This is a genomic window from Allosphingosinicella sp. (assembly GCF_035626655.1).
Classification (GTDB): Bacteria; Pseudomonadota; Alphaproteobacteria; order Sphingomonadales; family Sphingomonadaceae; genus Allosphingosinicella.
The window spans coordinates 163,324-213,666 of record NZ_DASPNF010000013.1; the positions used below are offsets into that span (position 1 = coordinate 163,324).

Annotated in this window: 65 protein-coding genes (1 of these 65 only partly in view); 26 read left to right on the forward strand and 39 right to left on the reverse strand. The window is 68.1% G+C overall.

Features of this window, described 5'->3' with window-relative positions; genetic code table 11:
* Positions 1 to 185: the 5' portion of a fumarylacetoacetate hydrolase family protein gene (locus VEC11_RS12810; protein WP_464131891.1), read on the reverse strand. 823 nt of this gene lie to the left of the window's left edge; 185 of the gene's 1,008 nt are visible here — the first part of the coding sequence; it begins with the start codon at positions 183 to 185; its stop codon lies beyond the left edge, outside the window.
* A gap of 75 nt (positions 186 to 260) precedes the next feature.
* Between VEC11_RS12810 and VEC11_RS12815 the strand changes: the two genes are divergently transcribed.
* The 11 genes from VEC11_RS12815 to mmsB all read left to right on the forward strand — a co-directional run bounded on the left by VEC11_RS12815 (position 261) and on the right by mmsB (position 12,613).
* Complete coding sequence (locus tag VEC11_RS12815; RefSeq protein WP_464131893.1) at positions 261 to 1,757, forward strand: CoA-acylating methylmalonate-semialdehyde dehydrogenase; 1,497 nt, start codon at positions 261 to 263, stop codon at positions 1,755 to 1,757.
* A 4-nt stretch (positions 1,758 to 1,761) separates the two neighbouring features.
* The gene (locus VEC11_RS12820) at positions 1,762 to 2,748 is read left to right on the forward strand and encodes a hypothetical protein (protein WP_464131895.1); all 987 of its coding nucleotides are present in this window, start codon (positions 1,762 to 1,764) and stop codon (positions 2,746 to 2,748) included.
* The gene (locus VEC11_RS12825) at positions 2,745 to 3,704 is read left to right on the forward strand and encodes a polysaccharide deacetylase family protein (RefSeq protein ID WP_464131897.1); all 960 of its coding nucleotides are present in this window, start codon (positions 2,745 to 2,747) and stop codon (positions 3,702 to 3,704) included. The genes VEC11_RS12820 and VEC11_RS12825 overlap by 4 nt, the downstream gene beginning before the upstream one ends.
* A 46-nt stretch (positions 3,705 to 3,750) precedes the next feature.
* Entirely contained in the window at positions 3,751 to 4,782 is a 1,032-nt protein-coding gene (tdh, locus tag VEC11_RS12830) for an L-threonine 3-dehydrogenase (RefSeq protein ID WP_464131899.1), read from the forward strand.
* Between the two features lie 85 nt (positions 4,783 to 4,867).
* Entirely contained in the window at positions 4,868 to 6,064 is a 1,197-nt protein-coding gene (locus tag VEC11_RS12835) for a glycine C-acetyltransferase (RefSeq protein WP_464131901.1), read from the forward strand.
* The gene (locus tag VEC11_RS12840) at positions 6,061 to 6,531 is read left to right on the forward strand and encodes a hypothetical protein (protein ID WP_464131903.1); all 471 of its coding nucleotides are present in this window, start codon (positions 6,061 to 6,063) and stop codon (positions 6,529 to 6,531) included. The genes VEC11_RS12835 and VEC11_RS12840 overlap by 4 nt, the downstream gene beginning before the upstream one ends.
* Positions 6,528 to 7,670, forward strand: a complete 1,143-nt coding sequence (locus VEC11_RS12845) for an acyl-CoA dehydrogenase family protein (protein ID WP_464131907.1) — start codon at positions 6,528 to 6,530, stop codon at positions 7,668 to 7,670. The genes VEC11_RS12840 and VEC11_RS12845 overlap by 4 nt, the downstream gene beginning before the upstream one ends.
* A 134-nt stretch (positions 7,671 to 7,804) precedes the next feature.
* Positions 7,805 to 8,860 carry an enoyl-CoA hydratase/isomerase family protein gene (locus VEC11_RS12850; protein ID WP_464131909.1) on the forward strand — a complete coding sequence of 352 codons (1,056 nt, stop codon included), beginning with the start codon at positions 7,805 to 7,807 and terminating at the stop codon, positions 8,858 to 8,860.
* 103 nt (positions 8,861 to 8,963) lie between these two features.
* Positions 8,964 to 10,691: a PHA/PHB synthase family protein gene (locus VEC11_RS12855; protein ID WP_464131913.1), complete on the forward strand. Its 1,728-nt coding sequence runs from the start codon at positions 8,964 to 8,966 to the stop codon at positions 10,689 to 10,691.
* A 101-nt stretch (positions 10,692 to 10,792) separates the two neighbouring features.
* Entirely contained in the window at positions 10,793 to 11,569 is a 777-nt protein-coding gene (locus VEC11_RS12860; protein ID WP_464131915.1) for an enoyl-CoA hydratase, read from the forward strand.
* 105 nt (positions 11,570 to 11,674) lie between these two features.
* Positions 11,675 to 12,613, forward strand: coding sequence for a 3-hydroxyisobutyrate dehydrogenase (gene mmsB / locus VEC11_RS12865; RefSeq protein ID WP_464131917.1), 939 nt, complete (start codon positions 11,675 to 11,677; stop codon positions 12,611 to 12,613).
* 4 nt (positions 12,614 to 12,617) lie between these two features.
* Here mmsB and VEC11_RS12870 read toward each other — a convergent pair whose 3' ends face one another.
* The 5 genes from VEC11_RS12870 to VEC11_RS12890 form a co-directional block, all read right to left on the reverse strand.
* Positions 12,618 to 12,998, reverse strand: coding sequence for a hypothetical protein (locus tag VEC11_RS12870; RefSeq protein ID WP_464131919.1), 381 nt, complete (start codon positions 12,996 to 12,998; stop codon positions 12,618 to 12,620).
* Positions 12,999 to 13,102: 104 nt separating this feature from the next.
* The gene (gene glpK / locus VEC11_RS12875; protein ID WP_464131921.1) at positions 13,103 to 14,572 is read right to left on the reverse strand and encodes a glycerol kinase GlpK; all 1,470 of its coding nucleotides are present in this window, start codon (positions 14,570 to 14,572) and stop codon (positions 13,103 to 13,105) included.
* Between the two features lie 76 nt (positions 14,573 to 14,648).
* Positions 14,649 to 15,230 (reverse strand): class I SAM-dependent methyltransferase, encoded by a 582-nt coding sequence (locus VEC11_RS12880; protein ID WP_464131923.1) that lies wholly within the window; start codon positions 15,228 to 15,230, stop codon positions 14,649 to 14,651.
* Positions 15,227 to 15,676 (reverse strand): hypothetical protein, encoded by a 450-nt coding sequence (locus VEC11_RS12885; RefSeq protein ID WP_464131925.1) that lies wholly within the window; start codon positions 15,674 to 15,676, stop codon positions 15,227 to 15,229. Before VEC11_RS12885 ends, VEC11_RS12880 begins: the two co-directional genes overlap by 4 nt.
* Before the next feature lies 1 nt (position 15,677).
* A complete protein-coding gene (locus VEC11_RS12890) occupies positions 15,678 to 16,043 on the reverse strand; it encodes a surface-adhesin E family protein (RefSeq protein ID WP_464131927.1) in 366 nt (121 codons plus the stop codon).
* Between the two features lie 119 nt (positions 16,044 to 16,162).
* Here VEC11_RS12890 and glpD point away from each other — a divergent pair, with 119 nt between their 5' ends.
* Both glpD and VEC11_RS12900 read left to right on the forward strand, forming a co-directional pair.
* Positions 16,163 to 17,614 carry a glycerol-3-phosphate dehydrogenase gene (gene glpD / locus VEC11_RS12895; protein WP_464131929.1) on the forward strand — a complete coding sequence of 484 codons (1,452 nt, stop codon included), beginning with the start codon at positions 16,163 to 16,165 and terminating at the stop codon, positions 17,612 to 17,614.
* 167 nt (positions 17,615 to 17,781) lie between these two features.
* On the forward strand, positions 17,782 to 19,017 hold the full coding sequence (locus VEC11_RS12900; RefSeq protein WP_464131931.1) for a TIR domain-containing protein: 1,236 nt from the start codon (positions 17,782 to 17,784) through the stop codon (positions 19,015 to 19,017).
* A gap of 6 nt (positions 19,018 to 19,023) precedes the next feature.
* On the opposite strand, the gene VEC11_RS12905 is transcribed toward VEC11_RS12900, so the two are convergent.
* Both VEC11_RS12905 and VEC11_RS12910 read right to left on the reverse strand, forming a co-directional pair.
* Positions 19,024 to 19,767 (reverse strand): hypothetical protein, encoded by a 744-nt coding sequence (locus tag VEC11_RS12905; protein WP_464131933.1) that lies wholly within the window; start codon positions 19,765 to 19,767, stop codon positions 19,024 to 19,026.
* A gap of 67 nt (positions 19,768 to 19,834) precedes the next feature.
* A complete protein-coding gene (locus VEC11_RS12910) occupies positions 19,835 to 20,215 on the reverse strand; it encodes a hypothetical protein (protein ID WP_464131935.1) in 381 nt (126 codons plus the stop codon).
* 101 nt (positions 20,216 to 20,316) lie between these two features.
* On the opposite strand from VEC11_RS12910, the gene VEC11_RS12915 reads away from it, so the two are divergent.
* Entirely contained in the window at positions 20,317 to 20,517 is a 201-nt protein-coding gene (locus VEC11_RS12915) for a hypothetical protein (protein WP_464131937.1), read from the forward strand.
* Positions 20,518 to 20,524: 7 nt separating this feature from the next.
* Here VEC11_RS12915 and VEC11_RS12920 read toward each other — a convergent pair whose 3' ends face one another.
* The 3 genes from VEC11_RS12920 to VEC11_RS12930 all read right to left on the reverse strand — a co-directional run bounded on the left by VEC11_RS12920 (position 20,525) and on the right by VEC11_RS12930 (position 22,473).
* Positions 20,525 to 21,148 (reverse strand): LysE family translocator, encoded by a 624-nt coding sequence (locus VEC11_RS12920; protein ID WP_464131939.1) that lies wholly within the window; start codon positions 21,146 to 21,148, stop codon positions 20,525 to 20,527.
* A gap of 72 nt (positions 21,149 to 21,220) precedes the next feature.
* Complete coding sequence (locus VEC11_RS12925; protein ID WP_464131941.1) at positions 21,221 to 21,883, reverse strand: hypothetical protein; 663 nt, start codon at positions 21,881 to 21,883, stop codon at positions 21,221 to 21,223.
* Between the two features lie 356 nt (positions 21,884 to 22,239).
* Positions 22,240 to 22,473 (reverse strand): hypothetical protein, encoded by a 234-nt coding sequence (locus VEC11_RS12930; RefSeq protein ID WP_464131942.1) that lies wholly within the window; start codon positions 22,471 to 22,473, stop codon positions 22,240 to 22,242.
* 157 nt (positions 22,474 to 22,630) lie between these two features.
* Between VEC11_RS12930 and VEC11_RS12935 the strand changes: the two genes are divergently transcribed.
* Positions 22,631 to 23,032, forward strand: coding sequence for a hypothetical protein (locus VEC11_RS12935; protein ID WP_464131945.1), 402 nt, complete (start codon positions 22,631 to 22,633; stop codon positions 23,030 to 23,032).
* Positions 23,033 to 23,063: 31 nt separating this feature from the next.
* Here the strand turns inward: VEC11_RS12935 and VEC11_RS12940 are convergent, their stop codons facing one another.
* A complete protein-coding gene (locus tag VEC11_RS12940) occupies positions 23,064 to 24,467 on the reverse strand; it encodes an aspartyl protease family protein (RefSeq protein ID WP_464131947.1) in 1,404 nt (467 codons plus the stop codon).
* Positions 24,468 to 24,563: 96 nt separating this feature from the next.
* Here VEC11_RS12940 and VEC11_RS12945 point away from each other — a divergent pair, with 96 nt between their 5' ends.
* Genes VEC11_RS12945 through VEC11_RS12955 form a run of 3 tightly spaced genes read left to right on the forward strand, consistent with a single transcriptional unit; the run spans position 24,564 to position 25,515 of the window.
* Complete coding sequence (locus VEC11_RS12945) at positions 24,564 to 25,061, forward strand: hypothetical protein (RefSeq protein WP_464131949.1); 498 nt, start codon at positions 24,564 to 24,566, stop codon at positions 25,059 to 25,061.
* Positions 25,062 to 25,072: 11 nt separating this feature from the next.
* Positions 25,073 to 25,309, forward strand: a complete 237-nt coding sequence (locus tag VEC11_RS12950; protein ID WP_464131951.1) for a helix-turn-helix domain-containing protein — start codon at positions 25,073 to 25,075, stop codon at positions 25,307 to 25,309.
* Positions 25,306 to 25,515, forward strand: a complete 210-nt coding sequence (locus tag VEC11_RS12955) for a hypothetical protein (protein WP_464131953.1) — start codon at positions 25,306 to 25,308, stop codon at positions 25,513 to 25,515. Before VEC11_RS12950 ends, VEC11_RS12955 begins: the two co-directional genes overlap by 4 nt.
* Before the next feature lie 43 nt (positions 25,516 to 25,558).
* On the opposite strand, the gene VEC11_RS12960 is transcribed toward VEC11_RS12955, so the two are convergent.
* Together VEC11_RS12960 and rplQ are read right to left on the reverse strand one after the other, a co-directional pair.
* Entirely contained in the window at positions 25,559 to 25,990 is a 432-nt protein-coding gene (locus VEC11_RS12960) for a hypothetical protein (RefSeq protein WP_464131955.1), read from the reverse strand.
* Positions 25,991 to 26,125: 135 nt separating this feature from the next.
* Positions 26,126 to 26,545, reverse strand: coding sequence for a 50S ribosomal protein L17 (gene rplQ / locus VEC11_RS12965; RefSeq protein WP_464131957.1), 420 nt, complete (start codon positions 26,543 to 26,545; stop codon positions 26,126 to 26,128).
* 410 nt (positions 26,546 to 26,955) lie between these two features.
* Between rplQ and VEC11_RS12970 the strand changes: the two genes are divergently transcribed.
* A complete protein-coding gene (locus tag VEC11_RS12970) occupies positions 26,956 to 27,090 on the forward strand; it encodes a hypothetical protein (protein ID WP_464131959.1) in 135 nt (44 codons plus the stop codon).
* Between the two features lie 15 nt (positions 27,091 to 27,105).
* Here VEC11_RS12970 and VEC11_RS12975 read toward each other — a convergent pair whose 3' ends face one another.
* The 4 genes from VEC11_RS12975 to VEC11_RS12990 form a co-directional block, all read right to left on the reverse strand.
* Positions 27,106 to 27,672 carry a hypothetical protein gene (locus VEC11_RS12975; protein ID WP_464131961.1) on the reverse strand — a complete coding sequence of 189 codons (567 nt, stop codon included), beginning with the start codon at positions 27,670 to 27,672 and terminating at the stop codon, positions 27,106 to 27,108.
* 160 nt (positions 27,673 to 27,832) lie between these two features.
* Positions 27,833 to 28,096, reverse strand: coding sequence for a DksA/TraR family C4-type zinc finger protein (locus VEC11_RS12980; protein WP_464131962.1), 264 nt, complete (start codon positions 28,094 to 28,096; stop codon positions 27,833 to 27,835).
* Positions 28,097 to 28,151: 55 nt separating this feature from the next.
* Positions 28,152 to 28,295: a hypothetical protein gene (locus VEC11_RS12985; protein WP_464131964.1), complete on the reverse strand. Its 144-nt coding sequence runs from the start codon at positions 28,293 to 28,295 to the stop codon at positions 28,152 to 28,154.
* 22 nt (positions 28,296 to 28,317) lie between these two features.
* Positions 28,318 to 29,160: a hypothetical protein gene (locus VEC11_RS12990; RefSeq protein ID WP_464131966.1), complete on the reverse strand. Its 843-nt coding sequence runs from the start codon at positions 29,158 to 29,160 to the stop codon at positions 28,318 to 28,320.
* 268 nt (positions 29,161 to 29,428) lie between these two features.
* Here VEC11_RS12990 and VEC11_RS12995 point away from each other — a divergent pair, with 268 nt between their 5' ends.
* Positions 29,429 to 30,199 carry a hypothetical protein gene (locus VEC11_RS12995; protein ID WP_464131968.1) on the forward strand — a complete coding sequence of 257 codons (771 nt, stop codon included), beginning with the start codon at positions 29,429 to 29,431 and terminating at the stop codon, positions 30,197 to 30,199.
* Between the two features lie 181 nt (positions 30,200 to 30,380).
* Here the strand turns inward: VEC11_RS12995 and VEC11_RS13000 are convergent, their stop codons facing one another.
* Both VEC11_RS13000 and VEC11_RS13005 read right to left on the reverse strand, forming a co-directional pair.
* Positions 30,381 to 30,533 carry a hypothetical protein gene (locus VEC11_RS13000; protein WP_464131970.1) on the reverse strand — a complete coding sequence of 51 codons (153 nt, stop codon included), beginning with the start codon at positions 30,531 to 30,533 and terminating at the stop codon, positions 30,381 to 30,383.
* On the reverse strand, positions 30,530 to 30,769 hold the full coding sequence (locus VEC11_RS13005; protein WP_464131972.1) for a hypothetical protein: 240 nt from the start codon (positions 30,767 to 30,769) through the stop codon (positions 30,530 to 30,532). The genes VEC11_RS13000 and VEC11_RS13005 overlap by 4 nt, the downstream gene beginning before the upstream one ends.
* A 265-nt stretch (positions 30,770 to 31,034) precedes the next feature.
* On the opposite strand from VEC11_RS13005, the gene VEC11_RS13010 reads away from it, so the two are divergent.
* The 3 genes from VEC11_RS13010 to VEC11_RS13020 all read left to right on the forward strand — a co-directional run bounded on the left by VEC11_RS13010 (position 31,035) and on the right by VEC11_RS13020 (position 33,395).
* Positions 31,035 to 31,721 carry a hypothetical protein gene (locus VEC11_RS13010; protein ID WP_464131974.1) on the forward strand — a complete coding sequence of 229 codons (687 nt, stop codon included), beginning with the start codon at positions 31,035 to 31,037 and terminating at the stop codon, positions 31,719 to 31,721.
* A gap of 224 nt (positions 31,722 to 31,945) precedes the next feature.
* On the forward strand, positions 31,946 to 32,836 hold the full coding sequence (locus VEC11_RS13015) for an aminoglycoside phosphotransferase family protein (RefSeq protein ID WP_464131976.1): 891 nt from the start codon (positions 31,946 to 31,948) through the stop codon (positions 32,834 to 32,836).
* 127 nt (positions 32,837 to 32,963) lie between these two features.
* Positions 32,964 to 33,395: a hypothetical protein gene (locus VEC11_RS13020; RefSeq protein WP_464131979.1), complete on the forward strand. Its 432-nt coding sequence runs from the start codon at positions 32,964 to 32,966 to the stop codon at positions 33,393 to 33,395.
* A gap of 70 nt (positions 33,396 to 33,465) precedes the next feature.
* On the opposite strand, the gene VEC11_RS13025 is transcribed toward VEC11_RS13020, so the two are convergent.
* The 5 genes from VEC11_RS13025 to rpsM all read right to left on the reverse strand — a co-directional run bounded on the left by VEC11_RS13025 (position 33,466) and on the right by rpsM (position 37,748).
* Positions 33,466 to 33,804, reverse strand: coding sequence for a hypothetical protein (locus VEC11_RS13025; protein ID WP_464131982.1), 339 nt, complete (start codon positions 33,802 to 33,804; stop codon positions 33,466 to 33,468).
* 98 nt (positions 33,805 to 33,902) lie between these two features.
* Positions 33,903 to 34,295 (reverse strand): hypothetical protein, encoded by a 393-nt coding sequence (locus VEC11_RS13030; protein WP_464131985.1) that lies wholly within the window; start codon positions 34,293 to 34,295, stop codon positions 33,903 to 33,905.
* Between the two features lie 1,446 nt (positions 34,296 to 35,741).
* Entirely contained in the window at positions 35,742 to 36,803 is a 1,062-nt protein-coding gene (locus VEC11_RS13035) for a DNA-directed RNA polymerase subunit alpha (RefSeq protein WP_464131988.1), read from the reverse strand.
* A 106-nt stretch (positions 36,804 to 36,909) separates the two neighbouring features.
* Positions 36,910 to 37,299, reverse strand: coding sequence for a 30S ribosomal protein S11 (gene rpsK / locus VEC11_RS13040; protein ID WP_019831586.1), 390 nt, complete (start codon positions 37,297 to 37,299; stop codon positions 36,910 to 36,912).
* 80 nt (positions 37,300 to 37,379) lie between these two features.
* On the reverse strand, positions 37,380 to 37,748 hold the full coding sequence (rpsM, locus tag VEC11_RS13045; protein WP_464131994.1) for a 30S ribosomal protein S13: 369 nt from the start codon (positions 37,746 to 37,748) through the stop codon (positions 37,380 to 37,382).
* Between the two features lie 531 nt (positions 37,749 to 38,279).
* On the opposite strand from rpsM, the gene VEC11_RS13050 reads away from it, so the two are divergent.
* The 3 genes from VEC11_RS13050 (at position 38,280) to VEC11_RS13060 (ending at position 41,516) form a co-directional block, all read left to right on the forward strand.
* Positions 38,280 to 39,461 (forward strand): BaiN/RdsA family NAD(P)/FAD-dependent oxidoreductase, encoded by a 1,182-nt coding sequence (locus VEC11_RS13050; protein ID WP_464131998.1) that lies wholly within the window; start codon positions 38,280 to 38,282, stop codon positions 39,459 to 39,461.
* A gap of 48 nt (positions 39,462 to 39,509) precedes the next feature.
* A complete protein-coding gene (locus tag VEC11_RS13055) occupies positions 39,510 to 41,222 on the forward strand; it encodes a DEAD/DEAH box helicase (protein ID WP_464132001.1) in 1,713 nt (570 codons plus the stop codon).
* A gap of 90 nt (positions 41,223 to 41,312) precedes the next feature.
* Positions 41,313 to 41,516: a hypothetical protein gene (locus VEC11_RS13060; protein ID WP_464132004.1), complete on the forward strand. Its 204-nt coding sequence runs from the start codon at positions 41,313 to 41,315 to the stop codon at positions 41,514 to 41,516.
* Positions 41,517 to 41,666: 150 nt separating this feature from the next.
* Here the strand turns inward: VEC11_RS13060 and gdhA are convergent, their stop codons facing one another.
* The 14 genes from gdhA to rplN all read right to left on the reverse strand — a co-directional run bounded on the left by gdhA (position 41,667) and on the right by rplN (position 50,342).
* A complete protein-coding gene (gene gdhA / locus VEC11_RS13065) occupies positions 41,667 to 43,031 on the reverse strand; it encodes an NADP-specific glutamate dehydrogenase (RefSeq protein WP_464132007.1) in 1,365 nt (454 codons plus the stop codon).
* Positions 43,032 to 43,165: 134 nt separating this feature from the next.
* On the reverse strand, positions 43,166 to 43,741 hold the full coding sequence (locus VEC11_RS13070; RefSeq protein WP_464132009.1) for a DUF1579 domain-containing protein: 576 nt from the start codon (positions 43,739 to 43,741) through the stop codon (positions 43,166 to 43,168).
* A gap of 54 nt (positions 43,742 to 43,795) precedes the next feature.
* Entirely contained in the window at positions 43,796 to 44,443 is a 648-nt protein-coding gene (locus VEC11_RS13075; protein ID WP_464132011.1) for an adenylate kinase, read from the reverse strand.
* A gap of 10 nt (positions 44,444 to 44,453) precedes the next feature.
* Positions 44,454 to 45,824: a preprotein translocase subunit SecY gene (gene secY / locus VEC11_RS13080; RefSeq protein WP_464132013.1), complete on the reverse strand. Its 1,371-nt coding sequence runs from the start codon at positions 45,822 to 45,824 to the stop codon at positions 44,454 to 44,456.
* Positions 45,825 to 45,938: 114 nt separating this feature from the next.
* Positions 45,939 to 46,460: a 50S ribosomal protein L15 gene (gene rplO / locus VEC11_RS13085; RefSeq protein WP_464132017.1), complete on the reverse strand. Its 522-nt coding sequence runs from the start codon at positions 46,458 to 46,460 to the stop codon at positions 45,939 to 45,941.
* Between the two features lie 45 nt (positions 46,461 to 46,505).
* Positions 46,506 to 46,682: a 50S ribosomal protein L30 gene (rpmD, locus tag VEC11_RS13090; protein ID WP_395612350.1), complete on the reverse strand. Its 177-nt coding sequence runs from the start codon at positions 46,680 to 46,682 to the stop codon at positions 46,506 to 46,508.
* 5 nt (positions 46,683 to 46,687) lie between these two features.
* Complete coding sequence (rpsE, locus tag VEC11_RS13095) at positions 46,688 to 47,419, reverse strand: 30S ribosomal protein S5 (protein ID WP_464132049.1); 732 nt, start codon at positions 47,417 to 47,419, stop codon at positions 46,688 to 46,690.
* Positions 47,420 to 47,421: 2 nt separating this feature from the next.
* Positions 47,422 to 47,775 carry a 50S ribosomal protein L18 gene (gene rplR, locus VEC11_RS13100; RefSeq protein WP_464132021.1) on the reverse strand — a complete coding sequence of 118 codons (354 nt, stop codon included), beginning with the start codon at positions 47,773 to 47,775 and terminating at the stop codon, positions 47,422 to 47,424.
* 3 nt (positions 47,776 to 47,778) lie between these two features.
* The gene (gene rplF, locus VEC11_RS13105; protein WP_464132025.1) at positions 47,779 to 48,312 is read right to left on the reverse strand and encodes a 50S ribosomal protein L6; all 534 of its coding nucleotides are present in this window, start codon (positions 48,310 to 48,312) and stop codon (positions 47,779 to 47,781) included.
* 1 nt (position 48,313) lies between these two features.
* Positions 48,314 to 48,709, reverse strand: coding sequence for a 30S ribosomal protein S8 (rpsH, locus tag VEC11_RS13110; protein WP_464132028.1), 396 nt, complete (start codon positions 48,707 to 48,709; stop codon positions 48,314 to 48,316).
* Between the two features lie 9 nt (positions 48,710 to 48,718).
* Entirely contained in the window at positions 48,719 to 49,024 is a 306-nt protein-coding gene (rpsN, locus tag VEC11_RS13115; protein WP_464132030.1) for a 30S ribosomal protein S14, read from the reverse strand.
* 34 nt (positions 49,025 to 49,058) lie between these two features.
* Positions 49,059 to 49,625, reverse strand: coding sequence for a 50S ribosomal protein L5 (gene rplE / locus VEC11_RS13120; protein ID WP_464132032.1), 567 nt, complete (start codon positions 49,623 to 49,625; stop codon positions 49,059 to 49,061).
* An 11-nt stretch (positions 49,626 to 49,636) separates the two neighbouring features.
* Positions 49,637 to 49,954, reverse strand: a complete 318-nt coding sequence (rplX, locus tag VEC11_RS13125) for a 50S ribosomal protein L24 (RefSeq protein WP_464132034.1) — start codon at positions 49,952 to 49,954, stop codon at positions 49,637 to 49,639.
* A gap of 19 nt (positions 49,955 to 49,973) precedes the next feature.
* Positions 49,974 to 50,342, reverse strand: a complete 369-nt coding sequence (gene rplN, locus VEC11_RS13130) for a 50S ribosomal protein L14 (protein ID WP_028096610.1) — start codon at positions 50,340 to 50,342, stop codon at positions 49,974 to 49,976.
* Position 50,343 lies beyond the last annotated feature (1 nt).

Sequence of the window (50,343 nt, forward strand, 5' to 3'; positions counted from 1 at the left end):
CGCGGGATCACCCCATGCTCCAGGTCGGTCGCAAGCAATTCGAGCTGCGGCCCCAGCCGATCCCAGTCGTCCAATGCCGCCTGCAGGGTCGGGGCGAGATGCGATGCGTCCGCGCACCAGGCGAGATCGCGGCTGACGACGACGAGCCTGCCGTCGCGTCCGCCTTTCAGTGAGCCGAGTTTCATGGGGCTCCACTGGCATTTCCATCCCGCCTTGGCTAGGGCGCTTGCCACGAACCTTCCCGAGTCCAGGAACCCATCATGCGTTACATCGATCATTTCATCGCGGGCGCGACCTACGCGTCCGGCGAGCGTCACGGCGACGTCTTCGATCCGAACAATGGCGGCGTGCAGGCCAATGTCCGCCTCGGCACCGCCGCGGATCTCGCCAGGGCGATGGACGCCGCCCGCGCCGCGCAGCCCGGCTGGGCCGCGACCAACCCGCAGCGCCGCGCCCGCGTGATGTTCAATTTCAAGGCCCTGGTCGAGAAGAACATGGAGGATCTCGCCCTCCTCCTCGCCAGCGAGCATGGCAAGGTCGTCGCCGACGCGCGCGGCGACGTGCAGCGCGGCCTCGAGGTGATCGAATATGCGTGCGGCATCCCGCACGCGCTGAAGGGCGAATATACGATCGGCGCCGGGCCGGGCATCGACGTCTATTCGATGCGCCAGCCGCTCGGCATCGTCGCCGGCATCACCCCGTTCAACTTCCCCGCGATGATCCCGATGTGGATGTTCGGCGTCGCCATCGCCTGCGGCAACGCCTTCATCCTGAAGCCCTCGGAGCGCGATCCCTCCGTCCCCGTCCGCCTCGCCGAGCTGATGAAGGAAGCGGGTCTGCCCGACGGCATTCTCAACGTCGTCCATGGCGACAAGGAGATGGTCGACGCGATCCTCGACGAGCCCGACATCCACGCGATCAGCTTCGTCGGCTCTTCCGACATCGCCCAATATATCTACAGCCGCGGCACCGCGAACGGGAAGCGCGTCCAGGCCTTCGGCGGCGCCAAGAATCACGGCATCGTCATGCCGGACGCCGACCTCGACATGGTCGTCAACGACCTCGCCGGCGCCGCCTTCGGCTCCGCGGGCGAACGCTGCATGGCACTGCCTGTGGTCGTCCCGGTCGGCGAGAAGACCGCCGTCGCCCTCCGCGAGAAGCTGATCCCCGCCATCCGGGCGCTGCGCGTCGGCGTCTCCACGGATGCCGAGGCCCATTACGGCCCGGTCGTCACCGCCGCGCACAAGGCGAAGATCGAGAATTACATCCAGATGTGCGTCGACGAGGGCGGCGAGCTGGTGATCGACGGCCGCGGCTTCACCCTGCAGGGCCATGAGAACGGCTTCTTCGTCGGCCCGACCTTCTTCGACCATGTCCAGCCGCACTTCCGCTCCTACAAGGAGGAGATTTTCGGCCCCGTCCTGCAGATGGTCCGCGCCGAAAACTTCGAGGACGCGCTCCGCCTCCCGAGCGACCACGAATATGGCAACGGCGTCGCCATCTTCACCCGCAACGGCCATGCCGCCCGCGAGTTCGCGGCGCGCGTCAATGTCGGCATGGTCGGGATCAACGTCCCGATCCCGGTCCCGGTCGCCTATCACACCTTCGGCGGCTGGAAGCGCTCCGGCTTCGGCGACATCGATCAGCACGGCCCCGAGGGCGTCCGCTTCTGGACCAAGAACAAGAAGATCACCCAGCGCTGGCCCGACGGCTCGGCGACGGGCGAGAATGCGTTCGTCATCCCGACCATGGGGTAGGGCGGTGCGGCTTCCCGCCCTCCTCCTGCCCCTCGTCGTCGCCGCAAGTCTCGCTGCGCCGGCGGGCGCGATCCCGCCGGCACCGACGCCGGTGCACTATTATTACGGACCGATCCGAATCTGCACGCCGCACTTCGCCTTCGACGTGCGGGCGGGCGAAGCCTGGTGGGACGCGACCCCCCAGCATTACGTCTATTCCGGCCGGCACCGGTTCAAGTTCGGCGAGCCCTGGTCGCTTGACGGTCCGCAACATCGCGATTTCGTCAATCCGATGGGCACGCTCGACGTGCCGGGTATCGGCCGGCTCGAACGGGTCCAGCTCACCGCCCGCAACTGGGGCGGACCCTATATTGTCTATCTCTACGACCTGGGTTCCGGGCGGAAGGTGCAGATCCAGTTCGACGAGTTCGACGGGACGGACGCCGACGTCGCCCGGTTCGCGCGGCTCGCGGCCGGCGAGCGCCGGGCCGCCATGTGCCGCGACGTCCCGGAGGCGCTGCGTCCCCGGCCCGAGCGCGAGGACCGCAACGCCTTCTATCTCAGCCAGAGACGCCACCCCGGGCCGCTCACCCTGTGCTGGTCCAGCCTCGCGCTCGACGTTCGCCGCGGCGAGGCGGTGCTTCCCTTCTGGGACTGGGGCGCCTTCGCCGTCGCGACCGGCAACGCCAGGGTAACGATCGGCGGCAACCTCCATGCGCCGTTCGATCCCGGCTGGCGGCGGGTCCGCGGCTCGCTCGCCGCTCAGCCCGATTTCCAGGTCCGGGAGGATCGTTCGTCGCCGGCTGCTATCCCCCCGGCGCTGCCGGCGCCGGACGGGAGCGAGCCCCGGCGCGTCCGGCTGGTCCGGCCGGCGGAAAATCCGGACCGGCATCCCTATGGCGGCGTCGGCTTCGCGTTCAGCGGCCCGGTCACCGACCGGCAGGTCGCCGCGTTCGTCGGCCGGGTGCGCCTGCAGACCCCGCGCGACACCTGCTTCGCGGTGACGCAATGATCAGCCGCCTGCTCCTCGCTCTCCTCGCTCTCCTCGCTTGCATCGCCCTCGCCGCCCCGGCGCAGGCGCAGAAGCGCATCGCCTTCAGCTTCGACGACGTCCCGCGCGCGCCCGGCGGCTTCATGACCGTCGAGGAGCGCACCACCCGCCTGATCGCGGCGCTGCGCCGCGCCGGCATCCGCCAGGCCGCCTTCTTCGTCACCCCGGGCCATCTCCAGCAGCCCTGGGGGCCGGGCGGCGAGGCGCGGATCGACCGCTACGTCCGCGCCGGCCACGTCATCGCCAATCACAGCTTCACCCATCCCTCGCTGAGCCGGGTCGGCGCCGAGGCCTATCTCGCGGACATCGACCGGGCCGCCGCCTGGCTGCAGGGCCGGCGCGGCTACCGACCCTGGTTCCGCTACCCCTTCCTGGACGAAGGCACGCGCGGCACGCCGGACATGAGCGTCCGCGACGCGGTCCGCGCCGGCCTCGCGCAGCGCGGCCTCGCCAACGGCTATGTCACGATCGACAGCTACGACTGGTATCTGGACAGCCTCGCCACCCGGGCCCGGCAGGCCGGCCAGACCCTGGACATGGCCGCGCTCCGCGACCTCTATGTCCGCATCGTCGTCGAGACCGCCGAATGGCAGGACCGGCTTTCCCGCGAGGCGCTGCACCGCCAGCCCGTCCACGTCGTCCTGATGCACGAGACCGACCTCGAGGCGCTGTTCCTCGCCGACGCGGTCCGCGCGCTCCGCGCCCGCGGCTGGCGGATCGCGACCATCGACGAGGCCTATCGCGATCCGATCGCCCGGGTCGCGCCCGACACGCGCTATCTCGGCGGCGGCCGGGTCACCGCCATCGCCGCCGCCGCCGACCGCAATCCCAGGGACCTGATCCCGCCGCTCAACGAGGAGGCGGAGATCCAGCGGCTGTTCAACGAGCGCGTCCTGCGGCAGGGGACGACGCAATGACTCGCAACAGGATCGGTGCGGCGCCGTTTCGCACCCGGAGGCAAAGATGAAAGCTTTGGTGAAGAAGGAACGGGCCCGCGGCCTCTGGCTCGAGGACGTGCCGGAGCCCGAGGCGGGCGCCAATGACGTGAAGATCCGGGTGAAGCGCACCGCGATCTGCGGCACCGACCTGCACATCTACAAATGGGACGAATGGGCGCAGAAGACGATTCCCGTCCCCATGGTCGTCGGCCACGAATTCGTCGGCGAGATCGTCGAGGTCGGCGACAACGTCAACGACTATGCCCCGGGCATGATCGTCTCGGGCGAGGGCCATATCGTCTGCGGCCGCTGCCGCAACTGCATGGCCGGCCGCCGCCACCTCTGCCCCTATACGAGCGGCGTCGGCGTCAACCGGCCGGGCTGCTTCGCCGAATATGTCGTCATCCCCAACGCCAATGTCTGGCAGCATGCCGACAATATCGATCTCGACATCGCCTCGATCTTCGACCCTTATGGCAACGCCACCCACACCGCTTTGCAATGGGACCTGGTCGGCGAGGACGTGCTGATCACCGGCGCCGGCCCGATCGGGGCGATGGCCGCCGCCATCTGCCGCCATGCCGGCGCCCGCCACGTCGTGATCACCGACGTCAACGACTACCGGCTCGAGCTGGCCAAGACGCTCGGCGCCACCCAGACGGTCAACGTGTCGCGCGAGAAGCTTCGCGACGTTCAGAGCGAGCTCGGCATGACCGAGGGCTTCGACGTCGGCCTCGAAATGTCCGGCAACCCGCAGGCCTTCCGCGACATGCTCGACAATATGGCGCATGGCGGCAAGATCTCGATGCTCGGCATCCCGGCCGAGGAGATTGCGATCGACTGGAACAAGGTCGTCTTCAACATGCTGACGATCAAGGGCATTTACGGCCGCGAGATTTTCGAGACCTGGTACAAGATGACGGTGATGATCCAGTCCGGCCTGGACCTCTCCCCGATCATCACCCACCGCCTGCCCTATACGGACTTCGAGGCCGGCTTCGAGGCGATGCTGCAGGGCGGCACCGGCAAGGTCGTGCTCAACTGGGAGTCCGCATAGCCACGTCATTGCGAGGAGCGCAGCGACGCGGCAACCCAGACTGGATTGCCGCGCTTCGCTCGCAATGACGATGTAGGAGACAAGAATGTACGGCACCTATCAGCAACACCTCCAGGCCGAGCTCGACTCCATCCGCGAGGCGGGCTTCTACAAGACCGAGCGGGTGATCACGACCCCGCAGGGCAGCCATGTCCACGTCGCCACCGGCGAGGACGTGATCAATCTCTGCGCCAACAATTATCTCGGCCTCGCCCAGGATCCGCGCGTCAACCAGGCCGCGCAGGAAGGGCTGGAGCGTTGGGGCTACGGCATGGCCTCGGTCCGCTTCATCTGCGGCACGCAGGCGGTGCACAAGCAGCTGGAGGACCAGCTCTCCCGCTGGCTCGGCACCGAGGACACGATCCTCTACCCGTCCTGCTTCGACGCCAATGGCGGCCTGTTCGAGACGCTGCTCGGGCCCGAGGACGCGGTGATCTCAGACGAGCTCAACCACGCCTCGATCATCGACGGCGTCCGCCTCTGCAAGGCGCAGCGCTACCGCTACAAAAATGCCGACATGGCCGATCTGGAGGCGCAGCTGCAGGCGGCCGACGCCGCCGGCGCCCGCTTCAAGCTGATCGCCACCGACGGCGTCTTCTCGATGGACGGCTATATCGCCCCGCTCGCGGCGATCTGCGACCTCGCCGAGAAATATGGCGCGCTCGTCCATGTCGACGACAGTCATGCCACCGGCGTCGTGGGCGAAGGCGGCCGCGGCACGCCGGAGCATTGCGGCGTGATGGACCGGATCGACATCATCACCGGCACGCTCGGCAAGGCACTCGGCGGCGCCTCGGGCGGTTTCACCAGCGCGAAGAAGGAGATCGTCGACCTCCTCCGCCAGCGCTCGCGCCCCTATCTCTTCTCCAACACCGTCGCCCCGGCGATGGTCGCCGGCGCGGCCAAGGCGGTCGAGCTCGCCGCCGCCGGCCGGGAGCTCCGCGCCCGCCTCCGCGACAATATGCGCTTCTTCCGCGAAGGCCTGACCGAGGCCGGCTTCGAATTGCTCCCGGGCGACCATCCGATCATCCCGGTCATGCTCCACGACGCCCGCCGCGCCTCGGCCTTGGCCGAAGCGCTGCTGGCGAAAGGCGTCTACGTGATCGCCTTCTCCTTCCCCGTCGTCCCCCGCGGCAAGGCCCGCATCCGCACCCAGATCAGCGCGACCCACACGCGCGACGAGCTGGAGCGGGCGGTGAAAGCGTTTGCGGAGGCCAAGGCGGAGATCGAGGAAACGGCATGAGCGACTGGAGCGCAGGCCGGACGACGCGCCGCGTCGTCGCGGGTGGGCTCTTTATAGGTTGGCTCGTGGCGCTCGTGCTCCCGGCATTGACGATTAATATCGGCCGGGTGCCAGACCCGCCCGTCCTCGCCGGATGGGAAATACTCAGAGCCGGCGCGCTCAGCATCGCAGCCTTTCAGTTCGGATGGTTGGCCAATCCGCTCTTGCTCCTCGTCTTAGCCATGCTGGCATGGGGTCCGCCTTGGCGGAGCGCGCTCCGGGTGTCGGCGGGTCTGCTGGTCCTGTGCACGCTCGACACGCTCGATCTCTTCCTGCGGCCTGACTACTACACCTTCGAAGGCGCCCATGCCGGATATTATGTGTGGGTGGTCGTGAACCTAGTCGCAGCGGTGGCCACCTTCGTCCTCACAAGTTCGCGGCCCAAGGTTGCGGAAGATACCAACACCAGTAAAGCGACGATCCCATGAGCCAGTTCGACCTCACCGACGAGCAGCGCCAGATCCAGGAGATGGCGCAGCAGTTCACCGCCGATGCGATCACTCCGCATGCCGCGGAGTGGGACGAGAAGCATATCTTCCCGCGCGACACGATCCGCGCCGCGGCCGAGCTCGGCTTCGGCTCGATCTACGTCTCCGAGGACTCCGGCGGCATCGGCCTCGGCCGGCTCGAGGCCGCGCTCATCATGGAGGCCATGGCCTATGGCTGCCCCTCCACCAGCGCCTTCATCTCGATCCACAATATGACCGCCTGGATGATCGACCGCTTCGGCTCGCAGGCGGTGAAGGAAAAATATCTTCCGCAGATGGTGACGATGGAGCGGATCGGCTCCTACTGCCTGACCGAGCCCGGCTCCGGCTCCGACGCCGCGGCGCTGAAGACCAGGGCGGTCCGCGACGGCGACCATTATGTCGTCACCGGCTCCAAGGCGTTCATCTCGGGCGGCGGCAAGAACGAGAATTACATCTGCATGGTCCGCACCGGGCAGGACGGGCCAAAGGGGATCAGCTGCCTGGTCATCGAGAAGGAGATGGACGGCGTCTCCTTCGGCGCGCAGGAGAAGAAGCTCGGCTGGCACTCGCAGCCCACCGCCCAGGTCAATTTCGACTCCGTCCGCGTGCCCGCCGAGAATCTGGTCGGCGGCGAGGGCGAGGGTTTCCGCATCGCGATGATGGGCCTGGACGGCGGCCGCCTCAACATCGGCGCCTGCAGCCTCGGCGGCGCCCAGCGCTGCCTCGACGAGGCGATCAAATACACGAAGGAGCGCAAGCAGTTCGGCTCCGCCATCGCCGATTTCCAGAACACCCAGTTCATGCTCGCCGACATGGAGACCGAGCTCCAGGCCGCCCGCATGCTGCTCTACGCCGCCGCAGTGAAGGTCACCGAGAACGCGCCGGACAAGACCAAGTTCGCGGCCATGGCCAAGCGCCTCGCCACCGACAGCGGCTCCTCGATCGTCGACCGCGCGCTGCAGCTCCACGGCGGCTACGGCTATCTGCAGGACTATCCGATCGAGCGCTTCTGGCGCGACCTCCGCGTCCACTCGATCCTCGAGGGCACCAACCAGGTCATGCGCATGATCGTCGGCCGGGAGCTGACGCGGCAGTGACGGACGATGACCAGATCCTCCCCGCTCGCGGGGAGGGGGACCGTGCGGAGCACGGTGGAGGGGGAGTGGGGCCAGGCACAGAGCCCCCTCCACCAGGCGTCGCCTGGTCCCCCTCCCCGTCCCGGGGAGGATTGATGACCGACAAAATACTCAGCCGCATCGAAGGTCGCACCGGCCGCCTGAGCCTGAACCGGCCGCAGGCGATCAATGCGCTCGACCTCGACATGGTCCGCGCGATCACCGAAGCGCTGCAGAACTGGCAGCATGACCAGGCGGTGAAATTGATCCTGATCGATCATGCGGAGGGCCGCGGCTTCTGCGCCGGCGGCGACGTCGTCACGATCGCGAAGAGCGCCGAGGGGCATGGCGCGGCGGGCCAGGCCTTCTTCTTCCAGGAATATCGGATGAACCACCTCATGTACACGTACCCCAAGCGCGGGGTCGTGTTCATGGACGGCATCACCATGGGCGGCGGCGTCGGCATTTCCTGCCCGTGCAAGTACCGGATCGCGACCGAGCGCACCGTCTTCGCCATGCCGGAAACCTCGATCGGCCTGTTCCCCGACGTCGGCGGCGGCCGCTACCTTTCCCGCCTGCGCGGCCGGATGGCCCAGTTCCTGGCGCTGACCGGCGCCCGGCTCGACGGCGCCGAATGCATGGCCCTCGGCCTCGCCACCCACTACATCCCCTCCGACCGGCTGGAGGAGGTGAAGCGCCAGCTCGTCGAGGTCCCCGAGCATGTCGAGGCGATCCTGCGCAAGGCGAGCATCGAGCCGCCCCCGGCCCGCATCGTCCAGAATTACGCGATCATCGACCGCTGCTTCGCCTCGGACCGGCTGGAGGACATAATCGACTGCCTCGAGGAGGACGGCTCGGACTGGGCGCGGAAGGAGCTGGCGACTTTGCGCAAGAAGTCGCCCACCGCCTGCAAGGTCTCGCTGCGCCTGCTCGTCGAGAGCCCGCTGCAATTCCATTTCCTCGACGAGATGCGCCTCGAATATGGCATCGTCGTGCGCATGTTCCGCCATCCCGACTTCATCGAGGGCGTCCGCGCCCTGCTGATCGACAAGGACAATGCGCCGAGGTGGAACCCGCCCACCCCCGAAGGCGTCACCGACGAGATGATCGACCGCATCTTCGAGCCTTTGCCGCCAGAACAGGCCTGGACCCCGCTGGGAGCGGATTCGTGACCTTTCACCGTCATTGCGAGGAGCGGAGCGACGCGGCAACCCAGCAGGTCTTCGAAGCGGCACTGGGTTGCTTCGCTTCGCTCGCAATGACGAAAGTTGTGAAATGACCGACTCCCGCGTCTGGCACCTCCCCGACTCCGCCCCCCAACCGGCCGAGCTGGCCGCCGCCTGGACCCGTGTCATCGAGAACGGCATCGCCGCGATCCGCGCCGGCGCCGTGCACACGCCCTCTACCCTCGCCTTCGATCCGACCGCGCCGGCCCGCGCCATGGCCGAATTCTCGGTCCAGCTCTGGTCCAACCCGATGGCCGTTCTCCAGGCGAGCCAGCATGCCGCCTCGGAATGGATGGAGCTCTGGGGCGCCAGCGCCCGCCGCCTCGCCGGCGCCGAGGTCGAGCCGGTCATCGCTCCCGAGCGCGGCGACCGCCGCTTCGGCGACGCCGCCTGGAGCGAGGAGCCGGTCTTCGATTATCTCAAGCAGGCCTATCTGCTCGCCTCGAAACAGGCTGCCGACCTCGTCGCCAACGCCGATGTCGACGAGGCCACCCGCACCCGCGCCGAATTCTACACGCGCGCCTATATGGACGCGCTCAGCCCGGCCAATTTCGCCTTCACCAATCCGGAGGCGATCCGCCGGGCGATCGACACCGGCTCGATCAGCCTGCTCTCCGGCCTCGCCAACCTGCTCGCCGACGCGGCCACCGACGCGAAGCTCCCGGTCCGCCGCACCTCGGCGGAGTTCGAGCTCGGCCGGGATATCGCCGCGACGCCCGGCAGCGTGATCTTCCAGAACGAGCTGATGCAGCTCATCCAGTACGCCCCCGCGACGGACGAGGTCTACAGGCGCCCCCTGCTCTACGTGCCGCCGCTGGTGAACAAATATTACCTGCTGGACCTCCAGCCCAGGTCGAGCCTGATCCGCTGGCTGGTCGAGCAGGGCCACACGCTCTTCGTCATCTCCTGGGTCAATCCTGGCCCCGAGCTCGCCGGCAAGGGCCTCGACGCCTATCTCGACGAGGGTCCCCTTGCCGCGCTGGACGTCATCGAGAAGGCGACCGGCGAGAAGGCGGTCGACCTGTTCGGCTTCTGCATGGGCGGCACCCTCGCCGCCATGGCCGCCGCCCGCGCCGCGCCCGGCCGCATCGCCTCGCTGACCACGATCGGCTCGATGTTCGACTTCACCGACATGGGCCAGTGGGCGACCTTCCGCGAACCCGCCCAGCTCGAGGCGATGGAGAAGCATCTCGAGGCGAAGGGCGTTATGGCCGCGCACGAGCTGCAGGCGCTCTTCTCCGTCGTCCGCGCCAATGATCTGATCTGGTCCTCGGTCGTCGCCCATTATCTGCTCGACAAGGAGCTGCCGCCTTCGGACATCCTCCACTGGTTCGCCGACGGCGCCCATATCCCCGCCGCCTTCCTGATGGACTGGACGAAGCGCATCCTCGTCGCCAACGAACTGACCGAGCCCGGCGCCCTCGCCTTCGACACGCCGGCCATGATCATCTCGCTCAAGGACGACCATGTCTCCGCCTGGCAGGCCACCTATGACGGCGCGAAACTGCTCGGCGGCGAGACGCGCTTCCTGCTCGGCGGCTCCGGCCACAATGCCGGCGTGATCAACCCGCCCTCGGCGAACAAGCATGGCTACTGGACCAACGCCGACATGCCGGACAGCGCAGAACAATGGCTGGAAACCGCCACCCGCAACGAAGGCAGCTGGTGGCCCGAATGGCAGGCCTGGCTGGTGCGGGACGGCGGCGCGAAGGTCAAGGCGAGAAAGCCGAAGAACGAGCTGGAGCCGGCGCCGGGCAGCTACGTACGGATGAGATAGATGTGCTCCGGCGAAGGCCGGAGCGCTGGACGAAGCGCGAAAGCGCCGGAGACAAAAGGCCAACGCTCCGGCCTTCGCCGGAGCACGAAAGCGAGTGAGACATGGCAGATTACGAAACCATCCTGGTCGAGCAGCAGGGCGCAGTCACGCTCGTCACCCTGAACCGCCCCCAGGCGCTCAATGCCCTCAATTCCACCGTCCTCGCCGAATTGATCGCCGCCTTCGCCGCCTACGACGTCGACGACAGCCAGCGCTGCCTCGTCCTCACCGGCAGCGAGAAGGCCTTCGCCGCCGGCGCCGACATCAAGGAGATGGAGGCGCAGGGCTTTGCCGAGATGTACGGCAGCAACTTCTTCGCTGGCTGGGAGAAGGTCACGGCGACCCGCAAACCCTGGCTCGCGGCGGTCGCGGGCTTCGCGCTCGGCGGCGGCTGCGAGGTGGCGATGATGGCGGACTTCATCATCGCCGCGGACACAGCGAAGTTCGGCCAGCCCGAGATCAAGCTCGGCGTCGCCCCCGGCATGGGCGGCTCGCAGCGCCTCACCCGCGCGATCGGCAAGGCCAAGGCGATGGAGATGTGCCTGACCGGCCGGATGATGGGCGCCGAGGAAGCGGAGCGCGCCGGCCTCGTCGCCCGCGTCGTACCCGCCGCCGATTTGCTCGCCGAGGCGCTGAAGACCGCCGGGCAGATCGCCGCCATGGCCCCGCTCGCCGCCATCGCCAACAAGGAGATGGTCAACGCCGCCTTCGAGACCGGTCTCGCCCAGGGGATATTGTTCGAGCGCCGCCTGTTCCACGGCCTGTTCGGCACCGAGGACCAGAAGGAAGGCATGACCGCCTTCGTCGCCAAGCGTGCGGCGGAGTGGAAGGGGAAGTGATAGCCGTGCTCCGGCGAAGGCCGGAGCGGCGGATGCAGCGCGGAAGCGCGGGAGATACACCCCACAACGCTCCGGCCTACGCCGGAGCATCACGGAGAGAGTGAAATGGCACGCGTCGCATTTATCGGGCTCGGCAATATGGGCGGCGGCATGGCCGCGAACCTCGTCAAGGCGGGGCATGAGGTCGTCGCCTTCGACCTCAGCGCGGACGCCCTCGCCCGCGCCGAGGGCCGCGGCGCAACGCGCGCCGCCACCGCTGCCGAAGCGATGAAGGATGCCGAGGCCGTCGTCACCATGCTCCCCGCCGGCAGGCATGTCCGCGCCGTCTATGCCGAGAGCGTGCTCGGCCAGGCGCCGAAGGGCGCGATCCTGATGGACTGCTCGACCATCGACGTGGCCTCCGCCCGCGCCGTGATCGCCGACGCCGCCGCCGCGGGCTACGACATGGTCGACGCCCCCGTCTCCGGCGGCATCGCCGCGGCCGAGGCGGGGACGCTCACCTTCATGGCCGGTGGCACCGACGCGGCCTTCGCGCGCGCCCGGCCGTTCCTCGAGCAGATGGGCAAGGCGGTGATCCATGCCGGCGAGGCGGGCGCCGGCCAGGCGGCCAAGATCTGCAACAACATGCTGCTGGGCGCCACCATGGTCGCGACCTGCGAGGCCTTCGCCATGGCGAAAAGGCTCGGTCTCGACCTGCAGACCTTCTACGACATCTCGTCAAAGGCCTCGGGCCAGTCCTGGTCGATGACCAGCTACTGCCCGGTCCCCGGCGTCGGCCCCGAGACGCCCGCCGACCGCGACTATGAAGGCGGCTTTGCGGCGGCCCTGATGCTGAAGGACCTGCGCCTCGCCATGGCGGCGGCCGAGAGCGTCGACGCCTACACGCCGATGGGTGCCGAGGCCGAGGAGCTCTACACGCGTTTCGCCGAGGCGCTCGGCGGCGGCGGCAAGGATTTCTCCGCGATCATCAAGATGATCGACGATTCATGGGTGCCGCCGGAGGGGACGGTGGCGCCGCCGCCGCCCCTCGGCGCGAAGGTTTAGCCCCTCAATTCCCCGCAGGGGCGGCCGCCGCCGGCTCCGGCGCGGGCCGGGCCGAGCCGATCTGGCCCTCGATGCCGATCATCGTCGCATCGGCGACATTGCGCGTCAGGATGATGCACGGCTCGCGGAAGCGCGGCCGCGCGCAGATCTGCCAGCGGTCGCCGGGATGCAGCGAAAGCGAGCGGATGTTCCACTCCGTGCGGACGGCCGAGTTCGCCTCGTCGACGATCATCTGCTCGCCGTTGAAATTGGCTTCCTTGTACAGGATCAGCTCGCCATGCACGGAGTGCATCTTGGGAGCGGCGGCCTGATTGCCCGACTGGGCGAGCAGCGGCATGCCGGCAACGCAGCCCGCGGCCGCCAGCGCGACGTAAATCTTCTTCATGATGAGCCCTTATGCAGTCTTGAGTGAGCGCGCGGAATTTACGCCCCGCGCCCTGCTTTGCAAGGGCTTAGCAAGAATCTGCTGAACGGACGCTGTCCGCCGGCTCAGGCGGAGAGGACGGAGTCGATCGCCTTGCGCCAGCCCGCCAGCCGCGCCGTCCGCACCGCCTCCTCCATGGCGGGAGCGAAGCGCCTGACTGCGCCGCGCATCGCCGCCGCTTCCTCCAGCGAACCGAACAGACCGGCTCCGACCCCGGCCAGCATCGCCGCGCCGAGCGCCGTCGTCTCGATGAAGGCCGGCCGCTCCACCTCCAGCGCCAGCACGTCCGCCAGGTCCTGCGCCAGCCAGTCGTTCGCGACCATGCCGCCGTCCACCTTCAGGCATTCCCAGGCGGCGCCGTCGCCGGCGAAGGCGGCCATCAGGTCGTGCGTCTGGTGCGCCATCGCCTCCAGCGCCGCGCGCACGACATGGGCCCGCCCGGCGGCGAAGCTGAGCCCGGTCAGCGCCCCGCGCGCGTCCGGCCGCCAGTGCGGCGCGCCGAGCCCAGCCAGAGCCGGCACCAGATAGACGCCCGCATTGTCCGCCACCGAGCGCGCCAGGGCCTCGCTCTCCGGCGCCGTCACCAGCATGCCGAGCGCGTCCCTCAGCCACTGGATCAGGCTGCCGGCGACGAACACCGAGCCTTCGAGCGCGTAGCGCCGCTCGCCGCCCAGCTGCCAGGCCAATGTGGTCAGCAGCCGGTGCCGCGAAACCGGCGCCGCTTCGCCTGTGTGGGTGAGCACGAACGCGCCCGTCCCGTAGGTCGCCTTGGTCTCGCCCGGCGCCAGGCAGCATTGCCCGATTGCCGCCGCCTGCTGGTCTCCCGCCATGCCGCAGATCGGGATCGAAGCGCCGAACAGGTCCGGATCGGTGTCGCCATATTGGCCGGCGCAATCGACGATCTCCGGCAGCGCCGCCGCCGGCGCGCCGAACAGGTCGCAAAGCCCCGCCTCCCAGCTGCCTCTGTGGATGTCCATCAGCGCCGTCCGCGACGCATTGGTCGCGTCGGTGACGTGCAGCCCGCCGGTCAGCCTGTAGACGAGCCAGGACTCCACCGTGCCAATGCACAGGTCGTCCCCGGCCGCCGCGACCTCGGGCCAGTGCGCCATCGCCCAGCCGATCTTGGAGGCCGAAAAATAGGGGTCGAGCAGCAGCCCGGTCTTCGCCTGCACCGCGCCCTCGTGCCCGGCCTCCTTCAGCGCCGCGCAGAGTTCGGCCGTCCGCCGGTCCTGCCAGACGATCGCCCGGGCCAGCGCCCGCCCCGAGGATCGTGACCAGAAGCATATCGTCTCACGCTGGTTGGTAATCCCGATCCCCGCGATATTCGCCGCTCCGCCCGCCTTCGCCACCACCGCCCGCGCGCAGGCCAGCGTCCGTTCCCAGATCTCCTCCGCATCATGCTCGACCCAGCCCGGCCGCGGATAATGCTGCGTCAGCTCCGCCTGCTCGGTGCCCAGGCACGCCCCGTCCGTCGCGAACAGCATCGCCCGCGTGCTGGTGGTGCCGGCGTCGATGACGAGGATGGTATCGCTCATAACCATGGTCTCCACTCGCCATCGTCATTCCCGCGACCACGGGAATCCAGCTTTTTCTTCCGATTCCCTGTGGGCGTCAGCGCTTCCGCGTGATCCGGTACACCGTCGCCGGTGGCAGATTGCGCAGGGTCCGGCCGATCCGCTTATGCTCCAGGCCGAGCCGCTCGCGGATCGGCTTGGGGACCGGGCAGCGCGGGCCGTAGGTGAACTGGTAGAAGGCGCCGTCCTCGCGCAGATAGTGGAAGGCGTCGATCAGCACGCTCATGATCTTGCGGGGCGACATGGACAGGAGCGGCAGGCCGCTGACCACCGCACCGACGCTGCCCGGCGCGTAAAGTTCGAGGCCGGCGATCCGCGCGGCGTCCGCCTTCACGACATGGGCGCGCGGAAAACGCTCGCGCAGCATCTTGAGGAAGTTCGGCCCGCTTTCGATGAGCGTCAGGTCGCCCTCGTCGACGCCGCGCGCAATCAGTGCCCGGCTGAACACGCCCGTGCCCGCGCCGAGTTCGATGACGGGGGCATGCCGGGCCCCGATCTCCCTGGTGATGAGCCTGGCCAGCGCATCGCCCGACGGCATCACGGCCCCGACCTTCTCGGGGTTCGCCCCACGCGAGCGGAGGAAGTGGAGAAGGTCGGACTTCGTCTGTTTCGCCGTCACAACGCCTGTCCCGCCCCGCTCAGCCGCGGCCAGGCCGCCCGGGTGCCGATCGCATAGGCCAGCCCATAGACCAGCACGATCGCCGAACTCCACCACCAGAAGGGGCTCATCATGCCGGGCCGCAGCAGCAGGATCGCGGCCGGGGCGAGCGCCCGCAGCAGATAGACCGCGCTGATCGCCACCAGCCCCGTCCGCAGCAGGGGCAGGCGCGGGATCAGCCCGGCGGCCGAAAAGGCGTAGGCGGCCCAGACGAACAGGATCGCCGCGATGCCGGCGGTGATAAGGGCCGGCCGCAGCTCGCCCCGCTCCGCCGCACGCGCCATCCCTTCGCCGGCGCCGAAGAAGCGGTACCAGTCCGGCCCGCCGGCGATCACCGCGAGATGGGCGAGCGCCGCGAGGGCGCTGAGCACGCCCGCGACGATGAGCCAGGTCCGGTCCTGCGTCACCTCAGCAAACCGCGTCCCGGATCGTGGCGACAAAGCTGCCCGGCGGAATGCTCTCGAATGGCGGCGGCACCGTGTCCCTGCGGACCACCGACCCGTCCGGGGCGTAGGTGATCGTCTCGATCACGCGCATCATCGCCGCGGCGCAGCGTATCTCCGCCCGCGAGATCGCCCGCGGCGAGCTTTCGGGCGACTGGATCGCCCGGGTTCTGAAGGTCACCGTGACCACCTCGGGCCCGCGCTGCACACTGGCCGCGTCCCAGGCCAGCTCAAACCGATCCCTGGCGGTCCCGAGCGGCCGCCAGTCCGGCGTCGCGGGAGCATTTGCAGGCTGCGCCGTCGCCAGCAGCAGGGCGATCATCGTGGACATGGCCTCCCCTTTCGTCATCCCGGACCTGATCCGGGAACTGTGAACTCCGTCTTCGCGAACCCGCACAATCCGCGTTCATGGATGCTGAATCAAGTTCGGCATGACGCTAAGGGTCCACCATGGACTCCTTCGATCTCCTCGTCATCGGCGGCGGCATCAACGGCACCGCGATCGCGCGCGACGCGGCGGGGCGCGGGCTCAGGGTGCTGCTCGTCGAGAAGGACGATCTTGCCAGCCATACCAGTTCGGCCTCCTCCAAATTGATCCACGGCGGCCTGCGCTATCTCGAGCAATATGAGTTCCGCCTGGTCCGCGAGAGCCTGAGGGAACGCCAAGCGATGCTCGCCACCGCGCCGCATATCGTCCGGCCGCTGCAATTCGTGCTGCCCGATCCGCCCGGCGGCCGCCCCTGGTGGATGATCCGGCTCGGCCTCCTGCTCTACGATTTCCTCTCCCGCGGCGACGAATTGCCGCGCTCCAGGGGCCTCGGCCGCAAGCCCAATGCTTTCCGCGCCCCGCTCAAGCCCGGCCGCTTCAAGCTCGGCACCTATTGGGACGCCTGGGTGGACGATGCCCGGCTCGTCGTCCTGAACGCGGTGGACGCTGCCGAGCGCGGCGCGGAGATCGCGACGCGCACCGAATTCCTCTCGGCCCGCCGCGACGGCGATGCCTGGGTCGCGCAGCTCGCCGGCGGCCGCGAGGTCCGCGCCACCATCATCGTCAACGCCGCCGGCCCCTGGGTGGCCGAGACGCTCAACCAGCGCCTCGAGACCGAGGCGGAGAGCCGCGCCCGGCTGGTCAAGGGCAGCCACATCCTCGTCCCGCGCCTTTACGAGGGAGACCACGCCTACATATTGCAGCAGCCGGACGGCCGCGTGGTCTTCGCGCTGCCTTATGGCGACCGCAACCTGGTCGGCACCACCGACGTGCCCGTCGCCGCGCCCGGGGACGCCATCGTCACTCCCGACGAGGTGACCTATCTCTGCGCCGCCACCAATGCCTATTTCACGACGCAGGTCGCGCCTGCCGAGGTGAGCTGGTCCTATGCGGGCGTCCGCGCGCTCTACGACGATGGCGAGAAGGAGGCTAAGGACGTCACCCGCGACTATCGCCTCGAGCTGGACGACACGCCCGGCCCGAAATTGCTCTCCGTCTTCGGCGGCAAGATCACCACTGCGCGCCACCTCGCCTCGGAGGCGCTGGACAAGGTTGGCATCGGTGGTTTCCGCTTCACCCGCACCGCGCCGCTCCCCGGCGGCGACATCGACACCGCCTTCAACGCGTCCCTGATCCCGCTCGCGCTCTGGATGCCGGAAGAGCTCGTCGTCCGCCTCGCCCGCGCCTATGGCACGCGCATCGCCCGGGTCGTCGGCCCTGCCGTCCACCTGCGCGATATGGGCCGCCATTTCGGCGCCGGCCTCTACGAGCGCGAGGTCCGCTATCTGATCGACCAGGAATTCGCGAGGACCGCCGAGGACATCCTCTGGCGCCGCACCAAGCTCGGCCTCCAGCTGACCGCGAAGGAAGCGAAGGAGCTGGCGGCGTGGGTCGCACGGAACGGTCCCTCCTGAGTCATCCCGGCGCAAGCCGGAACCCATGACCTCTGAATTTGAAGGGGACGCACGGGCGCAGGGCCCGCCTTCTGCTGCCGCCGTTCATGGGTCCCGGCCTTCGCCGGGATGACTCTTTGGGGTCGCCGCACCTACCCAAGCCCCCCGCCCGCGGCTAAACCTGCAGCATGAGCGGGCACGTCTTCATCAGCTATGCCTCGGAAAATGGCGACGAGGCGAACGAGATCGTCGCCTTGATCGAGTCGAAGGGCATGACCGCCTGGATCGCCCCGCGCGACGTCCGGCCGGGCTTCGATTATTCTGAGGAGCTGCAGCGCGCGCTCGAGACCTGCGCGGCCTTCGTCGTCCTCGTCACGCCCGACGCGAACACCTCGCCTTATGTCCGCGCCGAGACCGAGATGGCCTTCTCCAGCCAGAAGCCGATGCTCCCCGTCCGCCTCGGCGAGATCGCGCCGGCGCCGGGCCTCGCCTTCTTCCTGAAGATCCGCCACTGGACCGACGCCTACGGTGCGCGGCGCGAGGCGGCTTTGGCCCGGCTGGTGCTGGAGCTGCAGACCCTGACCGGCAAGGCGCCGAGCTGGGCGCCGAAGGCCGGCGGCGCCGCGCCGCCGCCCCTCGCCGAGGCCCCGGCCCCGCCCGCGCCGCCGCCGCCATCGCCGCCACCGCCCGCCCCGGCCGCCCCGCCGCCGCTCGCCGCGGGCAATCCGGCCCCGGTGCCCGCACCGGCGGCGAAGCCGCGCGGCCCGCTGCTGTTCGGGCTGATCGCGGGCGGCGCCGCGGTGATCGTGATCGCGCTCGTCCTGATCTTCGGCGCGCGCCAGCAACAGCCGCCGGGCCCGCTTCCCGGCCCTGACGTGAACAATCCCCAGCCCGCGCCGGAGCCGAACCCGCCCCCGGCCCAGCCCCGCGGCTATGCCGACGAGCTCACCGATTTCGGCGTCGCCCCCAAGGCCGAGCTCGAGACCAATGTCGGCACGCCGACGCCGCTGGCGATCAACGTCGGCGGGCGCGTCACCACCGAGGATCTGCAGCGCCTCGCCCAGGACAATCGCACGATCCTCGTCGACGTCCTCGCGCAGCCGCATCCGCAGACCATCGCCGGCGCGCTCTACATGCCCGACGGCGGCATGCCCGGCACCTTCGAGGACATCCACCAGGTCCGCTTCTCGCTGCAGCTGCTGCAGGCGACCGCCGGCGACACGTCGCGTCCGCTCGTCTTCTTCTGTCAGGGCGCCAGCTGCTGGGAATCCTACAATGCCATGCTGCGCGCCAATGCCGCGGGCTACGGCCAGATCTACTGGTACCGCGGCGGCCTCGCCGCCTGGCAGGAAGCGGGCCTGGCGATGGCGCCGCTGCCCGAACCCTTCAACATGTCGGCGCCGACCACGACCCCGGCCGACTGAGCCCGTTCAGTTCGGCAGATAATCGCAGTCCATCGCCCGGCTGATCGCCTCGCCCACCGCCGACCGCGCGGCGAGGGGCGCGCCCGCCTCCACGCTCACGATCGTGCGGGGCTGGGGCGCCATCGTCCTGACGATGTCCAGATATTGCCGCAGCCGCACTGCATCGACCGCGGCGCCGTTCCACCGGATCTCGCCGCTCTGCGCGATTTCGATCCGGTTGGTCTGCCGGCTATTGTCTTCGGGCAAGGCGCGCGCGTCCCGCTCGGAATAGACCTCGTTGCAGGTGAGCCCGTCCGGCGGCGGCGCCAGTTCCTCGGTGGCGAGCGCGGGCGGCGTCTCCTCGCTGGCCGGCGGCGCGGCGGTCGGCGCGGTCGTCTGCTCCGCCTGCCCGCCCGCCAGCCGGTCGAACACCCCGCCGAAATAAAGGATCGCGACCACCCCGGCGAGCAGGGCGACGACCAGGATGACGACCAGCAGCGGCGAGAGGAAGGGCCTGGCCGGCGCCGCGGCGGGCTGGGGCGGCATTGCAGGCGGCGGCGGCGGCATGGCGGGCGCCGGCGGCGGTGCCGCGGCAACCGGCGGCGGCGCCGCTTCGGCGGGCGCAGGGGGTGGCGCCTCCGCAGGCGCCGGTGGCGGCGCCTCGGCCAGCGGCGGGGGCGGTGCCTCGGCGAGCGGCGGGGGTGGCGTGTCGGCAAGCGGGGGCGGCTGCTGGCTGCCCGGATCGTTCTTGCCGTTCGGTTCGTCAGCCATGCAGCGTCCCCCCTGTCCAGGTCCCGACCCGCGGATTGCGCCCCGATCCGGCGCGAAAGTCAACCGCCTAGGGCCAGCGGGCCGGGACGAGCGTCACCGGCACCGCCTCGTCGAACTCCGCCCATCCTCGCGCCGCGATCACGTCATTGCTCTCCTTCGCCTCGCGCCCGGGGCCGAGCGACCAGGTGATGTGCCAGGTCGAGCCGTCGGGCCGGTCGGTCGTGCCGTCGAGCCGCACCACCATCGCCTCGACCCCCGCGCCGTCGTCCGCGCGCCCGACGATCAGCGCCTCGCCCGGCGCCGGCGGCAGTTCCTCGCCCGCCAAATCGGGCTTCAGCGTGACATGATCGGCGACCGCGCAGGCATAGCAAGGCGGGAAGCGCTCGAGCAGGACGGCGCGCGCCTGCGGCTCGAGCTTCCAGCCGGCCCTGCTCGCTTGCCCGGTCATGTCCGGACAACCGCCGCGCGGCCGCCCCGTTCCGCCGCCCAACCATGGGAACGGCGCCGCCCCGCGACCGTTGAACCTCCCCGGCACGAGGAAGAACTAACATGGGTGAGAAAATCCACGATACGCCGAGCGAGGTGGATGCGGCCGAAGGGCAGGTCCTCGTCAACGGCCCGAACGGCGTTTCCGTCTCCATGACCCCGGAGGCGGCGCTGGAAACTTCCGAGCGGCTGGAGAAAGGCGCGATCCTGGCCAAGGGCCAGATTGCCTCCCGCGAGGCCCGCAGGCGCCCGGTCTCGGAATAGGCGCCCGTCAGTCGACCAGCGCCACGGTCAGCACCCCCGCCGCGACCAGCACGGCGCCGCCGACGCGCTGCGACCAGAGCTTCACATCCGGCCCCTTGAGGAAGCCCGCGACCCAGCTCGCGGCGACCGCGTAGAAGCCGTCGCTCAGCGTCACCACCGCGCTGAACGTCACCAGCAGCACCGCCGCCTGCAGCCAATAGGCCCCGTCCGACGAGATGAATTGCGGGGTGAAGGCGACGAAGAAGATGATCGTCTTGGGGTTGATCGAGGTGATCGCGAACGTCCCCCAGAAGGCGGTGCGCGGCCTGATCGCCGGCCCGCCCTCCGCCGCCGCCAGGCTCCCGCGCTTCGCCGTCACGATCGACCAGCCGCCGAGCGCGACCAGATAGGCCGCCCCCGCCCATTTCAGCGCGGCGAAGGCGACCGGCGACTGTTCGAGCAGCACGCCGACCCCGAGCAGCGACAAGGTCATCGCCGTCGCATTGCCCAGGGTCGCCCCGAACACCGAGGCCAGGGCCGTGCTCCGCCCCGCGGTCAGCGCGTAGCCGACGATGCTGGTCACGCCGGGCCCCGGCAGCAGGCCCACGATCAAAGAGGCGAGGACGAAGCCCGCCCACAAGGTCCAGTCCATGGCTCCCCCCCCCCCACGAAACGGCCGCGCGCCAGCATAACGCGAGGGCGAACGGGCCGCTAGGAGGCGCGCCTACTGCCGGGTGATGTGCGGCCTCAGGAAATCGGCAACGGTCGAATCGGGCAAAGAGGCATAAGCGTCGATCGTCTCCGACTCCCCGTTGAACGTCTGGAACATCGGACAGTCGCTGTTGCTCGCCTCGACCGTCGTCTTCGCCAGCTCCCTTCCCGTCCGGGCCTCCCTGACCGAGAGCTCGTAGGTCGCGGTATGCCAGCGGACCTGGTTCCGGGTCGGGCGGCCATTGTTCCGATAGCCGTCGCAGACCTTCACCTGGCGCGCGGCCGTGCGCCTCGCGCAGACGACCAGATCGATCGCCCTCAGCGCGTCGCTCTCGGCGGAGAACAGGACGGTCCAGTCGCGCGGCAGCGAGCTCGACTGGTCCATCAGGTCGTCCCGGTAGGTCGCGAAATAGAGCGCCTTGTGGGCCGTGGCCTGCGGGTCATAGGCGGTCGCGGCCGAGACCGACGCGCCCGAGCAGACGCCCTTGAAATTGTCCGGGAACAAACGGCTTGTGGCGGCCGTGTCGGCCTCCGCGCTCGCAGTGCCGGCGTTCGCGGCGGCGGCGTTCCCGCTCTTGCCGTCGCCTCCGCCCCCACTTCCCCCGCAGGCCGCAAGCGCGGCTGACGCAAGCAGTGCCGCCGAAAACCGGATGATCGTGCTGGTTGTCTTCGCCACGTGAGACCCCTTTTCCGTAGCTGGATGCCGTATCAAATGCGCGCGCCAGGCCATTGTCAATGCAGGCGGATCGAGTCCAGGGCGACGACCGGGCGGATCGTCGTCCCACTTCCGTCATGCCGGCCTTGATCCGGCATCACCTGATCTGGCTGGGACGGATGACCGCAATGGGTCGGGCGCAGCCTGGCAGCTATGGGTGGAAAGCGGACGTCCCAGCTACCCCAAATTCCTTGACGTATGCGTAGTTTACAAATCCGAAGGAGGCGGATCGCCCATGAACAGTCCGTTGCTGATGGCGATGTAGGCAAGCAGCGCGAACGCTGTGCCGATAATGTCGATGGCGATGAGGCGGCTTCTCATTCGTCACGCCCCCGTCTGAACGCGGGGATGTCGCGTCGCAGGCGGGCGAGCCGCTCGCCGATTGCCCAAGTGAACAATACGCAAATCGGGTAGGCGAGGATGGCGCGAAGCGAGAACTGCCAGATGGAGTCGATGTTGCTTGCGGGATCGGTGAGCGCCAACAAGCCGAACACGATTATAGCCACGATCCAGATGGGCGCCGCCCACTTCGCCGCTGTGGCGAGCCTCACTCCGGCTTCTCCAACGGCTGTCGCTTCACGATCCTGCACATGGCACCTTGATACAACTATAGCGCGAATGACCGCAACGGATCGATTGCCGCCCGTCCGCTGAGGGGGAAAGGGGACACGGCTCGCAACCGTCGCGCCAGGCCGTTAGATCAGGCCCATGAATAAGCCCGACCGCGTTTATGTCAGGTTCGTCTGTTTTCGCCTGGTCGAGAGCCAAAGGCATCGCCTTGGCCTTTTCCAGGCGCTGGACGAAGCGAGGCGGTGCGATTTCGCGCCAGCGTGGGCGTTGCGACAGATCGGTCAGATTTATGGCTGGTTCAAAGACAATCTGGCGGTTCCGCACCATTTTTCACAAGGGGGTTGGAAAGGACGGGGCCAGCCAGGGCTGTCATGGTTCAAGCCTGTAGCGACCGAACACATCAAGCAGATGCATCAGCTTAAACTGGCGTTGGAGGAGTGCGGCGTCCACGTGGAAGTCCTCACGACCAGAGACCCCGGGGACATTGTCTGGCAGGACGAACATCAGCTGGTCGCTGAGCCGGGCACCAGAAAGTTCTAATGTCTCCTTTGGGTCGAAAGCGGACTCCCCGCTACTGCCCGCTGCCCGCCTCCACCGGCGCCCCCAACCTCAGCCGCATCGCCCTGAAGTCCAGCGTATAGCTCTCGAAGCGCCGCAGCACGTCGGAGCCCAAAGTGCCGTTGTCGTCCGGCTCCGGCCCGCTCCCGGGCAGCTCGATATTGAGCTGCGGCAGCGTCAGGCTGCGGCCGTCCAGGGCTACGGGCGCGTCCGGCCAGATCGCGAAGCGCTGCACGCGCGTGCCGCCCGCGCTCGCAGCATTGGCCTGGCCGGTGCGGAGCGCGGCGATCCGCGCGGGCTCGCTCTCCGCATAGAGCGCGGTGAGGCTGGTGCGGTCCGCGCCGGTGTCGAGCAGCAGCGGCACGGTCCGCCCGCCGATGCTTACGTCCGCGAAGAGCTGGTTGCCCGCGGCATGGAGATTGGCCGCACCCTCCTCGCCTTCCCCGGGCGCGGCCGGCGGCAGCACCGTGAACCGCCCCGCCTGCTCCATCCTGATCCGGCCGAGCGCGCGCATCTCCGGCATGCCGATGATCGCGGGAATATCGTAGCCGCCCGGCACCTGCGGGAAATTCAGGCTGGCATCGTCGAGGATCAGGAAGGCGACGTTGGTGAGCACATTGCCGGCGATCTCGACCCGCGGCGCCACGCCGATCCGCGTCTGGACATTGCCCTGCACGCCGTTGCCGATCGCGGTCGCGCCTTCCTCGATCCTGACGCCCAGCCGCGCGGCGGTCGAGGCGGAGAGGACGGAGAGCGCCGCGCCGGTATCGAACACCGCCACTTGCGGCTGCCCGTTCACGCTGAACGTGACCCGCGTGAGCCCGACCCGGTCGCGCCGCGCGACGATGCTGCCGGGGCGGACCGGGCCGGCGACGCGGGACCGGCCGTGCGGCGCGAGCAGGGCGGCGAGCCGCCAGGTCCGGGCCGTGGCTTCCGCCCCGTGCGCGTCGCCGGCCGCGCTCAGCGCCTCGGCGAGCAGCCGGCCGGCGCGCGCGGCCTCGGCATAGTCACCAGTGGCGAAGGCGCTGCTCGTCATTATCCGGAGCGCCGCGCGGCGAAGCGCAGGGTCGCGTCCCGCTGCCAGCCGGCGCAGCGCCGGCTCCCGCGCCGCCGCCGGGTCGAGCCGACTTGCGGCAAGCGCGGCGCGCAGCAGGGCGCGCCGGTCGCGGCCGGTCGCCGGGTCGGCGAGCGCGCGCTCCAGCCCCGCCGTCTCGCCCCGGCCGGCGGCCTCGAACAAGGCGTCCAGCGGATCGGCCGGCCGCGCCGGGGCGGGCGCCGCCTGCGCCGTCGGCTGCGCCTCGGCGGGCAATGGCGTCAGCCATGAAAGCCCGAACATGGCCAAGATGCCGGGCACCGGCGTCCAGGCCAGGGCCGCGGCAAGGGCCGACCGGGCGGCGAGGGTCGAGCGGATCCGCATCTCGCAACATTCCTTTTCGCTTGCCCGAGCGATGATTCGGGACTATGCTGTCTGATAATTTATTTATGTAATACGATAAGAAATGGCTGTCAACCGATGACTGAAACGCCGCCGAAACTGCGTCGCGCCGCGCGCCGCCTCCGCCTCGTCGCCACCTTCGCCACCGCCTTGGTCGAGCTGCTGATCCTGTTCGCCGCCTGGGTGACGCTGAACGGCAATGCTGCCAGCTTCCCGGCGATGACGATCGAGACGGGCGGCCTCGCCCCGCTGCCGGGCGCGGTCTCCCTGCTGGTCTTCGGCCTGCTCGTCGGCTTGGCCCTGTTCCGCGCGATCGCCCTGCTGCGCGCCGTCGAGGCCGGCGAAGCCTTCCCCGCCCGGCCGCTGCGCGGCTTCGCCCTTTGGCTGTTCCTCACCGTCCTGTTCGGCGTGGTCGGCCACCCGCTGCTGCAGCTGGCGAGCGGCGCGCCGCGCCTCGTCCTGTCGCTCAGCGGCAACCAGGCCCTGATGCTGCTGCTGACCGGCCTGCTCTTCTTCGTTGCGCGCCTGCTCGACGAGGCCCGCCGCCTCGCCGACGAGCACAGCCAGATCGTCTGAGGGAGGAAGCGATGGCCATCGTCGTCCGCCTCGACGTCATGCTGGCGCTGCGCAAGGCCCGCTCCAAGGACCTGGCCCGGCATGTCGGCATCACCGAGACCAACCTGTCGCTGCTCAAGTCGGGCCGCGTGAAGGGCATCCGCTTCGAGACGCTCGACGCCATCTGCACCTATCTCGACTGCCAGCCGGGGGATATCCTCGTCCACGAGCGCGACGCTCCCGTGGGGTCCGGTACGGCCGCCGCATGACCGGTTCGCAGATCGCCCTTGGCCTGGTCCTGGTCGCGGCTGCAGGTTTGGGCGGCTATTTCTCCGCCCGTCGGCCCCGAAAGCCACCCTTCGACCAGTTTCGAGAGAGCCCCATGTTCCAGCCGAGGGGCCGCGCCGCTTCCGCGGCGATTGGAATCATTTTCGCCGCCTTCATGGCTTTCCTGTTCTTCGCGGGCAGGCTTTGAGCGCGGCGCTCCGGCCCGGGCTGCGCGTGGCGCTCGCGCTCTTCTAGGTCCCCGGCGCCGGCTCGGGCGGGCCGCCGATCTGCTGCGCGGCGATGGCGATGATCTCCGCCAGCGGGAGGTCGAAGACGCCGCCCTGCGCCTCGCGCCACAGAGAAATCCCCTCGTCCGGCGACGGGAATATGGCAGTGCTCGGCGAGAGGCGCGTCACGCTGGCGTTGAGGGTCAGCTCGGACACCGGCAGGTGCTGGATGGTGCCGGTCTGCCCGCCGAGCCGGACGCCGATCACCGAGATGTGATAGACCGAGCCATGCCCCTGCGGCCAGCCCTCGATCCGCTGGATCTTCAGCAGCGAGCCCTCGTCGCCGGGCCGCGTGCGATATTCCCAGACCTGGCCTTCCTGGTAGCGGGCATGCTCGAACGTCTCCGGCGCCTGCGCCGGCAGCGCGAGCAGCAGGGCGAGCAAGAGCTTCAGCATCGCGCGCTCCCCAAAGAAAAAGGGCCGCCCCGAAGGACGGCCCCATCCCTAGCCTGTCTGGCGCCGCGGCTTAAGCGGCTTCCACGATCAGGTCGCCGCGCCCCCCGGGCGCGGCTCTGAACGTCTGGGAGACGTTCAGACCTGCTCGTCGTCCTCGTCGACCATCACCGGGCCCGAATCCTGGCCCTTGGCGGCGGGGTCGCGATCGACCAGCTCGATGATCGCCATCGGGGCCGCGTCCGAGGCGCGGATGCCGGCCTTGATCACCCGGGTATAGCCGCCGTCGCGCTCGACATAGCGCTTGGCGAGCACGTCGAAGAGCTTGGTGAGCTGCGCATCGTCGAGCAGGCGGGCATGGGCGAGCCGGCGGTTGGAGAGGCCGCCCTTCTTGGCGAGCGTGATCAGCTTCTCGACATAGGGCCTGAGCTCCTTCGCCTTGGGAAGCGTGGTCGTGATCTGCTCGTGCTTGATCAAAGCGGCGGCCATGTTGCGGAACATGGCGGTACGGTGGCTGGAGGTGCGGCCGAGCTTGCGGCCGCCGACGCGATGGCGCATGTCTTCTTCCTTCGTTCGTCCGGATGCCGTTTCAGGTACATCCGGCCAGGCTGTCGAACGGGGGACAGCCCAAACCCCAAATAAAAAGACGGGCCGAGGCCCGCTTCGCTGGCGCCTAGAGCGGATCGGCGGCGGAAAGTCAAGATTCACCGCCGAAGCCGGGCGAAGGCGGGACTCGCGCGCACCCGCTGCAACCTTTTTCGATTCACATGCGTTAGGAAAATGACGGACGACCCGGTTCCGGACGACGGCCGCCCGTCGGGGCGGGTCCGCCGCGGCGGCACCCGCCCTACGCGCCGCCCCCGGCCCGGCCGGCCGGGCGTTTCCTTATGCCCCGGAACTTGCGCCGCCGGCAGCGGTTCTCCCTGCGGTCCGGAATGATCCGTCCCTGCGTGCCCGAAAGTTGCCTCATGCCCACCCGCCTGCTCATCGGCTATACCCTGCTCGCCCTGACGGTCACCTTCTTGCTGACCGTCCTGCTGGTCTGGCGGCGGCGGCGGCGGCTTGAGCATGAGCGGCGTTACGGCCGGCGCCGGCTGTCCTGACGCCGGCCGCTTCGCCTAGTCGTCGTCCTTCAGCACACTATTGTCGTTCGCCCGGGTCCGCGCCCGTTCGGAGGCGTTGAGCCGGGCGCGGCTGTTCGCCCGCGCCTCGGTGCGCCGGGTCATGCCGCGATTGTCGGCCCGCGTCGGGGTCGTGGTCGTGCGCAGCGCGCTGCGCGCATTGGCCCGTTCCAGCGCCCGGGCATTGGCATGGGCCGCGCCCTGGCTGTTCACGCGCCGGCGGAAGGTGCCGCTGCGCCGTTCCTCGACGACCACGTCGCCCTCGGCCTCGCCGCTCAGCACGCTATTCTCATTGGCGCGCTCCCGCGCCCGGTCGGAGGCATGGTCCGGCCCGCGGCTGTTCACCCGCGCCTCGGTGCGGACGTCGATGCCATGGCCCGGGCCGCCGACATTGCCGACGCCGAGCCCGCCGCCGAGCCCGACGCCGCCGCCGCGGCCCTGGCCGAGCCCGCCGCCCATGCCCTGGCCATGGCCCTGACCATGACCGCCGCCGCGCTGCGCCATGGCCGGCGCGGCGATGAGGGTCGCGCCCGCAAGCGCGGCCAGCAGAAGCCTGGTGTTCATCGCAATTTCTCCTGTACGAACGCCCGCATCCCGGGGGACGGGCGCGGGCTCGCGCAGGCAACGGCACTGACGCCGGTCATGTCCCTCCGGCCGGGACGAACCGCCCCTCCGGCGGGACGTTACGCGACGCGCCGCCGCAACGGTCCCGCGCAGCCGGGGTCTAGCGCAGCTGGCTGTCCTTGCTCCCGCGCCGGTTGATCGCGCTGTGGACCACTGTCCGGTCCAGCGCCGCCTGGCAGGTCACGCAGGTCCGCACCCCCGGCAGCGCCTCGCGCCGCCGTTGGGGAATCTCCTCCCCGCACTCGACGCAATGCGTCTCGCCTTCCCCCGCCGGCATTCGCGCCCGCGCCGCCGCGACCGCGTCCTTCAGGCTGTCCTCGATCTGCTGCTCCACCGCGCCGTCCCGCGCCCAGCCGCCCGCCATCGCACGTCCTTCCTTCTTCTCGACCGGCCCAAAGCAGCACTTCGGGACGAATTCATTAATCGGGCGGCGGCGCGACCGGATTGGGATCGGGGATGCGCGGCTCGCCGTCCTTCATCGGGTCCGGGAAGGGCGTCGGCTCCGGCTGGGTGCGGCCGGGCTGCAGCGGCTGGTTCCATTCCTTGTCGGGATGCGTGGCCATGGCAATGTCTCCTTTGCGGAGATCAACGCCCCGCCCCGTGCCCGGGTCCCGCCGTTCCGCCCCCGCTCCCTTCGTCGGGCCCCGTGGCCGTCCAGCCCGGCGGCAGCCAGATCCCGTTCACCTGGGTCCAGCCCGCCGCCAGCCGCGCCTGCGCCCGCCGCCGCTTCAGCATGCCCAGCAGCGTCGCCAGCTTCTGCACGACCTCCTCTTTCTCTTCCTCCTCGCTGCGCTCCGGTTGCAGCTCCCGCGCCGAAATGCCGCCACGCCGTGCCGGCCCCCGCGCCTTCGCCTTCGCATTCTCGTTGATCGCATAGACCCGGACCGCCTCGCCGCCGCTGAGCTTCGGCAGCCGCGCCCGCCCGCGCCGTTTCGCCCCGGGCACCCCGGGACTCATGCTCTCCACCGCCGCCGCGTTGATCAGCCCCGGCAGCTGCTCCCTGAACCGCCCGACCCTTTCGTCCCAGCGCGCCGCGAACTCCGGATATTTCTCCCGCCTGTTGTAGAAGGCATTGGTCGACAGCCCCGCCGCGGCCGCCGCCGACCGGACGCAGCCCGTCGCCTCGAGCCCGTCGAGAAAGCTCTCCTCCACCCGCCGCGACCACCGCCCCGCCACCGCGCGGACGAGCTTGTCGCCATGCTTCGTGCGCCGGAGAATGAGTTCCTCCCCGGCACGGGGAGGGGGACCATGCGAACCATGGTGGAGGGGGCCCCGAGCGCGCTTCTTCGCCTCCATCGCCGCGAACCCCTTCAACGCCCCGGCCCAGCCCGCCCGAAACCCCGCATCCTTCGCCCGGTGATCATAGGCCGTCCCCGGATCCACCCCCGCCTCGAACGCCGAGGTCCGGACGTTCCCCGTCCGCTTCAACGCCCGCAAAAACGCCTGCCGCCAGAGCGGCGCCCTTCGTTTTCCAGCCATCCTCTTCCCTTCCGCTCATCCTGAGCCTGTCGAAGGACATTCCAGCGAACGCGGGAATCCCCTTTCCTTCATCAAGGGGAGTCATTGTACCGGATGATTTCCTACAATGGAATAGGCGAACCCATTTGGTTCATTGGCCATGTCGCCGCCCCATTGACCTCTTGGAAACCAGGATCCGGCTACCATGCCCTTTCTCTGGCAAGCGGGGAGAAGAGAGATGCGCATGTGGGATGCGGTGAGGGCGGCCGCGGCCGGCGTCGAGGATGACGGCAGCTATGACCGGCCGGCCGGCCCCGGGGACAGCGCCGCCCGCCGCGCCGCCGCCTTCCGGACCGGCGCCGGAGACCTCGCCCTTCCCGATGACCGGGGCGAGAGGCCTTTTGGCGTGATCATCGACATGGCCTCGTCCCGCGGCACCACCAGTCTCGTCGCCTTCGCCACCGGCGAGGCCAGCCTGCTGGTCAGCACCGGCGACGGCGTCATCGGCCGGCCCAACCACGCCCATGTCGTCGTCCAGGCGAAACGGCTGGTGAAGGAGGCCGCCGGCCTTCTCGCGCACCTGGCGCCAGCCACGGCCGACCCGGCGCCGCCCCCCTTCCCCCCGCCGGGATCGCTGCGCTTCCACGTCCTGACCCCCCGGGGCACCTTCACCGGCGAGGCCCCGCTCGACAACCTGCGAAGCGGCGGCAGCCCGCTCTCCCCTTTGCTCGAGGTCGCGGACGACCTCATGTCGGAATTCCTGCAATATACCCTGCCCGACAGCCTCGACGCCGGCCCGCCGACCGCAGGCCAGTGGCTGAAGGTCCTCCTCATGGTCGCGGTCATCGCCGGACTGACCGTCGCGGCATGGTTCATCCCCTGGCCGTGGCTCCGCTGGCCCGCTTTGATCGTCGGCGGCTTCTTCACGATCGCGGCCCTGATCGTGCCTTATGCGATGTGGCGGGCGCCGCGGGACGGGGCGGGTGGCCGGGACGGAGGAGAGGGCTGAGCGTGCCGGAGAGGCCATGGCGTTCCTGCGCAGGCTCCGGGTCGAAGCCTTCGAAAGGGCTATCTGCGGGCGCGCCGCTTCCTCCTGTTCACCGCGATCACGGGCGCTCCGGGCGTGCGCGGGACGTTGATCCGGGAATCCACCCGCCTGGGGTGCCGGATTGAGTGCACGGTCATCCCAATCAGGTTGATCGCGCCGGGACGCGCCAGGGCTGGCCCGGCAGCTTCACCATCCGCTTGCTGCAGACCAGGCAGCGGGTAACGAACTGGCCGCACTCCCAGTGGCTGTCCGCCAGGTCGGGGCTGTGCAGGGCCAGCCAGTCGTGGAGCCTCACGGCCTGCGCTCCCTTGCGCGCATGCGTTCGGCCTCGGCCCGGGCGTCGGCGAGCCTCGTGTAGCGATAGGGGCCGACCCGGAAATGCTCGTCCTTTACCCTGACGACGCCGAGCCGGAGCAGCTGCTCTTCGGCATCGGCGGCTTCGTCGAACGGGCGCGCGGGAGGGCGACCGGCCAATCGCGCCGTGTCCGCCGCGCGGGCGTCGGCAGATTCGTCTTCGGTGTGAGGATTCATGCGGCGCGCTCCATCGTCAGACGGGAGCGCAAGCGGTCTCTCAGCCGCGCCTGCGCCTGGGGCAGTGGGGAGCGGTAGAGACGTATATAGGGGGCGCGGGGCGGAATTGCCAGCAACGCGACACCAGGCACTGGCCCCGGCCGGGCGACGCCTGCCTGGATTGCAATGCGCCGGCCCTTGTTCCAGGCTGCGGGTGCGGGCTCGCATGCCTCTGTCCGGGCGCAAGAGCCTGATTTGCGTGGCTTGTGTACGAGGGGGAGTGCGAATGGGACTTCTTGCAATCCTGGCTCAGGCGGTCCTCGCGGCGGCGCCCGGCGACGGCGCGCCCGATTTGCGGAGGACCGGGGAAGGCCAGCTTATCGTCGACGCGCCGGATCGCCGGCGCGCCACCTATCGCCTCCGGTTCGATCCGGGCACCCGCCTTGCGGCGGCCGAGCGCCTGGGCAGGCTGCTCGACCTGGAGCCGTTCGAGATACTGGCAGAAGACACGAACGCCGCCACGGCAACGGTCCGCCTCACCCCGACCGGCGCCGCCATGCTCGCCAGCCCCGACAGCTGGCAGCATCTCGCGGCAACCTCGATCACGCCGCGGGCGCCGACGCGCCTGCCCCGGTGTGTCGGCATCGTCATCGACCTGCAGGGTGAGCGCAGCGAGGTCGGAGGAGCCGAACCCTGCCCGCGCTCGCAGGTGGCGACGCAACTGGTCGTCGAAGGCCTGAACGCGCGCGGCGCGAGGCTCTGGGTGGCCGCGGCCGACGACCCCCGCCTTGTGCGCAGCGTGATGGGGCCGAATGGCGAACCGCACCTGACGGCGCGGGACGAACGGCAGCCGGTCTTCGCCGAGATCGCGGTGCCGACCATCGCCGGCCTCAGCACCATCCGCTGGTACGAAGTCACGCCGGACAACCGGCTCCGCCGCATCGGCCAGACCCGGTGGCGCCGGTCGCGCTAGCGCGGCTGCCGGCCCGCGCGCTGCTGACCGGGAATTTCCTGCAGTATTTGCACTCTTGTCGGGGAGTGATGCCCGCTCGCTCCCGCGCGCGACATCGATCCGGACAAACGACCCTCGGCCAGTGTCCGCCGTCCACCCTGACCGGCCGGGCAGTTCACGACCCATTGCGGCCATCTGCGGGATGCGCTTGACCGTGCGCGACCCGGATGTGTTTTATGGCTGGGATGGAACCGGCGCGTGCCGCACTGAAGTTGGATGTGGACTTGGTCCGGCGCCTGCTCGGGTCGCAATTTCCTCAATGGTCCAGCCTTCCGATCCGCCCGATTCTGCCTGGAGGCTGGGACAACAGGACTTTCCGTCTGGGCGACGACATGGTCGTGCGATTGCCCAGCGCCGCGGTCTATTCGCCGCAGGTCGAAAAGGAGCATCGGTGGTTGCCGATATTGCGTCCTCTACTGCCCCTACCGATCCCCGCTCCGATCGGATTGGGACAGCCGTGTCACGGTTATCCCTGGTCTTGGTCGATTTATAAGTGGCTGCCTGGCAAGGCGGCCAGCACGAGACAGGTTTCCCTATCACACCGGCTGGCGCGTTCACTAGGATCATTCCTCGCCGCGTTACAGAACATTGACGCAAGCGGAGGCCCATCACCGGGGCCGGACAATTTCCACCGAGGCGGATCTCTCCAGGTTTACGATGCCGAAACGCGACGGGCGGTTGCGCTTCTCGGGGCGAAGATCGATGCGAGAGTGGCATTGCGAATTTGGGACGAGGCGCTGGCGGCGCCGCACGATGGACACCCCGTGTGGTTGCACGGTGACGTCAGCGCCGGAAACCTGCTCGTCGAAGGCGGCGCATTGGCCGGAGTGATTGATTTCGGCTGTTCGGCGGTCGGCGATCCTGCCTGCGATCTCGCGGTTGCTTGGTCGTCCATGGAGCGGCAGACGCGACAGGCCTTCCGCACTGCCGTCAACCTGCCCGACAGCGATTGGGCCCGGGCACGCGGCTGGGCTCTCTGGAAGGCACTTGTCGTAACCGCCGGGATCTCGCCCGCTCATTCTGTCGCGGAAAGCCAGAATCGGGTCGCGTTGGAGAAAGTGCTCTTGGACGCCTGAGAGACCTTCAACCCCGGCGCGGGGATGTCCGCTTCACCCGTAGCTGCCGGGCCGCTTTCCACCCATAGCCGCCGGGCAGCTATCGACCCATTGCGGACATTCGCGACACGCTTCAAAAATGCCTCGCATGAGGCTCGCCTCCGTAACCGCCAACCGGCACGTCTTTGACGGTCAAGTGAATGGAGAGCCGTTCCGCCTTCTCTTGGCATTCGACAATGGGCGAAGCCTGCGGTTAGCCGTGACCGGCGACGGCTCCGGGATGCGCGCGGACGAGCTGCCGCTCGATGAACCGTTCGATATGGGCGAATGCGGAAGCATCGTCATTGAGGACGTGACGGGATCACTTTTCCCGAGCCTTCGGGCCACGGAGGTGGCGGAGGTTCGCGCTCTTGAATTGGACGCCCGTCAAGTGGGTGTCCAGCTCCTTCAAAGGGATGGCCGAGCCTTCTGTTTCTGGGTTGATGACGACCAGTTGTTCTGGGGCGACCGGGCCGCGCTAACCGCCCACGACTGGCTGGACGGATCCGTCCCAGCCACAGCGAAGCCCATCAAAGTCTAAGGTCCGCTTTCCACCCATAGCGGCCGGGCTGTTATCGACCCAAAGCGGACGTTCCCGCAATCCGGTCTTGTCAATTTGCGCGGCTGCCGGGTGGATGGCGCCGAATATATGCCTCCAAGGCGGTTTTTAGCGCCTCCAGAAATTGTCGCGGCCCAAGGTCGTATTGAATGCTCCATGTTTTGTTCGAGGCGCGGTTCAGAAGCCCTTTCAGCTCTGCCGAACAAACGGAAGGATCGGCCAAGAGACCGTTCAATCTCTGAAGGCAAATCGGCAGCGCGCTATCATCCGCGAAGAAACCCGCTTTCATCAGGTCATCCGCAATGCGCATGCCGGTGCCGGCCTCGTCTGGGTCAGCCAAGTTGATCAAGTCGACAGCCAGAAGCAGGTACGGATCGTTCAAACGGACCATCCCACCAGTAAGCACCTCTGGCGCCCGTTTGTCACCCTAAGCAGTCCGGCCGCTTTCGACCCGTAGCTGCCCGGCCGTATCCGACCCATTGCAGACGTTCAGCCTCGCTCCGCCACGACGGCGAACTCAGGCTCACCTTTGGTAAGCACGTCTAAGCATCCCCGGCCTGTCACGAAACGGAAGTGCTTCAACGACCCAAGCACTACCCGCCAATCCTCTGGCTGGTTTTCGCTGAACGGTGCGCCCTCCACGCGATACGCAAAATGATGCGGGACAAGCCCCTCATTTGTGGAAGGATCGATCTCGATGCTCAGGGGCATTTCATCCAACAACCGCGCAATCACGTCCGCGTTGAACGTGACCCGCAGGATATGCTCCTCATCGTTCGGCATCGAAAAGTCAGCCGACCTCTGTTGCCAATCGAAGCGCAGTAGGTCGCTTCGCACGCAATCGAAGGCCAGTGGCGTCTCCAAAGGAAAATAGCGGGGCATGTGGAGAGTTTAGCAGCCCGCGATGCTTACGCCACCGGCAAGAGAGATTGTCTGCTTTACACCCGAAGGAGCCGGGCAGCTATCGACCCATTGCGGACGTTTGTAAGCTCTCAATATTGGACGTCGAAGCTGAAGCGGCCGTCTGGGCTCAGGCTGAAGACGAAAGTCTTCCAGCGCGTCCCCGATGCCTGGCCATGTCCTCCCGAATCCTGCCTAGCGCGTCGTGCATTTCGGCGATGGCGAACGCTGTCGGAGCCTCCTCGAGGCGTTCCCCGGCCTGGTTGACGCAAGTGAGCTTCAGCTGGGCCCAGTCTGCATCAAGTTCGCCCTCCAGTCGAGCAGCACTGAAGCCAGCGGGGCAGTGATCCGATACCAGTGCTCCAAGCTGTTCGTATGGGTTCACCTGCCGATTCTCCTGAGCCAGAGCCGCGAGCGCGGGAGTGGCCGCTGCAATCATGCCGCCCAAGAGAGCGATTGCGATCCTCAGTCCTCTGACACGCTTCATTGACTATACCTAATCACAGTTTCTGCGACCTCCAATTTCCGCTTTCCACCCTCAACCGGCTATATCGGTCCGGCCAAACGCGACCCATTGCGGGCGTTCGACCTGCGGGGGTATCAGGGAGCCATGTGCAAGATCGTGAAGCACATGTCGGTGGAGAGGCCGACGTGAGAGCACTGGGGGCTGCTCTGCTATTGTCAGCCTGCGCGGCCTCCGGAAGCGGCACCCAACAGCAATGCTCCGACTTGATGCAGCGCGATCTGCCTATACCGTATAGCCAATGGAACTCGCAGGCCAAGGTGGACGAGGTTTACCGAGACGCTGGGCCGACCTTCATCGTCTTTGTGACTGCTGTGGACCACGTGCCGCTTACAGGTGTTTCGCACGAGCAATTCACGACCCGCGTTTGGCGCGACGGGATGCACATGCTCCCGATAAGCGGCTTGCCTGAAATGAGATGCCCGGTTGAAGTTAGCGGGATCGTGGGCCGCGCCCGGCAATGGAATGACCGAATGTATTCCCGCGTTCGGGCCGAAGCTGCGGCTCACTAACCTCCGACCGGCCTTCGGGTTTGTAAGCTGCGAAATCACCAGAGATTTGGGTGATGGGAACGTCCACTTTCCACCCATAGCGGACGTAGAAGTCCTCGCCGCAGATGCCCCAATGCGGACATTCCTGGCAGCAAGGGCTTCCCGGACAACAAAAAGGTCGCCTCGCGGCGGCCTTCCTGTTTTGACGCTTACCCGGGAAATCAGCCCAGAAGCTCCTGCTCCAGCTTCCTGGCCATGAAACAGTGCGGGGCACTGTTTCATCCTCGGTGCGCGGGCCGTCAGCGCCCCGCGCTGCCGGCTGACCCGCTCACTCTCCGGCGGTGGCCGAATGGCCACCTCCCGAAAACGAGATGGCCAAAAAGAAAGGCCGCCTTTCGGCGGCCTTTCGTCGGATCAACCGAGAAGCTCTTGTTCGAGCTTCTTGGCCATCTCTTCAATGTTTTCGGGAGGCCAGCCCGGGATATCCATCCCGAGCCGGAGCCCCATGGAGGCAAGCACCTCCTTGATCTCGTTGAGGCTCTTCCGCCCGAAATTCGGCGTCCTGAGCATCTCGGCCTCGGTCTTCTGCACGAGGTCGCCGATATAGATGATGTTGTCGTTCTTCAGGCAGTTGGCGCTGCGCACCGACAGCTCCAGCTCGTCCACCTTCTTCAGCAAATAGCGGTTCAGCTGGTTGGCGTCCGCCTCGCTCTCCGCGGCGCTCGGCGCGGCGATGCCGGCCATCGTGGGCACGCTCACCATACCCTCGTCGAAATGGACGAAGAGCTGCAGCTGGTCCTGCAGGATCCGCGCCGCATAGGCGATCGCGTCGTCCGGGCTGATCGTCCCGTCCGTGTCGACCGTCAGGGTCAGCTTGTCATAATCGAGCTCCTGCCCGACGCGGGTATTCTCGACCTTGTAGCTGACCTGCCGCACCGGGCTGTAGAGCGCGTCGACCGGGATCAGGCCGATCGGCGCGTCGGCCGGGCGGTTGGCGGCGGCCGGGACATAGCCCTTGCCGGTCTCGGCGACGAGCTCCATGTTCAGCGTCGCGCCCTCGTCGAGGTGGCAGATCACCAGGTCGGGGTTCATCACCTCGATGTCGCCGGTGGTGGCGATCTGGCCGGCGGTGACCTCGCCCGGGCCGGTCGCCGAGAGCTGCAGCCGCTTCGGGCCCTCGCCCTCCATCTTCAGCGCGACCTGCTTCACGTTGAGCACGATGTCGGTGACGTCCTCGCGCACGCCGGCGAGCGAGGAGAATTCGTGCAGCACGCCCTCGATCTTGATCGAGGTGACGGCGGCACCCTGCAGCGACGACAGGAGCACGCGGCGCAGCGAGTTGCCGAGCGTGAGGCCGAAGCCGCGCTCCAGCGGCTCGGCGACGAACGTGGCCTTGCGGCGGCTGTCGCCGGTGGCCTTCTTCTCGAGCGCGTTGGGCTTCTTCATTTCCTGCCAGTTCTTTGCGTTGACGGCCATGAATGATGTTCCCTTTGGGGTTGGGGAAGCGGTGACGAGGTGGTGCTTCCCGATGTTCTAACTCGTACTTCGAACCGTCCGGACCCGCGGCGACGGGCCCCGGCGGTCAGACGCGGCGACGCTTGGACGGGCGGACGCCGTTGTGCGGGATCGGCGTGACGTCGCGGATCGAGGTGATCTGGAAGCCGACCGCCTGCAGCGCCCGGAGCGCGCTCTCGCGGCCCGAGCCGGGGCCCTTGACCTCGACCTCGAGCGTGCGGACGCCATGCTCGGCGGCTTTCTTGCCCGCATCCTCGGCGGCGACCTGGGCGGCGTAGGGCGTGCTCTTGCGGCTGCCCTTGAAGCCCATCATGCCGGCCGACGACCAGGCGATCGCATTGCCCTGCGCGTCGGTGATCGTGATCATCGTGTTGTTGAAGCTCGCATTCACGTGGGCGACGCCCGCGGTGATGTTCTTGCGCTCGCGCCGCCTGAGGCGCTGGGGTTCGCGTGCCATGTTCTAATTCCTGACCCTGTATCCTGTGTGACGCCGGGCTGGTCCTGGACCGTCCGGCGGAGAAGCCTGCGCCCTCGCGCCTACTTCTTCTTCCCGGCGATCGGCTTGGCCTTGCCCTTGCGGGTGCGCGCATTGGTGTGCGTGCGCTGGCCGCGGACGGGGAGGCCCTTGCGGTGCCTGAGGCCGCGATAGCAGGCCAGGTCCATGAGCCGCTTGATGTTCATCGCGGTCTCGCGGCGCAGGTCGCCTTCCACCATATGGTCGGCGTCGATCGCCTCGCGCAGGTGGAGCACCTCCTGGTCGGTCAGGTCCTGCACGCGCCGCTCGCTCGGGATGCCGAGCTTGGCGGTGATTTCCCTGGCCTTGGTGCGGCCGATGCCGTGGATATAGGTAAGGGCGATTTCCACCCTCTTGTTCGTTGGAATATTGACGCCAGCAATACGTGCCATACATTTTTCTCCTGCTCCACAGGCCGTTATGGCAAACGACCTATCTCAGCGCTTCGTGGTCCCCGAAAACAGGCACAGCCGACGCGCGCACGGATGCGCCGCCGGATACCGGTGATCGGGATGGAGGCCATGTAGGATTTGAGTCCCGCGGTGTCAACAGCTTGCGGCGCGGATCCGGGGACTCCCCTTTCCCCTCGCGCGTGTCGCGATCGGACATGGAAAAGTCAGGCAAAGGTCAGGCCAATGCGCGGGTTCGGAATTGGGTCCGGCGGCCGAAAGGTCCGAATGTTCGCAGTGGCCATGGAGACGTCGAAGGCTAAGCGGAACCTGACAAAGATGACACGATAATCCAACAGCCTGTGGCCATGGCCTGATGGGTGTGAGCAGCCGACGGTCGGAAAGAGCCGCCCGCGGCCGGAACCGCGAGTCGGTCGAGCCTGACACGGCAAATCCTGCATGTATCCAACAATGTTCGATCGAAGCCGGGGCGGGGCAATTGGCAAGTCCACGAAGCGATGCCATGGCCCGCCCATGCCAAGCACCGCCCCCTTCGACGCGATCGTCCTCGGCGCCGGCGGGGCGGGGCTGATGTGCGCGGGCGTCGCGGGACAGCGCGGGCGGCGGGTGCTGCTGATCGACCATGCCGGGCAGGCGGGCAGGAAGATCCTGATTTCCGGCGGCGGGCGCTGCAACTTCACCAACCTCGGCGCGGTGCCGGAGCGCTTCCTCTCCGCCAATCCGCATTTCGCCAAGTCGGCGCTGGGCCGCTACCGGCCGGAGGATTTCATCGCCCTGGTCGACCGCCACCGCATCGCCTGGCACGAAAAGACCCTGGGCCAGCTCTTCTGCGACGGCTCGGCGCGGCAGATCGTCCATATGCTGATGGAGGAATGCGCGAAGGGCGCGGTCCGGATCTCGCTCGGCAAGGCGATCACCGACGTCAGTCACGCCGACGGGATCTTTACCGTGTGCTATGGCGACGAGACCGCCACGGCCCCCGCTCTCGTCATCGCCACCGGCGGCCCCTCCATCCCGAAAATGGGGGCGACGGGTTTCGCCTATGACCTCGCCCGCAAATTCGGCCTGAAGGTGGTCGAGCCGGGCCCCGCGCTCGTTCCCCTCACCCTCGGCGGCGAGGACGTGCTGTTCCGCGAGCTCTCGGGCGTTTCCGCCGAGGTGGTCGCCCGGGCGGGCAAGGCCAGCTTCCGCGAGGCTGCGCTCTTCACCCATCGTGGCCTCTCCGGCCCGGCCATCCTGCAAATCTCCTCCTACTGGCGGCATGGCGAGGAGATCGGGATCGACTTCCTGCCTGACATGATGGTTGACTGGACGCTTGTGGCGAAGCGGGCGCGGCCGAAGACGCATTTCCACACCTTGCTCGGCGAATTGCTTCCGGGCCGGCTCGCCGAGGCGCTGGCGAAGAAGATCGGGCTGTGGGGCGAGCTCGCCAACCTCCCGGACGCAAAGCTCAACGAGGCCGCCCGCCGGCTCGCCGACTGGCGCTTCCGGCCGAACGGGACCGAGGGCTTCGCCAAGGCCGAGGTCACCGCCGGCGGGATCAGCACTGCCGAGCTCTCCTCGCAGACGATGGAAGCCCGCCGCGTCCCCGGCCTCTATGCGATCGGCGAGGCGGTCGACGTGACCGGCTGGCTGGGGGGCTATAATTTCCAGTGGGCCTGGGCTAGTGGCTGGGCCGCAGCGCAGGTTCTTTAAGCTCCGCACTCTTGCCCGGCGGACCGCGCACCCCATCTGGAACTGACAATGACATTCGAAAATCTCCCGCCGCTTCTCGGCGAAGCGCTTGCCGCGCGCGGCTATGCGTCGCCCACGCCCGTCCAGGCTGCCGTCCTCGAAGCCGATGCCGAAGGCCGCGACCTGATCGTCTCGGCGCAGACCGGCTCCGGCAAGACCGTCGCCTTCGGCCTCGCCATCGCCCCGCAACTGCTCGAGGGCGAGGGCGCCCTGCCCTACGCGCTCGCGCCGGTCGCCCTCGTGATCGCGCCGACCCGCGAGCTGGCGCTCCAGGTCAGCCGCGAGCTGATCTGGCTCTACGGCAAGGCCGGCGCGCGGATCGCGACCTGCGTCGGCGGCATGGATCCGTCGAAGGAGCGGCGCAACCTCGCCGGCGGCGCCCATATCGTGGTCGGTACGCCGGGCCGGCTGCGCGATCATCTGGAGCGCGGTGCGCTCGATCTCAGCCAATTGCGTGTGGTCGTGCTCGACGAGGCGGACGAGATGCTCGACATGGGCTTTCGCGAGGATCTCGAGGAAATCCTCGACGCGACGCCGTCCGGGCGCCGCACCCTGCTCTTCTCCGCGACCATGCCCAGGCCCATCGTCGCGCTCGCCAAACGCTATCAAAAGGACGCGCTGCGCATCTCCACGATCGGCGAGGAGCGCGGCCATGGCGACATTGCCTATCAGGCGATGACCGTGGCGCCGGCGGAGATCGAGCATGCGGTGGTCAACCTGCTCCGCCTGCACGAGGCGCAGTCCGCTCTGCTCTTCTGCGCGACGCGCGACAATGTGCGGCGGCTCCATTCGAGCCTGGTCGAGCGCGGCTTCAACGCCGTCGCTCTGTCCGGCGAGCACAGCCAGAACGAACGCAACCATGCGCTGCAGGCGCTGCGCGACGGCCGCGCCCGCGTGCTGGTGGCGACGGACGTCGCCGCCCGCGGCATCGACCTGCCGAACCTCTCGCTGGTCGTCCATGTCGAGCTGCCGCGCGACGCCGAGACGCTGCAGCACCGCTCCGGCCGCACCGGCCGGGCGGGCAAGAAGGGCATTGCCGTGCTGGTCGTCCCCTATCCGCGCCGCAAGCGGGTGGAAGCGGTCCTGCGCGGTGCCCGGATCGAGGCGGAGTGGATCAAGCCGCCGACGCCCGAACAGATCGCCGCCGCCGACCGCGAGCGGCTGCTCGGGGCGCTGCTCGCCCCCGTCGAAATCGACGAGGAGGATCGCGCTTTAGGGCAGCGCCTGCTGGCGGAGCGTTCGCCAGACGAAATCGCCGCCGCCCTCGTCCGCACGCACCGCGCGCGCCTGCCCGCTGCCGAGGAGCTGGCCGATGCCGACGTCCAGAGCGAGCGCCGCCCGGCGGGGCCGCGGCCCGGCTTCGAGGATACGATCTGGTTCCGCATGGACATCGGCCGCCGGCACAATGCCGATCCGCGCTGGCTGCTGCCTTTGCTCTGCCGCCGCGGCCATATCACCAAGAACGAGATCGGCGCGATCCGGATCGCCGCAAACGAGACCATGTTCGAGATCCCGCGCGCCGTGGCCGGAAAGTTCGCAGCCGCCCTGAAACGGACCGCGGGCGGCGACGGCGATGGCGAGGGCAGCGTCAGTATCGCCCCGGTCGAAGGCCGGCCGCGCGACGCGGCGCGGGAGAATCGCCGTTCCGGCCCGCCGCCGGTGCGGCACAAGGCCAAGCCGTTCCGCAAAGCTCCCAAGCCGCATCGCGGACGGCGCGGCTGAGCGAATTTTCGAGCCCGGCCACAACCTTAACCATGCTCCGCAGCGCCCCCTTAACGCGGAGGGCCTAAGGCGGTCCGCGTTGAGGGCCAGATGACCGATCTATCATTCACTTTGTCGCGCGCAGTCGCGAAGGGGCGCCGCGACCGCGGCGTGCCGAAAAGCCGCCAGCAGATCCTGCTCGGCCTGCTGAACAAACGCGCGGAGGCGCGGAGGCAGGGGCTGAACGAGCAGGAACGGCTGCTGCGCGAGCAGATCCTCTGGGCGCTCCCGGTCAACGAACCGGAAGACGCCTGAACGGGGACAGGCACCCCCGTGCTCCGGCCAAGGCCGGAGCGTTGCGAGACCCGCCGAGACCTGTCCGGCCAACGCTCCGGCCTTCGCCGGAGCACACAGAGCTGCCTGGAAGCCCGGGAACGGGACGGTTACGAGTAACTGTCCCCTCGCTCACACCACGCCGAAGGCCAGCATCGCGTCGGCGACCTTTTTGAAGCCGGCGATGTTCGCGCCCTTCACATAATCGGTATAGCCGCCGCCCTGATCGCCATAGGCGACGCAGCGCGCGTGGATGCCGTCCATGATGTCGCGGAGCATCTGCTGCAGCTCTTCTTCGCGCCACGACCGCCGCTCGCTGTTCTGGCTCATCTCCAGCCCCGAGACGGCGACGCCGCCGGCATTGCTCGCCTTGCCCGGCGCATAGAGCATCTTCGCGGCCTTGAAGACGTGCACGCCGTCCAGGTCGGTGGGCATGTTGGCGCCTTCCGAGACGCCGATGCAGCCATTGGCGACGAGGGTCCGCGCATCCTCGCCGAGCAATTCATTCTGCGTCGCGCAGGGCAGCGCCACGTCACACGGCACGCCCCAGGGCGTCTTGCCCGCGTGGAAGGTCGCGTTCTTGAATTCGTCGGCATATTCGCTGATCCGGCCGCGCCGGCGCGTCTTGTGCGCCTTGACCCAGTCGATCTTCTCCTGGGTGATGCCGTCCGGATCGTGAACGAAGCCCTGGCTGTCGGACAGGGTGAGGACGATGCCGCCCAGCTGGACGATCTTCTCCGCGGCATGGGTCGCGACATTGCCGGAGCCGGAGATCACCGCTTTCTTGCCGACCAGGTCCATCCCCTTGGTCTTCAGCATGTTCTCGAGGAAATAGACCGCGCCATAGCCGGTCGCCTCGGGCCGGATCAGCGAGCCGCCATATTCCAGGCCCTTGCCGGTCAGCACGCCGGTGAACTGGTTGGTGATGCGCTTGTACTGGCCGAACATATAGCCGATTTCGCGGCCGCCGACGCCGATGTCCCCGGCCGGCACGTCCACGTCCGCGCCGATATGGCGGTAGAGCTCGGTCATGAAGCTCTGGCAGAAGCGCATGATCTCGCCGTCGCTCTTGCCCTTGGGGTTGAAGTTCGCGCCGCCCTTGCCGCCGCCCATGGGCAGGCCGGTCAGCGCGTTCTTGAAGGTCTGCTCGAAGGCGAGGAACTTGAGGATCGACTCGTTGACCGTCGGGTGGAAGCGGATGCCGCCTTTATAGGGGCCGATCGCATTGTTGTTCTGGACGCGATAGCCGCGCTGCACGCGGATATTGTGATTGTCGTCCTCCCAGCAGACGCGGAAGGAGACGACGCGGTCGGGTTCGGCGATGCGGCGGAGGATCTGCCAGCGATGATAATCCTCCTTGTCCTCCATGAAGCCAAAAATGTCCTCGGCGACCTCCTGCACCGCCTGGACGAATTCGGGCTGGTTCGGATTGCGCCGCTTCACGCCCTCCATGAAGCCGTTCAGATCGACATGCTGATTGGCATCGTCCCTGCTCATGCGTCGCCTCCGCTGTCTCGGCGCGGCCCCACAGGCGGAGTCGCGAAGGGGCGAACCATATCAAATTCTCGCAGGATGGCACCCGCCTGCGACGAAGCCGACGCCGCGCGCGACGACGGGGCCGTGGCGCGGGCTCAGCGCATCGGCACGGCGCCCGCGCTCGGCCAGTCGCTGTCGCCGACGCGGCGCAGGTTCAGCTCCACCACCCGGAGCGGCGGCTGGCCCGGGGCGATCCGCTCGCCGACCTCGTGCCAGGTGCCGTCGCGGATCGTCGCCGTGTAGCGGATGATCGCGCCGGGCCCGGCCGGGGTCTCCCAGACGAAGCCGGTGTCGGTGAGGGTCAGCGGCACCGTGGCGTGATGGCCGAGCGCATAGCTGGTCAGGCTGTAGGCGCGGCGGTCCGGATCGTAGGAGACGATGCCGAAGGCGTTGAAGGCGACATTGCCGTCCGGCGTATAGCCGCGTCCCTCCATGACCCGGATCGCGCCGCCCAGCATCGGCCCCATCCGCTCGGTCTGGATCATCTCGCGCCGCCCGCCCGCGGCCAGGCTCCAGGCCGGCCCGCGCCAGACCCCGTCCATGAAGGCGAGCCGGCCCATCGCCTCCCGCTGCGCGGCGATGCGCGGCGCCGGATCGGGATATTGGGCGGCGGCAGGCGCCGCCACGGCGAGCAGGCCGGCGGCAAGCGCGTATCGGGCAAATCGGATCATCCTCGCTCTCCTTACTTTGGAAAGCAAAGTACATTGCAACGATGAAGGAGTCAATCAGCCGTCGAGGACGGCGTCGATCCCCTTGCTGACCGTCTCGACGCTGGCCATGCCGTCCACGCGCCGGACGATCCCCTTCGCCTCGTAATGCGGCAGGATCGGCGCGGTCTTGGCGCGATATTCGGCCATGCGGGTGCGCACCGCCTCCTCATTGTCGTCGGCGCGGCGCTTGAACTCGTGGCTGCCGCAGACGTCGCAGGTGTCGGCCTTGATCGGCTGCTTGTAATTGTCGTTGTAGAGGGCCCCGCAGGCGACGCACTCGAACCGGCCGGTAATCCGTTTCACCAGCGCCTCTTCGTCCACCTCCAGCTCGACGACATAATCGAGCGTGCGGTCGCGCGCGTCGAGCAGGGCGTCGAGCGACTGCGCCTGGGCGAGGGTACGCGGATAGCCGTCGAAGATCACGCCCTGCTCCGGCGCCAGGCCGGCCAGCCTGTCGTCGATCAGCTGCGTGACGATCTCGTCGGAGACGAGCTCGCCGGCATCCATCACCGCCTTGATCCGGTCGCCGAGCGGCGTGCCGGCATTCTTCTCGGCGCGCAGCATGTCGCCGGTGGAAAGCTGCACCATGTTGCGCTCCTTGACGAGGCGCGTCGCCTGGGTGCCTTTGCCGGCACCCGGCGGGCCGAGCAGGATGATGTTCATCGCCTAGCCCCTAGCGCCGGCCGAGGCCGCCCTTCAGCTTCGCCTTCTTGATCAGGTCGCCATATTGGTGGGCGATCAGATGGCTCTGGATCTGGGTCACCGTGTCCATCGTCACGTTGACGACGATGAGCAGGGAGGTGCCGCCCAGGTAGAAGGGGATGCCCATCTGCGCGATCGCAAATTCCGGCACCAGGCAGATCACGGTGAGGTAGGCGGCGCCCACCACGGTCACCCGGGTCAGCACATGGTCGAGATATTCCTCGGTCCGCTTGCCGGGGCGGATGCCTGGAATGAAGCCGCCATATTTCTTGAGATTCTCCGCCGTCTCCTCGGGGTTGAACACGACCGAGGTGTAGAAGAAGCAGAAGAAGACGATCCCCGCCCCGTACAGCGCCAGGTAGAGCGGCGAGCCGTGCTGGAGATAGGTGGTCACCGCGATCACGAAGTCGCCCCAGGCGCTCTCGCCAACGGCCTGCTGGCCGGAGAACTGGACGATGGTCAGCGGCATCAGCAGCAGCGACGAGGCGAAGATCGGCGGGATCACGCCCGAGGTGTTGACCTTGAGCGGCAGGTGCGAACGCTCCTGCTGGATCTGGCCGCGCGCGGTCTGGCGCTTCGGATATTGGATCGGCACCCGGCGCTGCGCCCGCTCCATGAAGCAGATGAAGAGGATCAGCACGGCGCACATCGCGATGATCAGCATGATCTTCAGCGCGTCGAGGCTGCCCGAGCGGCCGCCCTCGAAGATCTGCGCGAGCGAGGTCGGCAGCTGTGCGACGATGCCGGCCATGATGATCAGCGAGATGCCGTTGCCGATGCCGCGGCTGGTGATCTGCTCGCCCAGCCACATCAGGAACATGGTGCCGCCGACGAGATTGATCACGGTGGTGATGCGGAACATCATGCCCGGGTCGAGCACCGCCGACTGGCCGGTGCTGGCGCCAGCATTCTCGAGGCCCACGGCCATGAAATAGCCCTGGATGATGCAGAGCACGACGGTGCCGTAGCGGGTATACTGGTTGATCTTCTTGCGGCCGCTCTCGCCCTCTTTCTTGAGGGCGGCGAGGCTCGGCGACATGGTCGTCGCCAGCTGCATGACGATGGAGGCGGTGATGTAGGGCATCACGCCCATCGCGATCAGGCTCATCCGCTCCAGGCTGCCGCCCGAGAACATGTTGAAGAAGTCGAGCACGCCGCCCTGCGTCCGCTGGAAGAGCGCGCTGAGCGCGGTCGGGTCGATGCCCGGCAGCGGCACGAACGAGAGCAGCCTGAAGATGATCAGGGCGCCCAGCGTGAACCACAGCCTCTTCTTGAGATCGGTCGCCTTGGCGAAGCTGCCAAGGCTGATGTTGGAGGCCATTTGTTCGGCGGAAGATGCCATGGGAGGGTTCGACCTTCGGAAAATTGAAAAGGCGGCGGGAACGCTGAACGCCTCCCCGCCGCCTCATATAGTGATCGGTTCCGGCTTGTCAGCCTCGAACCGGCGGCAAGAGGCTCAGGCGTCCTTGCGCGGCTTCTTGCTGTTCTTCTTGGCAGCGGCCTTCTCGGCGGCCGGGACGACCTCGATCAGCTCGACGGAGCCGCCGGCCTTCTCGATCGCCTCGCGCGCGCCCCTGGAGACGCCGGCGACCCTGAAGCTCAGCTTCGCGGAGAATTCGCCCTTGCCGAGGATGCGCACGCCGTCCTTGCCGCCGCGCCCGACGCCCGCCGCCTTCAGCGCCGCATGGTCGATCACGCCCTTCGTATCGAGCGCCCTGGCGTCGACCAGCTTCTGGATCGCGCCCAGGTTCACCTCGGCATAATCCCTGGCGAAGATGTTGTTGAAGCCGCGCTTCGGGATGCGCATGTGCAGCGGCATCTGGCCGCCCTCGAAGCCGTAGACGGAGACGCCGGAGCGGCTCTTCTGGCCCTTCTGGCCGCGGCCGCCGGTCTTGCCGAGGCCCGAACCGATGCCCCGACCGACGCGGACGCGGCTCTTGCGGGCACCTTTGTTATCGCGGATTTCGTTCAGTTTCATTGTCTTGCACTCGCTTTCGCTTTTGTCGCGCAGTCGGAGAAGGGCTTACCCCTCGACCGACACCATATGCCGGACGGCGCGGATCATGCCGCGGACCTCGGGGCTGTCCTCGAGCTCGACCGTCTTGTGCATCTTGTTGAGCCCGAGGCCCTTCAGCGTCGCGCGCTGGTCGTCGGTGCGACGGATCGGGGAGCCGGTCTGGGTGATCTTGATCTTCGCCATCATGCTTACTCCGCGACCGCCTCGGCCTCGGCCGACGCTTCCGCCGTGCTGCTGACGCCCTCGCGGCGCGCCATCAGGTCGGCGATCTTGCGCCCGCGGCGCTGGGCGACCGACTTCGGGCTGGTCTGATCCTTCAGCGCCTCGAAGGTCGCCCGGATCATGTTGTAGGGGTTGGAGGTGCCGATCGACTTGGTCACCACGTCGGCGACGCCAAGGCTCTCGAACACGGCGCGCATCGGGCCGCCGGCGATGATGCCGGTGCCGGCCGGGGCCGAGCGGACATAGACGCGGCCCGCGCCGAAATGGCCGAGCCCGTCATGGTGCAGGGTGCGGCCGTCGCGAAGCGGCACGCGCAGCATCGCCTTCTTGGCCGCCGCGGTCGCCTTGCTGATCGCCTCGGGCACCTCGCGGGCCTTGCCATGGCCGAAGCCGGCGCGGCCCTTGCCGTCGCCCACGACCACAAGCGCTGCGAAGCCGAAGCGCTTGCCGCCCTTCACCGTCTTGGAGACGCGGTTGATGTGGACGAGCTTCTCGATCAGCTCCTCGCCGCCCTCGTCATCGCCGCCGCGATTGCCGCGGTTGCGGTCGTCACGGCCACGGCCGCGGCCGCCGCGGTCGCCGCCGCGCCCGCCACGGGCGCCGCGCTCGCGGCGCGGACCGCGCTGCTCCTCGGCCGGCGCGCCAGCCGCCTCGACGGCGACCTCGGTGCCTTCGGTCTGGTTGGTTTCGTCAGCCATCATCAGAACTCCAGTCCGCCCTCGCGGGCGGCATCGGCCAGCGCCTTCACGCGGCCATGAAAAAGAAAGCCGCCGCGGTCGAACACGACCTTGGTGACGCCGGCGGCCCTGGCGCGCTCGGCGATCTTCTTGCCGACTTCCTGGGCGGAAGCGACGGTCGCGCCGGTCTTGTCGCGCGCATCCTTCTCCAGGGTGGAGGCGGAGGCGACGGTACGGCCCTCTCCGTCCAGGATGACCTGGGCGTAGATGTGCCGGCCCGAGCGGTGGACGCTGAGCCGCGGACGGCCGCCGGCATTGCGGCGGATCGCGGTGCGGACGCGCTGGGCGCGCTTCGCGAAGGGGTTGAATCTCGCCATGGCTTACTTCTTCTTGCCTTCTTTGCGGAAGATATACTCGCCGCGATACTTGATGCCCTTGCCCTTGTAGGGCTCGGGCTTGCGCCAGCGGCGGATCTCGGCGGCCAGCTGGCCGACCTTCTGCCGGTCGATGCCGCTGATCTCGACCGTGGTCTGATCGGGGGTCTTGACCTCGAGGCCGTCCGGCACCGCGACGTTGACGTCGTGGCTGTAGCCGAGCTGCAGCTTCAGCGTCTTGCCCTGCGCGTTGGCGCGATAGCCGACGCCGGTGATCTCCAGCACCTTGGTGAAGCCCTCGGTGACGCCGGTGACCAGGTTCTGCACCAGGGTCCGCTGCATGCCCCAGAAGGCGCGCGCCTGCTTGGTGCCGTTGGCGGGCTGAACGCTGATCCCGTCCTCCGAGATGTCGTAGCTGATCTCGTCGCGCATCTGCAGCGTCAGGGTGCCCTTGGGCCCCTTGACCGACAGGATCTGGCCTTCGGTGGTCGCCGTCACGCCAGCAGGCAGCGGCACCGGCCGTTTACCGATACGAGACATTCTAGAACACCTCCGCGAGCACTTCGCCGCCCACGTTCTGCGACCGCGCTTCCGCGTCGGACAGAACGCCCTTGGGCGTCGAGACGATGGTGATGCCCAGGCCGTTGCGCACGCGCGGCAGGTCCTGCGCGCCCGAATAGACGCGGCGGCCCGGCTTGGAGACGCGGGCAACGTGCTGGATGGCCGGCTGGCCCTCGAAATATTTCAGCTCGATCCGCAGGCCGGGATGGGCGCCGAGCGCCTCCTCGCGGTAGCCGCGGATATAGCCCTCGCGCTGCAGCACATCGAGCACGCGGGCGCGCAGCTTCGACGCCGGCGAGAGGACGCTGTCCTTCCTCGCCTGCTGGCCGTTGCGGATGCGGGTGAGCATATCACCCAAAGGATCGGTCAATGGCATAGCTCTACCTTACCAGCTCGACTTGGTGAGACCCGGGATCAGGCCCTTGTTGCCCAATTCCCGCAGCATCACGCGCGAAAGACGGAATTTGCGATAGACGGCGCGCGAACGGCCGGTCAGCTCGCAGCGATTGCGGACGCGCGTCGGATTGCCGTTGCGCGGCACCTCGGCCATCTTCAGCCGCGCGATCAGGCGCTCGGTCTCGTCTTTGGACTCGTCGTTCGCGATCGCCTTCAGCTTCGCATATTTCGCCGCGTACTTTTTCGCGAGCTTCTTGCGACGCTCATTCTTGTTCACGGAACTCAGTTTCGCCATGACTTAAGTTCTCTTTCCTCTACAGGCAGGGCGCCTACGCGGCCTGCTTCTGATCCTGGTCCTGCGGGAACGGGAAGTTGAAGAGGCGCAGCAGCTCGCGCGCCTCGTCATCCGTCTTCGCGGTGGTGGTGACGATGATGTCCATGCCCCGGACCTTCTCGATCTGGTCATAGTTGATCTCGGGGAACACCAGCTGCTCCTTGAGGCCCATGGCGTAATTGCCACGGCCGTCGAAGCTCTTGGGGTTGAGGCCGCGGAAGTCGCGGACGCGCGGCAGCGCGATCGTGACCAGCCGGTCCACGAACTCGTACATGCGCTCGCGGCGCAGCGTGACCTTCACGCCGATCGGCATCCCCTCGCGCAGCTTGAACTGCGCGATCGACTTCTTCGCCTTGGTGATCACCGGCTTCTGGCCGGCGATCGCCGTCAGCTCGGCAACCGCGAGGTTGATCTTCTTGGAATCGGCGGTCGCTTCGCCGACGCCCATGTTGATCACGATCTTGTCCAGCTTCGGCACCTGCATCGGGTTCGTGTAACCGAACTCCTTGGTCAGGGCCTCGCGGACGACCTTCTTGTAGTGGTCTTGCAGACGGGCAGCCATTGGAGGCCTCCTCAATCAATCGCTTCGCCGGAACGACGCGCGACGCGGATCTTCCGCTCGCCGTCCATCCGGTAGCCGACGCGGGTCGGCTTGCTGGTCTTCGGGTCGATGTGGGCGACGTTGGAGACGTGGATCGAGGCTTCCTTCTCGATGATCCCGCCCTGCGCCTGCATGGTCTGGCGCTGGTGGCGCTTCACCATGTGGACACCCTGCACGATCAGGCGGTTCTCCTCGCGGAGCACCTTCATGACCTCGCCGGTCTTGCCCTTGTCGCGACCGGTGATCACAACCACCTTGTCGCCCTTCTTGATCTTCAGCTTCGTCGCCATTTCTACCGGTCCTTCCCGCTCACAGCACTTCAGGTGCCAGCGAGATGATCTTCATGAACTTCTTCGCACGGAGCTCGCGGGTCACCGGGCCGAAGATGCGGGTGCCGATCGGCTCGCCCTGCTTGTTGATCAGCACGGCCGCGTTGCGGTCGAAGCGGATCGAGCTGCCGTCGGTCCGACGGATCTCCTTCGCGGTCCGGACGATCACCGCCTGGTGCACGTCGCCCTTCTTCACCTTGCCGCGCGGAATCGCCTCCTTGATGGAGACGACGATCACGTCGCCCACGCTGGCGGTGCGGCGCTTGGAACCGCCCAGCACCTTGATGCACTGCACGCGGCGCGCGCCGGAATTGTCGGCAACGTCCAGGTTCGTCTGCATCTGGATCATG

What these genes read in the sequence shown, in the direction of transcription:
- VEC11_RS12815 (WP_464131893.1), top strand. Translation starts at nt 261, where the DNA reads ATGCGTTACATCGATCATTTCATCGCGGGCGCGACCTACGCGTCCGGC.
- VEC11_RS12825 (WP_464131897.1), top strand. Translation starts at nt 2,745, where the DNA reads ATGATCAGCCGCCTGCTCCTCGCTCTCCTCGCTCTCCTCGCTTGCATC.
- tdh (WP_464131899.1), top strand. Translation starts at nt 3,751, where the DNA reads ATGAAAGCTTTGGTGAAGAAGGAACGGGCCCGCGGCCTCTGGCTCGAG.
- VEC11_RS12835 (WP_464131901.1), top strand. Translation starts at nt 4,868, where the DNA reads ATGTACGGCACCTATCAGCAACACCTCCAGGCCGAGCTCGACTCCATC.
- VEC11_RS12840 (WP_464131903.1), top strand. Translation starts at nt 6,061, where the DNA reads ATGAGCGACTGGAGCGCAGGCCGGACGACGCGCCGCGTCGTCGCGGGT.
- VEC11_RS12845 (WP_464131907.1), top strand. Translation starts at nt 6,528, where the DNA reads ATGAGCCAGTTCGACCTCACCGACGAGCAGCGCCAGATCCAGGAGATG.
- VEC11_RS12850 (WP_464131909.1), top strand. Translation starts at nt 7,805, where the DNA reads ATGACCGACAAAATACTCAGCCGCATCGAAGGTCGCACCGGCCGCCTG.
- VEC11_RS12855 (WP_464131913.1), top strand. Translation starts at nt 8,964, where the DNA reads ATGACCGACTCCCGCGTCTGGCACCTCCCCGACTCCGCCCCCCAACCG.
- VEC11_RS12860 (WP_464131915.1), top strand. Translation starts at nt 10,793, where the DNA reads ATGGCAGATTACGAAACCATCCTGGTCGAGCAGCAGGGCGCAGTCACG.
- mmsB (WP_464131917.1), top strand. Translation starts at nt 11,675, where the DNA reads ATGGCACGCGTCGCATTTATCGGGCTCGGCAATATGGGCGGCGGCATG.
- VEC11_RS12870 (WP_464131919.1), bottom strand. Translation starts at nt 12,998, where the DNA reads ATGAAGAAGATTTACGTCGCGCTGGCGGCCGCGGGCTGCGTTGCCGGC.
- glpK (WP_464131921.1), bottom strand. Translation starts at nt 14,572, where the DNA reads ATGAGCGATACCATCCTCGTCATCGACGCCGGCACCACCAGCACGCGG.
- VEC11_RS12890 (WP_464131927.1), bottom strand. Translation starts at nt 16,043, where the DNA reads ATGTCCACGATGATCGCCCTGCTGCTGGCGACGGCGCAGCCTGCAAAT.
- glpD (WP_464131929.1), top strand. Translation starts at nt 16,163, where the DNA reads ATGGACTCCTTCGATCTCCTCGTCATCGGCGGCGGCATCAACGGCACC.
- VEC11_RS12900 (WP_464131931.1), top strand. Translation starts at nt 17,782, where the DNA reads ATGAGCGGGCACGTCTTCATCAGCTATGCCTCGGAAAATGGCGACGAG.
- VEC11_RS12905 (WP_464131933.1), bottom strand. Translation starts at nt 19,767, where the DNA reads ATGGCTGACGAACCGAACGGCAAGAACGATCCGGGCAGCCAGCAGCCG.
- VEC11_RS12910 (WP_464131935.1), bottom strand. Translation starts at nt 20,215, where the DNA reads ATGACCGGGCAAGCGAGCAGGGCCGGCTGGAAGCTCGAGCCGCAGGCG.
- VEC11_RS12915 (WP_464131937.1), top strand. Translation starts at nt 20,317, where the DNA reads ATGGGTGAGAAAATCCACGATACGCCGAGCGAGGTGGATGCGGCCGAA.
- VEC11_RS12920 (WP_464131939.1), bottom strand. Translation starts at nt 21,148, where the DNA reads ATGGACTGGACCTTGTGGGCGGGCTTCGTCCTCGCCTCTTTGATCGTG.
- VEC11_RS12935 (WP_464131945.1), top strand. Translation starts at nt 22,631, where the DNA reads ATGAATAAGCCCGACCGCGTTTATGTCAGGTTCGTCTGTTTTCGCCTG.
- VEC11_RS12940 (WP_464131947.1), bottom strand. Translation starts at nt 24,467, where the DNA reads ATGCGGATCCGCTCGACCCTCGCCGCCCGGTCGGCCCTTGCCGCGGCC.
- VEC11_RS12945 (WP_464131949.1), top strand. Translation starts at nt 24,564, where the DNA reads ATGACTGAAACGCCGCCGAAACTGCGTCGCGCCGCGCGCCGCCTCCGC.
- VEC11_RS12950 (WP_464131951.1), top strand. Translation starts at nt 25,073, where the DNA reads ATGGCCATCGTCGTCCGCCTCGACGTCATGCTGGCGCTGCGCAAGGCC.
- VEC11_RS12955 (WP_464131953.1), top strand. Translation starts at nt 25,306, where the DNA reads ATGACCGGTTCGCAGATCGCCCTTGGCCTGGTCCTGGTCGCGGCTGCA.
- VEC11_RS12960 (WP_464131955.1), bottom strand. Translation starts at nt 25,990, where the DNA reads ATGCTGAAGCTCTTGCTCGCCCTGCTGCTCGCGCTGCCGGCGCAGGCG.
- rplQ (WP_464131957.1), bottom strand. Translation starts at nt 26,545, where the DNA reads ATGCGCCATCGCGTCGGCGGCCGCAAGCTCGGCCGCACCTCCAGCCAC.
- VEC11_RS12970 (WP_464131959.1), top strand. Translation starts at nt 26,956, where the DNA reads ATGCCCACCCGCCTGCTCATCGGCTATACCCTGCTCGCCCTGACGGTC.
- VEC11_RS12975 (WP_464131961.1), bottom strand. Translation starts at nt 27,672, where the DNA reads ATGAACACCAGGCTTCTGCTGGCCGCGCTTGCGGGCGCGACCCTCATC.
- VEC11_RS12980 (WP_464131962.1), bottom strand. Translation starts at nt 28,096, where the DNA reads ATGGCGGGCGGCTGGGCGCGGGACGGCGCGGTGGAGCAGCAGATCGAG.
- VEC11_RS12985 (WP_464131964.1), bottom strand. Translation starts at nt 28,295, where the DNA reads ATGGCCACGCATCCCGACAAGGAATGGAACCAGCCGCTGCAGCCCGGC.
- VEC11_RS12995 (WP_464131968.1), top strand. Translation starts at nt 29,429, where the DNA reads ATGCGCATGTGGGATGCGGTGAGGGCGGCCGCGGCCGGCGTCGAGGAT.
- VEC11_RS13005 (WP_464131972.1), bottom strand. Translation starts at nt 30,769, where the DNA reads ATGAATCCTCACACCGAAGACGAATCTGCCGACGCCCGCGCGGCGGAC.
- VEC11_RS13010 (WP_464131974.1), top strand. Translation starts at nt 31,035, where the DNA reads ATGGGACTTCTTGCAATCCTGGCTCAGGCGGTCCTCGCGGCGGCGCCC.
- VEC11_RS13015 (WP_464131976.1), top strand. Translation starts at nt 31,946, where the DNA reads ATGGAACCGGCGCGTGCCGCACTGAAGTTGGATGTGGACTTGGTCCGG.
- VEC11_RS13020 (WP_464131979.1), top strand. Translation starts at nt 32,964, where the DNA reads ATGAGGCTCGCCTCCGTAACCGCCAACCGGCACGTCTTTGACGGTCAA.
- VEC11_RS13025 (WP_464131982.1), bottom strand. Translation starts at nt 33,804, where the DNA reads ATGGTCCGTTTGAACGATCCGTACCTGCTTCTGGCTGTCGACTTGATC.
- VEC11_RS13030 (WP_464131985.1), bottom strand. Translation starts at nt 34,295, where the DNA reads ATGCCCCGCTATTTTCCTTTGGAGACGCCACTGGCCTTCGATTGCGTG.
- VEC11_RS13035 (WP_464131988.1), bottom strand. Translation starts at nt 36,803, where the DNA reads ATGGCCGTCAACGCAAAGAACTGGCAGGAAATGAAGAAGCCCAACGCG.
- rpsK (WP_019831586.1), bottom strand. Translation starts at nt 37,299, where the DNA reads ATGGCACGCGAACCCCAGCGCCTCAGGCGGCGCGAGCGCAAGAACATC.
- rpsM (WP_464131994.1), bottom strand. Translation starts at nt 37,748, where the DNA reads ATGGCACGTATTGCTGGCGTCAATATTCCAACGAACAAGAGGGTGGAA.
- VEC11_RS13050 (WP_464131998.1), top strand. Translation starts at nt 38,280, where the DNA reads ATGCCAAGCACCGCCCCCTTCGACGCGATCGTCCTCGGCGCCGGCGGG.
- VEC11_RS13055 (WP_464132001.1), top strand. Translation starts at nt 39,510, where the DNA reads ATGACATTCGAAAATCTCCCGCCGCTTCTCGGCGAAGCGCTTGCCGCG.
- VEC11_RS13060 (WP_464132004.1), top strand. Translation starts at nt 41,313, where the DNA reads ATGACCGATCTATCATTCACTTTGTCGCGCGCAGTCGCGAAGGGGCGC.
- gdhA (WP_464132007.1), bottom strand. Translation starts at nt 43,031, where the DNA reads ATGAGCAGGGACGATGCCAATCAGCATGTCGATCTGAACGGCTTCATG.
- VEC11_RS13070 (WP_464132009.1), bottom strand. Translation starts at nt 43,741, where the DNA reads ATGATCCGATTTGCCCGATACGCGCTTGCCGCCGGCCTGCTCGCCGTG.
- VEC11_RS13075 (WP_464132011.1), bottom strand. Translation starts at nt 44,443, where the DNA reads ATGAACATCATCCTGCTCGGCCCGCCGGGTGCCGGCAAAGGCACCCAG.
- secY (WP_464132013.1), bottom strand. Translation starts at nt 45,824, where the DNA reads ATGGCATCTTCCGCCGAACAAATGGCCTCCAACATCAGCCTTGGCAGC.
- rplO (WP_464132017.1), bottom strand. Translation starts at nt 46,460, where the DNA reads ATGAAACTGAACGAAATCCGCGATAACAAAGGTGCCCGCAAGAGCCGC.
- rpmD (WP_395612350.1), bottom strand. Translation starts at nt 46,682, where the DNA reads ATGGCGAAGATCAAGATCACCCAGACCGGCTCCCCGATCCGTCGCACC.
- rpsE (WP_464132049.1), bottom strand. Translation starts at nt 47,419, where the DNA reads ATGGCTGACGAAACCAACCAGACCGAAGGCACCGAGGTCGCCGTCGAG.
- rplR (WP_464132021.1), bottom strand. Translation starts at nt 47,775, where the DNA reads ATGGCGAGATTCAACCCCTTCGCGAAGCGCGCCCAGCGCGTCCGCACC.
- rplF (WP_464132025.1), bottom strand. Translation starts at nt 48,312, where the DNA reads ATGTCTCGTATCGGTAAACGGCCGGTGCCGCTGCCTGCTGGCGTGACG.
- rpsH (WP_464132028.1), bottom strand. Translation starts at nt 48,709, where the DNA reads ATGCCATTGACCGATCCTTTGGGTGATATGCTCACCCGCATCCGCAAC.
- rpsN (WP_464132030.1), bottom strand. Translation starts at nt 49,024, where the DNA reads ATGGCGAAACTGAGTTCCGTGAACAAGAATGAGCGTCGCAAGAAGCTC.
- rplE (WP_464132032.1), bottom strand. Translation starts at nt 49,625, where the DNA reads ATGGCTGCCCGTCTGCAAGACCACTACAAGAAGGTCGTCCGCGAGGCC.
- rplX (WP_464132034.1), bottom strand. Translation starts at nt 49,954, where the DNA reads ATGGCGACGAAGCTGAAGATCAAGAAGGGCGACAAGGTGGTTGTGATC.
- rplN (WP_028096610.1), bottom strand. Translation starts at nt 50,342, where the DNA reads ATGATCCAGATGCAGACGAACCTGGACGTTGCCGACAATTCCGGCGCG.